At 39.9% G+C, this 57,671-nt stretch carries 52 protein-coding genes and 3 CRISPR repeat arrays (2 of these 55 only partly in view); of the genes, 30 read left to right on the plus strand and 22 right to left on the minus strand.

Annotated features, from left to right (window positions below; translation table 11 throughout):
* The 11 genes from MSWH1_RS12870 to MSWH1_RS12920 all read right to left on the minus strand — a co-directional run.
* On the minus strand, window positions 1–2,886 hold the 5' portion of the coding sequence (locus MSWH1_RS12870; protein ID WP_048129117.1) for a tetratricopeptide repeat protein. 177 nt of this gene lie to the left of the window's left edge; only the first 2,886 of its 3,063 coding nucleotides appear in the window; it begins with the start codon at window positions 2,884–2,886; the stop codon falls past the left edge of the window.
* Window positions 2,887–3,244: 358 nt separating this feature from the next.
* On the minus strand, window positions 3,245–3,394 hold the full coding sequence (locus tag MSWH1_RS12875; RefSeq protein WP_048129122.1) for a 30S ribosomal protein S27ae: 150 nt from the start codon (window positions 3,392–3,394) through the stop codon (window positions 3,245–3,247).
* A 21-nt stretch (window positions 3,395–3,415) separates the two neighbouring features.
* Entirely contained in the window at window positions 3,416–3,721 is a 306-nt protein-coding gene (locus MSWH1_RS12880) for a 30S ribosomal protein S24e (RefSeq protein ID WP_048129124.1), read from the minus strand.
* Window positions 3,702–4,289, minus strand: a complete 588-nt coding sequence (locus MSWH1_RS12885) for a GTP-dependent dephospho-CoA kinase family protein (protein ID WP_048129127.1) — start codon at window positions 4,287–4,289, stop codon at window positions 3,702–3,704. The genes MSWH1_RS12880 and MSWH1_RS12885 overlap by 20 nt, the downstream gene beginning before the upstream one ends.
* A gap of 1 nt (window position 4,290) precedes the next feature.
* The gene (spt4, locus tag MSWH1_RS12890; protein ID WP_048129129.1) at window positions 4,291–4,476 is read right to left on the minus strand and encodes a transcription elongation factor subunit Spt4; all 186 of its coding nucleotides are present in this window, start codon (window positions 4,474–4,476) and stop codon (window positions 4,291–4,293) included.
* A gap of 31 nt (window positions 4,477–4,507) precedes the next feature.
* Window positions 4,508–5,092, minus strand: a complete 585-nt coding sequence (locus tag MSWH1_RS12895; RefSeq protein ID WP_048129131.1) for a DNA-directed RNA polymerase — start codon at window positions 5,090–5,092, stop codon at window positions 4,508–4,510.
* Window positions 5,093–5,153: 61 nt separating this feature from the next.
* Window positions 5,154–5,519 (minus strand): DNA-binding protein, encoded by a 366-nt coding sequence (locus MSWH1_RS12900; protein ID WP_048129134.1) that lies wholly within the window; start codon window positions 5,517–5,519, stop codon window positions 5,154–5,156.
* On the minus strand, window positions 5,516–6,742 hold the full coding sequence (locus tag MSWH1_RS12905) for a translation initiation factor IF-2 subunit gamma (RefSeq protein WP_048129136.1): 1,227 nt from the start codon (window positions 6,740–6,742) through the stop codon (window positions 5,516–5,518). The genes MSWH1_RS12900 and MSWH1_RS12905 overlap by 4 nt, the downstream gene beginning before the upstream one ends.
* A gap of 387 nt (window positions 6,743–7,129) precedes the next feature.
* Window positions 7,130–8,293: a formate--phosphoribosylaminoimidazolecarboxamide ligase family protein gene (locus MSWH1_RS12910; RefSeq protein WP_048129138.1), complete on the minus strand. Its 1,164-nt coding sequence runs from the start codon at window positions 8,291–8,293 to the stop codon at window positions 7,130–7,132.
* Window positions 8,294–8,641: 348 nt separating this feature from the next.
* Window positions 8,642–9,385, minus strand: coding sequence for a stage II sporulation protein M (locus MSWH1_RS12915; RefSeq protein ID WP_048129140.1), 744 nt, complete (start codon window positions 9,383–9,385; stop codon window positions 8,642–8,644).
* Between the two features lie 70 nt (window positions 9,386–9,455).
* On the minus strand, window positions 9,456–10,313 hold the full coding sequence (locus MSWH1_RS12920) for a DUF63 family protein (RefSeq protein WP_048129141.1): 858 nt from the start codon (window positions 10,311–10,313) through the stop codon (window positions 9,456–9,458).
* A 771-nt stretch (window positions 10,314–11,084) separates the two neighbouring features.
* Here MSWH1_RS12920 and MSWH1_RS12925 point away from each other — a divergent pair.
* From MSWH1_RS12925 to MSWH1_RS12935, 3 genes are all read left to right on the plus strand, one after another.
* Window positions 11,085–12,155 carry an NAD(P)-dependent glycerol-1-phosphate dehydrogenase gene (locus tag MSWH1_RS12925; protein ID WP_048129142.1) on the plus strand — a complete coding sequence of 357 codons (1,071 nt, stop codon included), beginning with the start codon at window positions 11,085–11,087 and terminating at the stop codon, window positions 12,153–12,155.
* A gap of 328 nt (window positions 12,156–12,483) precedes the next feature.
* Window positions 12,484–12,933 carry a UPF0179 family protein gene (locus MSWH1_RS12930; protein ID WP_048129144.1) on the plus strand — a complete coding sequence of 150 codons (450 nt, stop codon included), beginning with the start codon at window positions 12,484–12,486 and terminating at the stop codon, window positions 12,931–12,933.
* Between the two features lie 75 nt (window positions 12,934–13,008).
* Entirely contained in the window at window positions 13,009–13,644 is a 636-nt protein-coding gene (locus tag MSWH1_RS12935; protein ID WP_048129146.1) for a DUF2150 family protein, read from the plus strand.
* Window positions 13,645–13,941: 297 nt separating this feature from the next.
* Here the strand turns inward: MSWH1_RS12935 and MSWH1_RS12940 are convergent, their stop codons facing one another.
* From MSWH1_RS12940 to MSWH1_RS12970, 7 genes are all read right to left on the minus strand, one after another.
* Complete coding sequence (locus tag MSWH1_RS12940; protein WP_048129149.1) at window positions 13,942–15,105, minus strand: glycosyltransferase family 4 protein; 1,164 nt, start codon at window positions 15,103–15,105, stop codon at window positions 13,942–13,944.
* Window positions 15,106–15,373: 268 nt separating this feature from the next.
* Window positions 15,374–15,658: a hypothetical protein gene (locus tag MSWH1_RS12945; protein WP_048129151.1), complete on the minus strand. Its 285-nt coding sequence runs from the start codon at window positions 15,656–15,658 to the stop codon at window positions 15,374–15,376.
* Window positions 15,655–16,647: a DUF4921 family protein gene (locus MSWH1_RS12950; RefSeq protein WP_048129153.1), complete on the minus strand. Its 993-nt coding sequence runs from the start codon at window positions 16,645–16,647 to the stop codon at window positions 15,655–15,657. Before MSWH1_RS12950 ends, MSWH1_RS12945 begins: the two co-directional genes overlap by 4 nt.
* A gap of 56 nt (window positions 16,648–16,703) precedes the next feature.
* Window positions 16,704–18,503, minus strand: a complete 1,800-nt coding sequence (locus MSWH1_RS12955; protein ID WP_082088145.1) for a glycosyltransferase family 4 protein — start codon at window positions 18,501–18,503, stop codon at window positions 16,704–16,706.
* Between the two features lie 222 nt (window positions 18,504–18,725).
* On the minus strand, window positions 18,726–19,532 hold the full coding sequence (locus tag MSWH1_RS12960; protein WP_048129155.1) for a DUF1638 domain-containing protein: 807 nt from the start codon (window positions 19,530–19,532) through the stop codon (window positions 18,726–18,728).
* A gap of 469 nt (window positions 19,533–20,001) precedes the next feature.
* Complete coding sequence (locus tag MSWH1_RS12965; RefSeq protein WP_048129157.1) at window positions 20,002–20,796, minus strand: DUF1638 domain-containing protein; 795 nt, start codon at window positions 20,794–20,796, stop codon at window positions 20,002–20,004.
* 181 nt (window positions 20,797–20,977) lie between these two features.
* On the minus strand, window positions 20,978–21,547 hold the full coding sequence (locus MSWH1_RS12970; protein WP_048129159.1) for a YkgJ family cysteine cluster protein: 570 nt from the start codon (window positions 21,545–21,547) through the stop codon (window positions 20,978–20,980).
* A gap of 574 nt (window positions 21,548–22,121) precedes the next feature.
* On the opposite strand from MSWH1_RS12970, the gene prf1 reads away from it, so the two are divergent.
* Both prf1 and MSWH1_RS12980 read left to right on the plus strand, forming a co-directional pair.
* On the plus strand, window positions 22,122–23,369 hold the full coding sequence (prf1, locus tag MSWH1_RS12975; RefSeq protein ID WP_048129161.1) for a peptide chain release factor aRF-1: 1,248 nt from the start codon (window positions 22,122–22,124) through the stop codon (window positions 23,367–23,369).
* A gap of 48 nt (window positions 23,370–23,417) precedes the next feature.
* Window positions 23,418–24,236, plus strand: a complete 819-nt coding sequence (locus MSWH1_RS12980) for an ABC transporter ATP-binding protein (RefSeq protein ID WP_048129164.1) — start codon at window positions 23,418–23,420, stop codon at window positions 24,234–24,236.
* A 358-nt stretch (window positions 24,237–24,594) separates the two neighbouring features.
* Here the strand turns inward: MSWH1_RS12980 and MSWH1_RS21010 are convergent, their stop codons facing one another.
* Entirely contained in the window at window positions 24,595–24,855 is a 261-nt protein-coding gene (locus tag MSWH1_RS21010; protein ID WP_082088252.1) for a pentapeptide repeat-containing protein, read from the minus strand.
* Between the two features lie 406 nt (window positions 24,856–25,261).
* On the opposite strand from MSWH1_RS21010, the gene MSWH1_RS12990 reads away from it, so the two are divergent.
* Window positions 25,262–25,618 (plus strand): DUF5658 family protein, encoded by a 357-nt coding sequence (locus MSWH1_RS12990; RefSeq protein WP_048129168.1) that lies wholly within the window; start codon window positions 25,262–25,264, stop codon window positions 25,616–25,618.
* Between the two features lie 123 nt (window positions 25,619–25,741).
* Here the strand turns inward: MSWH1_RS12990 and MSWH1_RS12995 are convergent, their stop codons facing one another.
* Complete coding sequence (locus MSWH1_RS12995; RefSeq protein WP_231591786.1) at window positions 25,742–26,281, minus strand: GNAT family N-acetyltransferase; 540 nt, start codon at window positions 26,279–26,281, stop codon at window positions 25,742–25,744.
* A 113-nt stretch (window positions 26,282–26,394) separates the two neighbouring features.
* Between MSWH1_RS12995 and MSWH1_RS18485 the strand changes: the two genes are divergently transcribed.
* From MSWH1_RS18485 to MSWH1_RS13105, 21 genes are all read left to right on the plus strand, one after another.
* Window positions 26,395–26,616 (plus strand): DNA alkylation repair protein, encoded by a 222-nt coding sequence (locus MSWH1_RS18485; RefSeq protein ID WP_082088146.1) that lies wholly within the window; start codon window positions 26,395–26,397, stop codon window positions 26,614–26,616.
* A gap of 479 nt (window positions 26,617–27,095) precedes the next feature.
* Complete coding sequence (cas6, locus tag MSWH1_RS13000; protein WP_048129170.1) at window positions 27,096–27,824, plus strand: CRISPR-associated endoribonuclease Cas6; 729 nt, start codon at window positions 27,096–27,098, stop codon at window positions 27,822–27,824.
* A 23-nt stretch (window positions 27,825–27,847) separates the two neighbouring features.
* Window positions 27,848–28,453, plus strand: a complete 606-nt coding sequence (gene cas4 / locus MSWH1_RS13005; RefSeq protein ID WP_082088147.1) for a CRISPR-associated protein Cas4 — start codon at window positions 27,848–27,850, stop codon at window positions 28,451–28,453.
* Window positions 28,454–28,521: 68 nt separating this feature from the next.
* Window positions 28,522–29,505 (plus strand): type I-B CRISPR-associated endonuclease Cas1b, encoded by a 984-nt coding sequence (gene cas1b / locus MSWH1_RS13010; RefSeq protein WP_255350525.1) that lies wholly within the window; start codon window positions 28,522–28,524, stop codon window positions 29,503–29,505.
* A gap of 1 nt (window position 29,506) precedes the next feature.
* A complete protein-coding gene (cas2, locus tag MSWH1_RS13015; protein ID WP_048129174.1) occupies window positions 29,507–29,770 on the plus strand; it encodes a CRISPR-associated endonuclease Cas2 in 264 nt (87 codons plus the stop codon).
* 306 nt (window positions 29,771–30,076) lie between these two features.
* Window positions 30,077–31,845: direct repeats of the CRISPR family, unit length 30 nt; unit sequence GTTAAAATCAGACCTTAGAGGGATTGAAAC.
* Window positions 31,846–32,325: 480 nt separating this feature from the next.
* The gene (cas8a1, locus tag MSWH1_RS13020; protein WP_231591793.1) at window positions 32,326–33,684 is read left to right on the plus strand and encodes a type I-B CRISPR-associated protein Cas8b1/Cst1; all 1,359 of its coding nucleotides are present in this window, start codon (window positions 32,326–32,328) and stop codon (window positions 33,682–33,684) included.
* Window positions 33,685–33,686: 2 nt separating this feature from the next.
* The gene (gene cas7i, locus MSWH1_RS13025) at window positions 33,687–34,688 is read left to right on the plus strand and encodes a type I-B CRISPR-associated protein Cas7/Cst2/DevR (RefSeq protein ID WP_048129178.1); all 1,002 of its coding nucleotides are present in this window, start codon (window positions 33,687–33,689) and stop codon (window positions 34,686–34,688) included.
* 1 nt (window position 34,689) lies between these two features.
* A complete protein-coding gene (gene cas5b, locus MSWH1_RS13030) occupies window positions 34,690–35,313 on the plus strand; it encodes a type I-B CRISPR-associated protein Cas5b (protein ID WP_048129180.1) in 624 nt (207 codons plus the stop codon).
* A 22-nt stretch (window positions 35,314–35,335) separates the two neighbouring features.
* The gene (locus tag MSWH1_RS13035; RefSeq protein ID WP_048129182.1) at window positions 35,336–37,564 is read left to right on the plus strand and encodes a CRISPR-associated helicase/endonuclease Cas3; all 2,229 of its coding nucleotides are present in this window, start codon (window positions 35,336–35,338) and stop codon (window positions 37,562–37,564) included.
* Window positions 37,565–38,520: 956 nt separating this feature from the next.
* Window positions 38,521–39,093 (plus strand): plasmid pRiA4b ORF-3 family protein, encoded by a 573-nt coding sequence (locus MSWH1_RS13040; RefSeq protein ID WP_048129184.1) that lies wholly within the window; start codon window positions 38,521–38,523, stop codon window positions 39,091–39,093.
* Between the two features lie 688 nt (window positions 39,094–39,781).
* Entirely contained in the window at window positions 39,782–40,294 is a 513-nt protein-coding gene (locus MSWH1_RS13045) for a metal-binding protein (protein WP_048129186.1), read from the plus strand.
* Between the two features lie 280 nt (window positions 40,295–40,574).
* A CRISPR array of direct repeats spans window positions 40,575–41,784; the repeat unit is 37 nt; unit sequence ATTCGTGAGCAAGATCCACTAAAACAAGGATTGAAAC.
* Window positions 41,785–42,127: 343 nt separating this feature from the next.
* Window positions 42,128–43,190: direct repeats of the CRISPR family, unit length 37 nt; unit sequence ATTCGTGAGCAAGATCCACTAAAACAAGGATTGAAAC.
* Between the two features lie 5 nt (window positions 43,191–43,195).
* The gene (locus tag MSWH1_RS13060; protein ID WP_231591974.1) at window positions 43,196–43,588 is read left to right on the plus strand and encodes a reverse transcriptase domain-containing protein; all 393 of its coding nucleotides are present in this window, start codon (window positions 43,196–43,198) and stop codon (window positions 43,586–43,588) included.
* Window positions 43,589–43,864: 276 nt separating this feature from the next.
* Window positions 43,865–44,533, plus strand: a complete 669-nt coding sequence (locus MSWH1_RS13065) for a CRISPR-associated endonuclease Cas6 (protein WP_048129192.1) — start codon at window positions 43,865–43,867, stop codon at window positions 44,531–44,533.
* A 52-nt stretch (window positions 44,534–44,585) separates the two neighbouring features.
* Window positions 44,586–45,419, plus strand: a complete 834-nt coding sequence (cmr1, locus tag MSWH1_RS13070; protein WP_048129194.1) for a type III-B CRISPR module RAMP protein Cmr1 — start codon at window positions 44,586–44,588, stop codon at window positions 45,417–45,419.
* Complete coding sequence (cas10, locus tag MSWH1_RS13075; RefSeq protein ID WP_048129195.1) at window positions 45,416–47,179, plus strand: type III-B CRISPR-associated protein Cas10/Cmr2; 1,764 nt, start codon at window positions 45,416–45,418, stop codon at window positions 47,177–47,179. The genes cmr1 and cas10 overlap by 4 nt, the downstream gene beginning before the upstream one ends.
* Entirely contained in the window at window positions 47,179–48,258 is a 1,080-nt protein-coding gene (gene cmr3 / locus MSWH1_RS13080) for a type III-B CRISPR module-associated protein Cmr3 (RefSeq protein WP_048129197.1), read from the plus strand. The genes cas10 and cmr3 overlap by 1 nt, the downstream gene beginning before the upstream one ends.
* A 28-nt stretch (window positions 48,259–48,286) precedes the next feature.
* Window positions 48,287–49,243, plus strand: a complete 957-nt coding sequence (cmr4, locus tag MSWH1_RS13085) for a type III-B CRISPR module RAMP protein Cmr4 (protein WP_048129199.1) — start codon at window positions 48,287–48,289, stop codon at window positions 49,241–49,243.
* Between the two features lie 16 nt (window positions 49,244–49,259).
* Window positions 49,260–49,688, plus strand: coding sequence for a type III-B CRISPR module-associated protein Cmr5 (cmr5, locus tag MSWH1_RS13090; protein WP_048129200.1), 429 nt, complete (start codon window positions 49,260–49,262; stop codon window positions 49,686–49,688).
* Window positions 49,672–50,583 carry a type III-B CRISPR module RAMP protein Cmr6 gene (gene cmr6 / locus MSWH1_RS17630; protein WP_052723180.1) on the plus strand — a complete coding sequence of 304 codons (912 nt, stop codon included), beginning with the start codon at window positions 49,672–49,674 and terminating at the stop codon, window positions 50,581–50,583. Before cmr5 ends, cmr6 begins: the two co-directional genes overlap by 17 nt.
* 51 nt (window positions 50,584–50,634) lie before the next feature.
* The gene (gene crn3 / locus MSWH1_RS13100; protein WP_048129202.1) at window positions 50,635–50,925 is read left to right on the plus strand and encodes a CRISPR-associated ring nuclease Crn3/Csx3; all 291 of its coding nucleotides are present in this window, start codon (window positions 50,635–50,637) and stop codon (window positions 50,923–50,925) included.
* A gap of 21 nt (window positions 50,926–50,946) precedes the next feature.
* Complete coding sequence (locus MSWH1_RS13105; RefSeq protein ID WP_048129203.1) at window positions 50,947–51,720, plus strand: hypothetical protein; 774 nt, start codon at window positions 50,947–50,949, stop codon at window positions 51,718–51,720.
* 391 nt (window positions 51,721–52,111) lie between these two features.
* Here MSWH1_RS13105 and MSWH1_RS13110 read toward each other — a convergent pair whose 3' ends face one another.
* Entirely contained in the window at window positions 52,112–53,887 is a 1,776-nt protein-coding gene (locus MSWH1_RS13110; RefSeq protein WP_048129205.1) for an RNB domain-containing ribonuclease, read from the minus strand.
* A gap of 146 nt (window positions 53,888–54,033) precedes the next feature.
* On the opposite strand from MSWH1_RS13110, the gene MSWH1_RS18495 reads away from it, so the two are divergent.
* Entirely contained in the window at window positions 54,034–54,285 is a 252-nt protein-coding gene (locus MSWH1_RS18495) for an HNH endonuclease (RefSeq protein ID WP_082088149.1), read from the plus strand.
* Window positions 54,286–55,002: 717 nt separating this feature from the next.
* Window positions 55,003–56,274, plus strand: a complete 1,272-nt coding sequence (locus MSWH1_RS20935) for a PGF-pre-PGF domain-containing protein (RefSeq protein ID WP_369798531.1) — start codon at window positions 55,003–55,005, stop codon at window positions 56,272–56,274.
* Between the two features lie 349 nt (window positions 56,275–56,623).
* Here the strand turns inward: MSWH1_RS20935 and MSWH1_RS13125 are convergent, their stop codons facing one another.
* Entirely contained in the window at window positions 56,624–57,022 is a 399-nt protein-coding gene (locus MSWH1_RS13125) for a cupin domain-containing protein (protein WP_048129209.1), read from the minus strand.
* 177 nt (window positions 57,023–57,199) lie between these two features.
* On the opposite strand from MSWH1_RS13125, the gene MSWH1_RS13130 reads away from it, so the two are divergent.
* Window positions 57,200–57,671, plus strand: the 5' portion of a protein-coding gene (locus tag MSWH1_RS13130) for an acyltransferase (protein WP_048129211.1). The gene runs 761 nt beyond the window's last position; the window shows 472 of its 1,233 coding nt (coding positions 1–472); it begins with the start codon at window positions 57,200–57,202; its stop codon lies beyond the right edge, outside the window.

Below are 57,671 nucleotides of genomic sequence, written 5' to 3' on the forward strand. Positions count from 1 at the left end.
CGGAAGGAACAGGAGAGCGGACAAAATCAGAATCGAGACTACATACTCCTTTCCATAACGCGCCCATAAGGCACTGTTTTCCCCATTCGGATAAAAAACCTGGCTTATAATGGATGCCGGCCAGGATACGAAGGGAAGGGTTGAGGCTGCAGGGTGGGACAGCAGCAAGCTGAAGATTATCAGGAAAATTAGCCCGAATCCTGCTTTTTTAATGAAACCGTATGTTTCCGAAGCAAACCACCATTCCCACCAGGCAGATCCTGGATGGCCGGTACGGATATTTTTAAGGAAGAGGGCAGCAGGCTGTTTTACCTCCCTGGAATTTTCAAGTTTCAGGCATTCTTCGAGCCTTTCGGAGGCTTTTCGGAAGTAACGGGCTTTATAGTAAAAAAAGCCCAGGAAGTACAGGGCGTAAGCTTTCAGTTCATTGTCTTCCGGTTCCCGGCAAATAGCTGCCTTTTCAAGTTTTCCGGCAGCTGCAAGGAGTATGTATCTGAAACGTGCACTATCTTCTTCAAAAGAAGTTTCTGCATACATATACCTGGCATATACGTCCCAGAGCAGGAGCCTCTTGTCTTCCGTATCCAGGGCAAGAGCCATCCGAAAAGACTCAAGAGCGTCTTCACATGCCTGTTCTTCAAGCTCCACCCTGCCTTTCAGGTTCCTTGAAAATGCATTTTCCGGAGCTTCTGCAATTGAAGCTTCAAGCTCTTTTAACGCACCCCTGCTGTTCCCAAGCCTGAAATATATCTCTGCAAGCCCATTCCTGGCATGAATGTTCTTCGGATTTGCTTCAGTTGCTTTTCTGTACGCCTGCAAGGCGTTTTCAAAATCTCCCTGCTTTGAACAGGCAAAACCCAGCAGGTAGAAGGGAAGATCCGGGCATGTATCCCCGGCTGTGACCCGTTCGAGAACCTTTACAGCTTCCTCAAACTCCTTAAGCCTTATCAGGGCAAAGGCTTTCATTGCCGAAGCCAGAGTATCTCCAGGATCGAAGATAAGGGCACTATCAAATGCTTCCAGGGCTTTTTTCCATTCTCCGCAGTGTACAAATACAATGCCTTTCCCGGAAAAGGCGATTTTTCCGTTTCCCGACAGTTTTCTGGCACTTTCAAAGGCTTTCAGGGCATCTTCATATCTGCCAAGAGCTTCAAGGGCAAAACCTTTGGCGATCATGAGCATTTCCAGCATGTGCTTTTTTCCGGCAGTGTCCAGAACCCTGGGCATTTCCACTTTTATTACTTCACTGATCTCTCTAGCTTTTTCTGAGCTTATGTTTGTGTAAAAACTCTCTTCTGCCTGCTCAAAAACCTCCAGAGCTTTTTCATATTTTCCAAGGCATATGAGGACAATTCCTCTGCAGGTCAGAGGGGAAATATCTTCTGGTCTGTACTTCGCCGCCCTGTCAAAAGCTTTAAGTGCTTCTTTATATTCTCCAAGTTCAGCAAGAGCAATCCCCCTGTATTTCCAGCTAGCAGCCCCAATTTTATTCTCAGGAAGATTCCCGGACAGCTCAAGGTATTTTTTAAAAGCTGTCTGGAGCTGGTTTTCAAGAGGTTCTTCGGCGTCATTTTGCCTGGTTTTAAGCCTGGAAAGGGCAACTCCGCGGTTGTAGCGGGCAGGCAGGCTTTCATAATCAAGCGTAAGGAGATTTTCATAAGCTTCGAGGGCTTCCCTATACTTCCCGAGTTTACAGAGCACATTTCCCTTCCCATTCCAGGCAAAGGCATTTTCTAAATCAAGCCTTATAGCCTGTTCAAAAGCTTCCAGAGCTTCGGAATAATTCCCAAGCTCATAATAAACTTCACCAATGCCGCTCAGGGTGCAGCTATTTTCGGACCCAAAAGAGAGAGCTTTTTCGTAAGCCTGCATTGCGTCATAATATTTCCCGAGGACAAGGAAACACCTGCCCGTCTCCCCCCAGCATTCTGAATTCTTGGGGTCTTCTTTAAGAGTATTACTGAAAGAATCAAGAGCCTGTTGGTAATTTCCAAGAGCCAGCAGGGCTTTTCCCCTGTTGATTTTGGCTTCAGTAAGAGAACTGTCCATCTGAAGTGCACTTTCAAACACCTGAAGTGCTTCCTCATATCTTCCCAGGCTTCCGAGCAGCCTGCCTTTTTCAACCCTGTTTCTTACATTCGTGGGTTCAAGAGTAAGGCTTCTTTCAAAAGCTTCAAGTGCCTCTTCTCTTTTCCCAATGCTTTCCAAAATTTTTCCCCCGGTTTTCCAGGCTCCTGCAGAAGCAGGTTCAAGCTCCAGAGCCTTTTCACATGCATTCAAAGCTTCCCTTTTTCTTCTCAGAGAAAGGTATGCTTTTGCCTTGCCTTCCCAGGCTCCTGCATTTAAGGGTTCCAGTGCCAGTGCTTTTTCAAAAGCTTCAAGAGCTTCCACACTCTTTCCCAGAATGTAGAGGGAGGCTCCCCTGTGGTACCAGGCTCCAGGGTTATCAGGATTTATTTTCAGAGCCCCTGAAAGGGCTGAAACTGCTTCGATGTGCCTCCCCAATCGGTATAAGGCAAGCCCGCTATAGTAAAGAGCTCCTGCATGTTTTGCATCTCTTTCAAATACCTCTTCGAAAGCCTCCAGAGCCTGCTCAGGAAGGTTCAGGTACCCGAGTGTCATGCCCTTAAAATAATGGGCAGGGACATTGTCCGGGTCAAAAACAAGGACCTTTTCAAAAGCCTCCAGAGATTCCTCAGGCCGGTCCATGTACCGCAGTATTTTTCCTTTATATTGCCAGGCGACCGTATCCTCAGGGTTTATTTCAAGCAGGGCATCGAAAGCTTCAAGAGCCTTTTCAAAATATTTCTCTGACTCGATCGGATTTTTCAGGTTCAAAAGAGCAAGGGCTTTACTGTACCAGGCTCTGGCATAAAGAGAGTGCATATTCCCCCGGGAGTTGTCTTCATAAAATATTTGTGTAGAATTATATATGCGCCAGGCTATATATACGACTACAGAAAATAGTTACTTATTTACTAAATTCAGGATCTAGCTTTATCTTCAGGCTCAGCTTCTGGGTATATATTGCAAAAAAAGCTTGCTGCAAAAGAGCGCTTCATGAAAAGGCCTGAACGATTCCAAAGGAAAAAGGATGAGATACTCCAAAGAAAAAACTTGAAAGGTTTCAAAGAAAAAACTTGAAAGGTTTATGTCCTCTTGAGGAGGACATGATGAAAAGAACCGCAAGAAAAACTCCTGCGGTTCGGGTTGAAAAATGAGTTAGATTGGTTCTTGAAGCGAATTACTTCTTGAACTCGGTATAGCCGCACTTCCCGCAGGCGAGACGGTTTTTGTGGTCGGCAAGGAATATACCTGGTCCGCATCTTGGACAAAACTGTTTGAGTCTGGTTACGGAGTCGCCCTGGACTTTGTAGTAATCTTTTACTGCCATGTTTATACACCTCAGTAAGGCTTACGCCTCTTCTTCCTCAGTTTCTGCTCCCGGGGCAGGGTTCCTTTTCAGGATGAATTCCTGTTCTACTTCTTTCATGCGGCTTACATCTTCGTAGAGCTTGGCATAACCCTTGCTTTCCTGCATTCCGTATTCAGTCTTGATCCTCTGGATGACCAACAGTTCAAGGGGGGCATTTAACATTGCAGCAAGTTTGTTCCTTACATCACTTCTGGAAGGAGTTGAACCTTCATCTTTCACAATGAAATCCAGTTCCCTTCTGTTTAAAAGTGCATTTTTTTTATCTTTAAGGATATTTATGTCCATCTAGAATTCTCCGTATCTTATCCAATTCATTATTCTGATTTTTGCTGATGAGCCTTTCAAAAAGAGCCCTTATTTCTTCCTTCTTTTCCTCAGTGACCTCTACAAAGACCACACCCTCATCGGGTTGTCCGTAAAGGACCACAGACCCCAGTGGAGCCATAAGGATTACCGGAAGGGTTGCCAAATCCTCTTCTCCTCTTACAAAAATGCGGAGAAACTTTTCTGAGGCAAACGCTTCACAAAGGGTTTTTATCAGCTCATCGGTGATAATCCCTGCGGGATTGTCAACCGAAACTTCTTCATAGACCTTATCCCTGTTCCGGGCCGACACATCACTGGATACCGGTTTCCTTTTGGTGCGGTTATCCACTATACAGATGTCCGGAATAATCCCGGCTTCGAGCAAGTGGAAGGTAGTAACATCCCCTACGGATATAAGTTTTGTGGGGTTAGCAAGCTTTTCTATAAACTTTTCTACTGTATCCCTGCCCTTCCCCCTGTATAAAGTACCAAGGGGTCTTTTCATAAGTGGGCGAAGTTCTCTTGGAAGTTCGATATGAACACTCAACTCAGCGCACCTTCAAAGCAAATCTATCCGGGATGTCAACCCCGAGTTTTTTTGCGATTTCCGAGCGTTCCGTGTCAAGAATTATAACAAGTCCACTCCATTCTTCTGCAAGGTCTGAAGTTCCGCAAACAGGACAGGTTTGCCCTTCCAGGACCCTCAAGCAGTGTCGACAGACTTTTTCTGACATTGCAAATCCTCTCTTTTGCTTTCTTTTTTATTCAGGTAGTCTCTTCACCTGTGATTTCCTGAGGCTGCTTCTTCCTGCGGGCTTCTTCGAGCCACTGCAATTTTCCAAGGGCAGTCTGGCGCATGGTAAGCCCGATCTTGCTTTCTTTTGGTTCCCTTTCATTGATGCTGACTGCAACAATTCTGGCTCTTACATGGTCCCCTTCAGCAATTGACTTGCCTCCGGTTTTAGTGACAAGCCTTGCGTTTTTGGCATCATAGGAAATGAAGTCGTCAGTAATCTGGCTTACGTGGAGCAGCCCGTCCATTGGACCCATTCCTATGAATACTCCAAAGCCAACAGCTTCCACGACCTCACCTTCGATAATCTCCTGGAGCTCTGGAAGAAACATTATTGCTTCGAATGTCACATCATAGTATACGGCCCCGTCTCCGACAAGGATATGCCCTTCTCCAACCTCGTCGATATTGTAAACCGCAACGAGGGAGCCAAGTTTTTTGTCAACCTGCCCCTCAAGTTTTTCCCGTAACGCGTTTTTAATGGTAGGCATCACTTCTTCCCCGAGAAGGGTAGGAGGGATGCGAACAGTATCAACGAGTTTCATTAATTTATACATCTGCTAATCACCCGTAAACCTTAATCAATGGAACTGCTGCCCGGAAATGTCCGGTGGGGTTTCAGACAACGTCCAGTCTGTTTTTCTGGCGCAGAGACACGGTCTGGATCCTGTTTTCGACAAGCCTGCGCTTCAACCCTATATCGTTTGTCAGAACGGCCGCTTCCATCTCGCCCGCGAGCCTGAGAATCACATCATCCGCATGCCCCGTACCGGTTATTCTCTTGCACCTGTCCATCATGGACCTGGCAACCTTCGCGGCTGTTCTGTTTGAACCTTTTTCCCGCTTTATGAGTTTTTCGATTTCAAATACAACAGCTTCAGGTACATAGAACTCATTAAAACCCAGCCTTTTCAGTTCTTCGAAAATATCCACTCCGAACTGGACAGGGATCATGAACCCGTTTGTATCAATTATGATTTTCAACTCTTTATTACCCCTACTCCAATGAGCCTCCAGCGGGAATCGATTCTCCTGCTGATAGCAACCATCGCCCCGACTGCTGCACTGATCGGGCGCTTGAGTGACACCTGGGCTTCATTTTTCCGGGCACTTGTTACCACACCTACAGTCGTTGCGGTTCCTATATTGAGCATAAGGGGTTCACTGGTCTTGATTTCATTGATTTTTTCTTCCTTGGTGACTCCCACAACCCTCTCGAGAAGGTGTAATTCCATGACAAACTGGTGCCTGGTCTCAGGAAGAGTGCCCGGTGCACCTGCAATCTGTCCGGTTAAAGAGTCGCCTTTTGTCAGGGTAGGGTCAAGGTAGGTTCCGACAGCCAGAAGACCTCCGGGAGTTGCTTCCTCTACCTTTGTTGCGCCTGCATAAATGGATGAGATAGTCGTCAGGATCGGAACCCACTTAGTGCTGCCTTCGGTGGTGATTTTGATTCCAGGCCTTATCTCGAGCTCGTCTCCGGGGTGAAGTACGCCTTCTGTAAGGGTGCCTCCGATAACTCCTCCATGGATTTCATCAATTGAGGCTCCGGGTCTGTTAATGTCAAAAGACCGGGCGATCAGCATGCTTGCAGGCTTGCCTGCTTTATGTAGAGGAGTCGGGATCTGGGTTTCCAGGGCATCGATCAGGATATCGATGTTGATGTTCTGCTGGGCTGAGATCGGAATTACAGGTGCATTTTCTGCGACCGTACCTTTGACAAATTCCTTTATCTGGTGGTAGTGCTCGACAAGGCGCTCTCTGGATACAAGGTCAATCTTGTTCTGCACGATAACAATATTTTCAATCCCTATTATGTCCAGGGCCATAAGGTGTTCTTTTGTCTGGGGCTGAGGGCAGTCTTCGTTTGCGGCAATTACGAGCACTGCTCCATCCATGATTGCAGCTCCTGAAAGCATAGTTGCCATCAGGGTCTCGTGCCCAGGGGCATCTACAAAAGACACTATCCGGTGTTCTTCCGTTTTTTCTCCGCAGTTGGGGCAGGTCTTTTCCACAGTATAACCCTGTGGAACAGGGCATTTCGGGCATTTCATGAATGTGGAGTCTGCATACCCCAATCTTATCGAAATACCTCTTTTTACTTCTTCACTATGCGTATCCGTCCACACGCCAGATAAAGCTTTAACAAGTGTGGTTTTTCCATGGTCGACATGGCCTACCATGCCGATATTAACACAGGGCTGACTCAAGTTGTAGTTTCCTCCAGTAAAGTGAAGATAATCTGATATAAGGCAGGTATTTATCTGAAATCTGTGCCTTCAGGGATTATTTAACTGCTTTTTCCCCCGGGTCTGCAGACTTCAACTCTAAACCTAATCTGATCTTTAATTTTCACTATGTGGTCCTTGATTTTATGTAATCTGTAAATTGAAGCGGGATTTTTACTGAAACTGGCTTTACATTAGCCCAAACCCCTTCCCCTAGGCAAATTCTGAATTTCCAAGCTGGAAACCCGGGAAAGTTATGTAATTTAATTATTAATTACGGCTTGAATTTAGCAGATTCAGATGATACTTTTAAAGTTTACGGTATCCTGCACAACTCATATCTACTAATGCCGGAAAGCCTTAATAAATTTATGTGACGATCATATCAAGTTTCTCGAGCTCCAGAGCGCGCCTGATCTCAAAGGCAAGTCTTCTTCCCGTACTCATCGGCCTTCTCCAGAGTGAGTTGCCATAGGAATGCCCGACTGACATGTGTACATTGGTCCCGCCACCTACTCTCGGGGCCACATCATAAATATAGAAATTCAGGTCCTTGTCCACACAGGTCTGGAGGCAGAAAGGCCCTATAATTCCAGGTGAATAATGCTCCTGAGTAGCTTTTACATACTTTTCTCCCATTTTGAAGACCTTTTCAAGGAGGGACTCGCGAAGGGTGGATGAGTTGTGTCCGCAAACGGTATATTCCGGGGTAAGCTGATGCTGGGCAAGAGCCATCTGCTGAGGGGCAGGAAGCCTCACATGCCCATCAAGGCTGGTCTCAAAGCGCCAGTCAACGCCAAGGAGCTCCAGCTTGCTCATTTTTGGCTCTATTGGAGAGTAGAACATATCAAGGTTGAACACGGGTCCTATAATATAACGCTCGATCCTGGCATTCTCAAGAGCTTCGCGCGTAATCACTCCCTGTTTTATAAGGGCTTCAGATTTTTCCAGGTATTCCCCGTAGCTTGAAGCCGTGAAAAATCCCCTTTCAAGTGTCTTTACTGCATGGGGGAGCTTTACCATTACTAGCTCGTCAATGTCCTCGGGAGACTCTATCTTTTCCGGGAAGGGAAGCCCTGCTTTTTCAAGGATCCAGTAGTAACTCTGCTGTTCGCTTCGTTCCTCGCTCCTGAGGAGGTTCCTGCTCCCTACCACAGGCACTCTGAAATTTTCTTCGATCTCATCGATGCTGCAGTAGGAGGTAAATGAGCGATTAGGGACAAAAAGCACTTTTTCATCAACCAGTTTCTGCTGGTTCTGGGGCAGGAGGATTTCGTTAAATTTTTTATAGACAACTGCCTCGTCGACAATTCCCCTCTTGATCTTCCCGTAATGGTCTCTCTGAGCCCTGAAGTATTCGGTGTAGGTCTTCTCCCTGCCTGCCTGGCAGACTGCAAGGGTCCTGAAATCTTCCTCAACTGCTCCGTCGCAGATGTCGAGTCCCGAGTGAGAGGCAATTGTCCCCACTTTTATCTTATCAGCATGCGCATAATAGCCTTCAACGATTTCCTTAATTTCTTTCCTGTCAATCATATGTGATGTCTCTCAGCTTTTTCGAGGTATTATATGTGATGTATCTCAGCTTTTTCGAGGTATTATATGTGATGTATCTCAGCTTTTTCGAGGTATTGATACTTCTGTGAGATGGTGATCAGGTGTGATCCTTTATGATTCTTAACCTGACATCCTGGATGATATGCCTGAAATACAGGCCCCGGTGGGAGCCTGCCAGATTTTATGAAATAAAAACTCTGATTGGATTTTTCCCAATAACAGCTTTACCTATTAAAACCCTTTCTAATAGAAGTAATCATTTATATAATAGAGGGTAAGCTGGAGGACTGGTTTGCCTCCCATGGCAGCCTCTATTTTATCTGATTATTAGAGGAAATTAAGGATTAAAGGTGTAATAAAGGTCTCAACTATAGCTGCCAGAAAGAGGAGAGGCAAAATCCAGTGGAAATAAAATCTCAGTCCTTCTTTAAATTCTTTTTTAATCTCGGTAGACCTGCCTATAAGGGCAGAGAAAACCTGGTGTCCAAGCCTTAGCCCTATTCCAGCTGACAGGAATACCATGGGCAGTTCCACTATCCCGTGCGGAAGCAGAGCAAGTATTATAAAAAGCAGACCTTTTTCCTGGGCTACAAAGTGTGAGATAACTCCTACAACATATCCATTGAAGGCAATAAACATTACTGGGAGAACGCCAAAAGCAAGCCCGAGTACAAGAAAAAGCAGGCTTACAAAGGCATTGTTAAGAAAGATTCCAAGCATAATGAATATCGGGGGCATAGCCAGGAGGGGTGCGAAACGGGAGCTGAAACCTTCCATGAGCTTATCAGCCATATCCGGAAAATTTGCCAATGAAGTATAGCCCACAAGCAACGCCCCGAAGAATACAAAGGTAATGATAAGTACATATGGCCAGATAAAACGCAGATAACTGGTAAACTCAGATACTTTTGAGGCACTTCTTCCTCCGGATTGGGATTTTGCATCTCCGGTATCGGCTAAAAAGGCATTTTCCACTGGAGTATATATTTTTTCCTCCCTCTCTCCTTCAGGAGTTTCTGCTCCTACTTCTTCGTTTCTCTCCCGCAAGTAATCGTCTTCCTCTCTTTCCATGTTTATCCCCCATAAAGATTTAATATATTAAATCCTGGTGTCAGCTGCAGGTACCTGTTTACCATTTCTTTTAGATTCCCAGCATCATTCGGATTGTGTTTCGGGTTGCCGGAGAAAGCCCGAGGATCAAAATAACCATCTTAATAAGCATTTTCAGGTTTTCCGACTCATCATCTTTCTCAAACTGGGTATCAAGTGCATAAAGAACCCCTACGAAGATAATTAGCTTCAATGGATACATAACCAATGCGGTATCAGTAAGTTTAATGAGATAAGACGGAAGCACGTGTTTTTCAAAGTATCCCAGCTTATCTATCCCTATGTATGTCGAAGATGCATCCATCATATGGGCAAGCAGGATGGACAAGTTCAGAGGGTCGGTAAAAATCGAGGATTTAAAATGGCGGGCAACCAGGTAAAAGGCAAGGGTCAACCCTGTCCCTGCTCCAATTACGAAGATCGGAACATAAGCGGCTACAATGTTCTCAAAATATAGCAGAGTGCCAAGGTTTAATAAAAACCAGGCAAGTCCGAAACCTGCAAAAACGAGGTGAAAATCCTTCACATGCCCTGCCTTCTGCAGCCTAATAGAGAGCCAGAGGCAGATTACGGTTACCCCGAAGACCAGGAAATAGATATTCGGGGTTATAAGCAAATAGGAGAAAGGAGGATGAAAGATGCCCGCAGGAGAATCTTCAAGCACGCGCAGAGAAGAGCCTGCAAGTACGAATGGCAGGAGTGAGAGGATAAACCTGGGGGTTATCTTTACTTCCAGCTTATTAAGGAGCCTGAAAACCCCGAAAATACAAATGCCCAGTACCACTGCCCAGGTAAAGGTGTTTACAAGGTTATACCCTTCATCGCCCCTTATGGGGTCCAGATAATAGGTATTGATAAATTGTGAAATCTTATCCGCTAAAATACTCATCTGATCACTCATTCAAAATGGCAATAACCTAATACAATTAATACTTACTGTACATAGCTGAATTTGCATACTGGCTCATATATCTGAAACAAACTTATTTCTAAACTATAAATGTAATAATCTCAATGGTGACCGGTGTTCGGTTTAATTACAGATATTTCTTTGCCTTCTCGAAGCTTTGTTTCAGGAAAAGCAAACATATTATATGGGTGTTATATTACAAGGATATTATATCACTTTAGTTATATAATTATTTTATGCAATTGAATCTGTAAAAGGTAATAGTTAATAGACTTCAATAAGAGAGAATTGATTTAAGAGAAAATTGATTTAAGAGAGAATTGATTTAAGAGAAAATTGATTTAAGAGAGAATTGATTTAAGCAATTCCCCTGGCGAAATATCCATGTTTAGAATTGTGTTATTAATATCATTTAAGAATTAAATTAATGAATTGAGTTCTCCTATAAAACTATGCATATTATATTTTGAGAAGTTGTTTATATTTGAGAAGTTATTGATGTTTTCTGCAGGTATAATCACCTGGCGATATGAGATGCCTATATAGATATCTGCTGATGTTAAATACCCGGATGATTAGAGATATCTGCAGTGACAGTTGATATGTTAATCCGAAGTAAATAAGTAAGTAGGTAAGTAAGTAAGTAAGCTTTACTATCGGCTGGTCTAAACCTGTCGTGTTTACGAAAGAAAGTATACACTAAAGAAAGTATACACTATATCTTTATCACAACTAAAAATTCATGCGGGTATGAAATTGACCATCAATAAAAACAGCGCAAAATGGATGCAGCTTCCAAGGGACGTGCTTATCGGGCATGGTGTACTTGAGGAAATTGGAGATGTCTGTAGGGACCTGAAACTGAAAGGAAATGCGCTGATAGTGACCGGGAACACTACCCGGAGTGTTGCGGGTAAAAGAGTGAGCAAACTCCTGGAAAACGCGGGTAGCAGCGCAGAAACGGTCCTTACCTGCAGGGCAACCATGGAGGAAATCGAGAAAATAATGCAAAAAGCCCTCGAGACAGAGGCGACTTATCTTCTCGGTGTAGGAAGCGGCAGGTCCATTGACCTTGCAAAACTTGCTTCAACGAGGCTCGAAATTCCCTTTATCAGTGTGCCGACGGCAGCTTCTCATGACGGCATTGCGTCTTCCAGAGCTTCAATAATTGACAATGGAAAAAATTCTTCAGTACAGGCCCAGGCCCCCAGTGCCGTAGTCGCGGACACAGAAATTATATCGGCGGCTCCATTCCGATTTCTTGCAGCTGGCTGTGGAGACATTATTTCCAATTACACGGCAGTAATGGACTGGGAGCTTGCAAGCAGACTCCGAAACGAGTACTTCGGGGAATATGCGGCAGCTCTTTCCCGCATGGCAGCACGGGTGATAATAGAATCTGCCGACTCGATAAAACCGGATCATGAGAGGTCTGCTAGGCTTGTGGTAAAAGCTCTTGTCTCAAACGGGGTTGCAATGAGCATTGCAGGCTCTTCAAGACCTGCTTCAGGATCGGAACATATGTTCAGCCACGCCCTTGATAGGATTGCCCCAAAGCCTGCATTACACGGAGAACAGTGCGGAGTTGGTACAATCATGATGATGTACCTGCACGGAGGAGACTGGCAGGAGATCAGAGACGCTTTAAAAAAGATCGGGGCTCCTACAACTGCAGAAGAGCTGGGAATAGCAGATAGATATATAGTCGAAGCCCTGTTACATGCACACAGTATTCGCCCGGACCGCTACACAATTCTCGGAAACGGGCTTACTCCTTCGGCAGCCGAAAAAGTTGCAAGAATCACAAAGGTCATAAGTTGAAAAGTTGTTTTCAGACCAAAGCAGAAAATCGGCAACTGTTTGAAATATAATAACAATAAACATAATGATATCTCAGAACCCTTTAAAGCCGGGGTTCAGATCTAGTGGTTCAGATCTAATAAGTGTCAACGGCCCACTTGAGTTTAAAAGAATTCAATTTATTCAGGATAATCCGTCTTAAGTGCCTTACTTCAGGTTTAATCTCAATACTAATTCAAAACTCAATACTAATTCGAAACTCAATACTAATTCAAAATATTTCGGGATAAGCTCCAGGAATCCCGATAAACCAATAAATGCCAGAATTAATTTAAACGGAAGAACTATTATGACAGAAAGCGATACCAAAATAACACTCATAGGATCACGGCTGGCAAGGGAAGGGCTGGAATTTATATTCAAAGGTGAAATGCCTGAGTGCAAAAAATGCCGGCTGAAGAATACCTGCCTTAACCTTGAACCAGGACGCAGATATAGAATCGAAAGAGTAAAAAGTAAAGACATACACGAATGTTTCCTGCATGACAGTGGAGTGCTTGCTGTGGATGTCAGCCGGGCTCCTATCCTGACAACCATGGAATCGAGAAAAGCCGTTGAAGGGGCAAAAATTATGTATGAGCCCGCCAAATGTGGCAAGAGAGAGTGCAGTGTGTATGAAATCTGCCACCCAGAAGGGCTTTTAAAAGGGGACAAATGCAAAATTGTAGAGGTCCTTGAGAGCCTTGACTCAAAATGTGAAGCAGGCAATTCCTTAAAAAAAGTGAAACTTGCCTGGTGAACCTAAACAAACACCTTTTAGTAATAGTAAGATTGATTATTAATTAATAAAAAAAGTATATAAGCGGTGTTATAAGTGCCTGAACATGCAATGAACCAGGTCCCCCCCTATGAATTTTATACCCAAAAGCGCTGGGAAAACTGGCTCGGACGGGCAAGGGAAAGTGGTTTTCAAATAAAAGAATCCGAAGAAGAAGCCGGAAAGGAAAGCGCTGTATTCGTCAATATGGTCGATGACGTGATCCTTGCCTGCCTGAAAGTAATCGCTCGCTTTGAAAAAGATCTGCTCGCTAAAGAAAAAGCTTTAAAGATTCTTGAGGAGATCAGGGATATCGTGCTTTCCGAGGTCGACCCCATTACTGAAGATATTGACCTTATGATCGACTCGGTACAGACCTCTTTGATGGGGGCGCTTGTCGCCTTTGAATGCTATGTTATGGGTGACTATGAGGAAGAATCAAACATCGAAGAACTTATAAAAGCAGCTATCGATGCCGAAGCCTCGGATAACCTTGAACTTGCTCTTGATTACACTGCACAGTGCGGGGCAATCGTGCTCAAAGGACAAAACCTGCCAGAAGAGGTTATGGCTGAGCTTCCATACGGCATTGTTGCAGAATGGCTTGACGGGATTGACTCAATCTCAGCAGCGATGGTAGGAAGCGACAGTTATAAAGAATTCGATGAAGACGATGAGGAAGACACCGTATAACATCTTCCTCTTTAAATTTTATTAATCACTCAGGCTTTTTTAAGCACTCATATTTTCTAAGTATTCAGGCTTTTAAGCACCCATATTTTCTAAGTATTCAGGCTTTTAAGCACCCATATTTTCTAAGTATTCAGGCTTTTAAGCACCCATATTTTCTAAGTATTCAGGCTTTTAAGCACCCATATTTTCTAAGTATTCAGGCTTTTAAGCACCCATATTTTCTAAGTATTCAGGCTTTTTTAAGCACTCATATTTTCTAAGTATTCAGGCTTTTAAGCACCCATATTTTCTAAGTATTCAGGCTTTTTCGACTACTTTTTCATATACTTCCAGGGTTTTTTCAGCTATCGTTTCCCAGTTGTATTTCTTTTTCAGGAGGTCGTACCCCTTCTCTCCCATCCTGTTGCGGCCCAGCCCCTCAAGTACGTAGTTGAGGCCCCAGGCAATGGAAGAGGGCTCTTTATGAGCAATTATTCCTGTCCTGAAGTTTTCAACAAGAGCGACTGCATCGCTTGCAACTACAGGCTTTTTTGCATCCCATGCCTCAAGCACAACTATCCCGAAGGGTTCGTTCCGGCTTGGGACACATACAAGATCACAGGCATTGAACCAGTCTATGACAATATTGTCCGGGGCGTAACCAAGGAAATCACAGGAGTTTCCAATGCCAAGCCTCTGAGCCTGATTTTCGCATTGAACCCGCATATCTCCTTCTCCTATGAGCACAAACTGGGCATCCCGCTTCCTCAGGACTTTTGCTGCAGCTTCAACGAGCAGATCAGGCCCCTTCTGGTAGGACATCCTTCCGGTGAAGAGTACTACAGGAAGGCATGGATGGATTCCGTATTTTCTTTTTATATCTCCAGGATCAACTTCCCTTCTTATTTTACCCACATTTATTCCATTGGGGATCTCCCAGAGCTTATAATCGGGAATTTTGTATATGTGCCTGACTTCGTCTTTCAAAACCGTAGATGTCGTAATTACATCGGAAGCTTCATACCCTCCAAGCCATTCCCTATGCGCAATCTCTTTTGCTTCCCACCAGTCTCCGTGGAGGTTTCCGTTGCGTCCCCATTCCGTACTGTGGAAGGTCAGGACAAAAGGCAGCCCAAACTGGGCTTTAATCCTGCAGAGGACATTTATAGGATGCCAGTCGTGCCCGTGGAGGATATCAAACTCTCCTGCCTCCCCCTGCACGTCCAGGAACCGACAATACATAGCGTCGCACATCCTGTTCATCTGCTCCACTATTCCTCCAGTCCGGTCGCATGCAATTCTGTGGTAGTGGACTCCCTTGATTATATCATCATTATTTTCAAAGCCTCTGGTAAAAAGATGAACTTCATGACCCTCAGCTGCCAGAGCTTCAGAGAGTTCGGATACATGAGGGGAAATCCCTCCTACACGTATCGAATACAAACTTTCCCAACTAAACATTCCTATACGAATCTTTTTCATGGACTCACTCATTCCTTTTTGTCAAAGTGAAGGACATCACGGCTGCTAAAAGTTACAGGTTTCCCCCAGCCTGTGCTGTTCAACTTCCTCAGTTTACCGGACTAAGATCTATTTTCCAGGTTGGTAAACTCAGGTTGTGTTTTCCCTGCTGTGATTACTTTGTACTTATTCCCCTAACCCTTCACGTACCTGTTCTAAACAGGAATTATCTAATATACCTGGTCTACAGAACAATTTTCGCATTACGGATACATCTCTTATACTTCCCTCACTTTATTCCTATATGATTGTACATAAATATATCTCCATTGGTTTTTCCATATGTTTTACACTGTAAACTTTCACTCCAGTTGTTTATTTCTTCAATTTCTTCTATTTCTTCAATTTTTTCTATTTCTTCAATTTCTTCTATTTCTTCAATTTCTTCTATTTCTTCAATTTCTTCTATTTCTTCAATTTCTTCTATTTCTTCAATTTCTTCTATTTCTTCAATTTCTTCTATTTCTTCAATTTCTTCTATTTCTTCTCCCGGATTTATCCTGAGAGAACTCATCCATCCCCCCTCAGGTATGAGGCTGCCTTTTCCGGAGAAACCGTGTTGATGCAAATTCCAGTATTCAGTTCGAACCCTGCAGCAGTGGAGATCCGGGGCAGCAGCCTGAGGTTTAGATGGTACTCCGGAGTTTCAAAAAGCTGGTAGAACATGTGGTTATAGGGCAGGTTTCCGAGTACTTTTGCGTAACTCCTGAGAACTGTTCTCAAAATATCTCCAAGAGCAAAAAGGAGTTCCGGACTGAAATCTCCCAGAAAACTGATATGTTCTTTTGGAAGAATCCATACTTCAAAGGGTCCTGTTGAATAATAAGGGGCAAAAGCCGCAAATTTGCTATTTTCCTGGATAAGGCGTGTTGAGACTTTTTCTTTTTCGAGGAGAGTGCAGTAAGGGCATTTTTCTTTTTCTCTAATAGCCTTCAGTTCCCTTTCCAGAATCGGAGGGCAAACCGGCAGGGCGAGGAGCTGGCTGTGCGGGTGGTCCTGTGAAGCGCCCGCAGCTTTTCCAGAGTTTTTAAACAGGGAGACATAACGGATTTTTTCCCGGGCGGCGTAATGACAAAACCTGTCTTTATAGACCCTCATAAGCCCGGATATTTCAGTGTCAGAGAAATCCTCCAGTTTTTTCCCGTGCACAGGGGACTCCACTATTACCTCATGGAATCCGAAACCCGGGAAAGCTTCAAGCCCTTTTCCGTGAAATCCGGGGGGAAGCGGGGTAGGAGAAAGTGCAGGATAGAGGTTTGGAAAACAGCGAAAATCCCAGTTGAGCACTCTTTTTTCCCCGGTATCGGCAAAGACCCCCCCATTCTTATATACTGCAGTTGCAGGAGGCGTTTTTTCTTCATTTCCCCCGCAGAACACACAGCTTTCAGAGGTGTTTTTTTCGGAAGTTTCGGCTGCCCCTGCAAAATCCGAAGGTCTTTTAGCCCTCTCTTCAGCAATTATGCAGTATTCGGGGAGAAAATAATGCTTTCTTATTTCTGGCATTTTCGGAAAACCTCAACTCGCTCCTTGTTTCTTTTTACCCATTCCCGGAAACCTCATTAATCCTGCTTACAGAAGCGTGCCCCGCTTATCAGTTCATAATACTGGGCTGTGGGTTTTTCCCAGTCCATGTCCTTTGCAAGGAGAAAAGCTTCCCTGCAGAGAAGTTTATATTTCACCCGGTCGTCTATGAAATTTCTGGCAAAGTAACTGACTGCCAGAGCGTAGTCAAGGACGGTCTCGTAGTAAGAGAGGTCTATGTTGTCTACAACTATTACTCCTCCCAGGACTTCTACCAGGGATTCGATAGTTTTTATGGCATCACTAAAACCGCAGACCCGGCTTACCACACTTGGGGTTCCCTCTCTTCCGGCTTCAAGCCCTGTGAGCAGGAAAGGATCATAGCGGGAAGGAAACACTCCAGCACAGCAGCCTGCCATAAAATCCCTTGCTCCCATTCCCAGCCCACCGTCTTCAGTTGAGATGATCTGGGGATAGAGCACAGCTGCAACTGAACACTTTCCTCTTACCATTTTTGCGAAATCAAGCCCCTTCTCTTCTATCATCTGCTGAAGCCTAAGCTCGTTTCCTACAAGCACGTCTTTTGGCAGATTTATAGGGAACCCTTCTGGAAGGTTGGTTTTTGGGCCTTCTGCTGCTACAAGGAAGCAGATCACCTTTATCCCCTCTTCCATATGCCCTTCCATGATGCTGTTCCTTATTATATGATTGAGAGCTACAAGGGAATCTAGAAGGTCAGGGTACCCTTTGTTTTCAACCTCTATGCGGGAGATTGTGAAAATGGGGATGATCTTTTCGGGCTCGATCTTTTCCCCTCCATAATACCTGTACAGGTTTTCGGAAAGGAAATTCCGGATCTTTGCGAGACAGCGTTCTTTCCGATCCCAATCTATTTTTTCGGATGCGATCGTTATTCCGTTTCTGATGACAATCCCGGTAATGCCGTAAAAAAGTCTGGCTTCCTGGCGCGTAGACTCCCCCACTGCCGTAACCGTGTCTGAGTACAGCGCAAGGGCTTCAAGGGAGGCAAGGTTTTCAGGCACACCCGGAGGCCATGTACTATCATTATTTCTTCTTTTTTGAATGGAATTATATCCGGCAGCCCTGCCGGGAAGAGTAGCATGCAGGGTTGCGACAGTATTTGCCGGGACCCCCAGTTTCTTAAGTCTCGCAGGTGCATAAAATACCCCGAACTCATGACAGTGCAGAGAAACCCCGGGACAGGGAATTAAATCTTTACCTGAACCTGTTTCTTCTGCCCAGGTGTCGGCAGTTTTAGGAGCTGAACTTACAAGAAGCCGGATAAGCTCAGAAATCGAATGCGAAAGAGAAAGGTAATGTGTATATTCCGCACCATTTGGCATGCTTTCGTATCTCAGGGAGTCAAGCCCCAGGAGTTCATAGGCTTCGGCTTTGACCTTGCTTTCGAGAGTTATCTCTTTCCCCATATACGTTGAGCGGATTTTTCCAAAATCAGAAGTCTGAAATTGCAGGTAACCTATCCGGGTTTCCCCTACCATTTCCTCTCCTGTGAAAACTTTAATGCCTTCACTTTCAAGGGTTTTCAGACTCTTCTCCAGCTCTCCATCAGTGCTGAGAGGGGCAAGCCCGTTCATATCTGTAATCCTGTTCAAACCCCGGTTCCAGTCCGCCCCCCTGTGCCCGAAATATGGGCCCGCAACAAGGATTTCGGTATCTTCTTTTGCCTTTAGTTTTCCAGAGTCAAAAAGAGCTGCAAGGGTATGTGCCTCTTCATTAATGACGTTCCAAATCCCGCCCATTTTATTTGATGCAGGACCTGCCTCTTCTCCGGCAAGTATTATGAAATGGTTTCCCAAGTCCTGAATTCCCCCTCAGGTTTTTTGCCTTTAGATTATATGTTTATTTTTAATTCCTTGTGAATATTAATACCTATCAATTGATAAAGGAAACTGATAAGGGCGAGAAGGAAGGGAACTATAAACAGGGTAAGGATTAAACAGGATAAGGATTGGGACACATAAGCCTGGCTAAGGAAGAAAAAAAAATGAGCCGGGGAAAAAAGTTTTCAGATCCGGGCTTTAAGCCTGGATGTGAGGGCAGGCATCGAATACTGAAGCTTTTGTTTTTGCGTAACAATTCTCTACAAGCTGCAGTGTCCCTTCGAGTTCTGTAACCTCAAACTCAAAGAGTGTAGCGAATTCCTTTACACAGGCATCAAAGTCTTTTTCGTAGGCAAGACCTGAATTTATCCTTGCAACTTTTTTGTAACCCGCATAGTCAAAGACAAACTTCGACATCTCTATATTATTCGGGTCCTGAGTCATGCCTGCAGCCCGAAGCATTTCTCTCCAGTTTGCAGCCCACATTGGGGTCAGGAAAAAGGTCGCTCCGTCTCTGCCGTTTTTCAGGACCTTCTGATAGTTACCTCTACCCCCGAGCACGGCACTGATGCAGTCGTCAACGATATCTCCGTTTTCTTCTTTCAGGATACAGACTTTGCAGTCCAGGGCTTCGAAGTCTTTTTCAATATTCCCGAGCACGTTTCCGCAAAGCCCGTAAAAGAGCAGGACTCCATCCGAGCAGGGTGCCATAAGTTCTACTTTTGAATAAACGGTTTTTTTAAGGTTTTCAGGGATTGCATGCAGGGAAAATTCAAGCATGTAGACGATCAGGGTTAAACCTTTATCTTTCCCTGCCGATTTTTCGGGGATCTCTTCAAGAGGAAGAGCGGTGTGTGCAATTCCGGCTTTGGCCATCTTTTTCATGATGCCGTCGCAGTCTTCGTTTTCCACCACAAGCACTTTTCCAATTTCAGGGTCATTTTCAATAAGGTGCATTATTTCGTTTTCAAACATCCTGCACCCTATTATGGTTATTACTGACATGTGGACTCCTCTGGCATGTTTAATTCCTCGCAACTTGGGGTTTTCCCCTTTTGAAAGCTGGAAGGGCGTTTTCGGAGGGATTTCATGTAATTTTCCAAAAATTGCCTTAAAGATATATTCTTAAAAAATCATGTAATCAGGTTTTCTACAAAACTATGTTTTCATCTTTAGAAATATCTAATTAAAAATATCTAATTATTAGTCTACGTGTGTTCTTATATACCTGAGCGTTACTAAAATGCACTAATTAATCCTCTGGTATATTCCAATAACTTGACATATTCCAATAACTTGACATATTCCAATAACTTGACATATTCCAATAACTTGACATATTCCAATAACTTGACATATTCCAATAACTTAACGTAATGCCTTCAAGATAGTTTCGAATTTCAAAAAAGTTAATCGTTTTTGAGTCAATCCTTAAGGACTAAAACTCTGAAAACTCTTTTTGAACAAAGTATTTTCAGGCTTTGAGCGGCTTGAGCAGCATATTTTGCATTAGATTGTACGATTTTTGTGCTATTTCAGTGCTGCCTTTAAGTTCTATGACCTCGAAACCGAAGTTAAGTGCAAATTCTTCAATTTTTTCCTTAAAATCAGGTTCGTAGGAAAGCCCTGTGTTAACTCTTGCAACTTTTCGATACCCGAGTTCTTTCAGGTTTTTAGGGGTGAATTCAAACCTCCCGGGCGATTTCTTATCCACTCCGAAAGCGTATTTCCAGTTTGCGGCCCACATGGGAGTTAAGAAAAAAGTATCACTGTGGTTTTTCAAAATATCCCGGTAGCGGGAGTTGCCTCCAAGAGCTGCTGCAATGCAGTCTGCAAGGGGCTGGGCCGGCACGCCTGAACTTCTGTCCTGCAGCAGTTGTAGAGAACAGCCTGTATGGGCAAAATCTTTCTGCACCCGGGAAAATGCATGCCCACAAAGCCCGTAAAAAAGGAGGATTCCGTCTGCAAACCTTGACATCAGGTTCAGGTTTGTATATGTTTTACTTTTGAGTCCAGAAGGGTTTATATGGAGTCCTATCTCCTGAAGCTGGACAATGACGCTGAATTCATTACTTTGCTCCAGGCAAACCCTGATATCGTAAACAGGCAGGAACACCGGCTTGAGCCCCTGAACTTCAAGTTTGTGCAGGAGGCCGATGTTTTCGTCGTCTTTGACGAGGTAAATCCTTTCAACTTCAGGATCATTTGAAAGCACGTGGACAATTTCATCCTCGAATACCCTGCAGCCAATTATTCCCATCACTGTCATGATATAGACTTTGCCCGGGACTATTAAAGAATATCCTTATCGGGAGAGCTAATAACTCTTAGTGGAAAACGAGGGTTTTTAACTTTGGGAGTGCGGAATTGAATCCTTCTCCCCTGTCCCGGTAAGCTCTGGAACAGGTGGATTTTTCAGGGCTGGAACCGGAATGGGCTTTTCTTCAGCTTCAGACCAGGTAGTAACCTTCTTTTTCAAGAAATTCTATGAACGACTCTAAATTATGCTCTTTCATTTGAATACAAAAATCACTATTTTTGTCTATGTTTTTATACTGTTCGGACACGGCACTTAATTTACTATACATTGTTGAGTTTACCGATTTATACCACTGTGCATAATCCTGAATTATTTTAACAGACATCGGACACAATAACAACGTTAAACCGAATCCTGCTTCCGCATCCGGATAAATTACAAAAGGAAAATTTCTACATGCTTCCGGCCTATTATTGTATATTCTGCATTTTGAGTTTAGCAATAATGGACACTGCCCGACGGCATTTATCGCTTTATAACATCCTTCCAACTCTGATTTTACCGCATTCGATTTTAATATATTCACACTTTCTTTATCTATATTTTTTAAGATTTTCTCATATTCTTTTCTGTTAAAATCGATAATATGATTTTTGCAGCAACTCCCATTACATGATTCAGGACAGCTATAATGTTTAAGTATGCTTTGAGTTTTTGAACTTAACCAGTCATATTTTTCGGAACGTTGTTTTCTATCCATAGCATTCACCCGATTGAAAGGAAAAAGAGATGTTAAGTATATAATAACTATCAATTACTCTAATAACTATCAATTACCCTAATAACTATCAATTACCCTAATAACTATCAATTACCCTAATAACTATCAATTACCCTAATAACTATCAATTACTCTAATAACTATCAATTACCCTAATAACTATCAATTACCCTAATAACTATCAATTACCCTAATAACTATCAATTACCCTAATAACTATCAATTACCCTAATAACTATCAATTACCCTAATAACTATCAATTACCCTAATAACTATCAATTACCCTATTTTATGAGAACTTAAGATACTGATAAAAACTTATTTGTCCCAAAATTATTTCTCATTTCCTATTCTGGTTGTAATCCCTTATTCTTTTTTACCAGTGACCGCCCAATATCTGCCCACTTCGTGAGCATGCGGGGGTGGAGGGAAGTTTTACAGGAACATTTAAAAAAATATTTTTGAAAAGATAAAGCATAACTTAATTATTGTAGTCTTCTATTATTTTTTAGGTCCTTCAACTATTTTGTATGAGAGAAGGAGGAAGCTGGAATGGGTGAATACTGTACATATGAAAAATATGTATTTAAAAAGAAGCTTGAAACTCTAAGAAATAAAAGTGGAAGGGGCACAGAATTAATTTCCCTTTATATTCCTCCTGATAAACAGATTTCAGATGTTACAGATCATTTGAGAGAAGAACATAAACAGGCTTCGAACATTCAGCCTGAACTTGCCAGCAAGAACTTACAGGGAGCACTTGATTCTTTGCTGGCAAAGTTAAAATTTCTTAACAAAGTACCGGAAAATGGGATAGTTTATTTAACAGGAACTGTCGATACCGGAGCTAACAGGACAGGCATGGTGAACGAAGTTCTTATTCCTCCGGACCCTGTTGTGCGTTATATATATCACTGTGATTCCGTTTTTTATCTTGAGCCTCTTGAGGAAATGCTTAGAGAGTGCAGTACTTATGGGCTTATACTTCTTGATTTAAGAGAAGCTACTATCGGAATGCTTGTAGGTAAACAAATTGAAGTTATCAGGCATCTCCACTCTACGGTCCCCGGCAAACAAAGAAAAGGAGGCCAGAGCGCGCATCGTTTTGAACAACTCAGACGCATTGCTATTCATGATTTCTACAAAAGAATAGGGGATGCTGCAAGTGCGGCATTCCTTGAATTAGAGCCAGCTGAACTTAAAGGCATTCTTATAGGAGGGCATTCTCCGACTAAAGAAGAGTTCAGTGAAGGTGAATTTCTACATTATGAGCTTCAGAAAAAGGTTCTCGGATTGTTTGATACGGGGTATACGGATGAATCGGGTTTTTCTGAGTTAATAAATGCAGCAGAGGATACACTCCAGGGTATTGACTTATTTAAACAAAAGAAAGATATGGAAATATTTTTTAAAGAGATCGCTACTGAGTCTGGTAAAGTATCCTATGGAGAAGACAATGTGCGGGCAAATCTTGAAATAAAGGCAGTTGATGTGCTTTTACTTTCAGAAGACCTGAGATCTGAAAGAGTGACTATCAAATGCAGCATTTGCGGATATGAGAATAAACGGACAAGGAAACGGAAACCCAATGAAGCTGTTCCTGTGGCAGGAAATTGTCCAGAATGTGGTTCTGCACTTGAAGCCACGGATGTTATTGATATCGTTAGTGAATTATCAGAACTCGCCGATAAAGGCGATGCAAGGATTACTTTTATATCAACAGATTTCGACGAAGGCTCTCAATTTATGATAGCTTTTGGTGGAATTGCTGCAATCCTCAGATATAGTACAGGGGTGTAATTACCAACATTTATTTCATCAATTATTGCTTCCAGAATAGATGATAAAATGACCCGGAAAACGATCTCTCCAGGAAAAAATGATTCTGCTTTCCTGCTTGAATTAAAAAACGTAACTGTTGTCAGGGGTGGGAAAAAAATCCTCGATTCGGTATCTCTTTCTATTGAGCGAGGAGAACATGTTGCAATTATAGGGCCTAATGGCTCGGGCAAATCTTCCCTGATAAAGACATTTACAAAAGAATACCACCCTCTTGCAGCACCAGATGGGCTTGTTCTAAAAATCATGGGCAACGATACCTGGAATGTTTTTGAGCTCAGAAAATTACTGGGAATCGTCTCTGGAGATCTTCAGCAGACGTATTGCCGTCAGACAAAAGTTCTGGATGTCATACTCTCGGGATATTTCAGCAGCATAGGGATCTACTATAACCACAAGGTTACCCCTGAAATGGTAGCCAGAGCAAGAGAAGTTCTTGAGTTTCTTGAGATTACTCACCTTGCGGATCGGTTGATGTGCGAGCTTTCCACGGGAGAAGCCAGAAGAGCACTTATAGGGAGAGCTCTTGTGCATGATCCGCAAGCTCTCATTTTAGATGAACCCACAACCAGCCTTGACCTGAAAGCCCTTCACAGTTTCCGTGAAAGCGTCCGGAAAATTGCGGATTCAGGAAAAAGTGTCATTTTGGTCACCCACGCCCTTGAAGATATTATACCCGAAATTAACCGTGTGATCCTTATAAAAGAAGGAAAAATCTTCAGGGACGGAAAAAAAGAGAAAATACTGACAGATGCCAATCTCTCGGAACTTTTCTCTCTTCCGGTAAAAATCCTGGAAAAAGGAGATTACTACCAGGCTCTCATCTGAGGAGGATTGTTCTGCAGGCAGAGTTGCAGTTCCGCAATTTGCAACAAAAGTCATCGAAGCTTACTCTGCAAATTGTAAAAACCGGTTCAATCCATTATTTTTGCGGCAATAAACTTAATTCTATATCTTTATAGCCTTAATCCGAGACCTCATGTCACTTTCATCTTACATGACTAAATTAGTGGGTTAAGGGATAGTTTCCTCTTTTCACTCACACTATCCCAAGAAGCTTCCTGAGGTCAAAAACGTGCCAGGTTTCCTTACTCATTATTTATCAGTATGAGCCCGTCGGTTCTTTAAGTTTGAAATCAGACTTTCAACCAGTACTTAAGTCGTTATCTCCAGCAGGGCTCTCAATTCATGATTTTGCTGGATCACTTTTATTGAGATCACTTTTATTGAGATCACTTTTATTGGGATCACTTTTATTGAGATCACTTTTATTGGGATCACTTTTATTGAGATCACTTTTATTGAGATCACTTTTATTGAGATCACTTTTATTGAGATCACTTTTATTGAGATCACTTTTATTGAGATCACTTTTATTGAGATCACTTTTATTGGGATCACTTTTATTGGGATCACTTTTAGTCGGAGTTTTCCTCCTGGTTGAAATACTCCTTTTTAAATCTTTTCCATCTTACAGTACACTTCTTAACTCTAGAAAAAACCAGTCTGCGTATATCCCAAGAAGACATGTTTTAGAGGTATCAGTTTTTCTTTAGAAATGATCTCCAAAATATACTCAAAAAAGAATTCAGGAGCCTTTAAAATCTCTTTTTTTATTTTATTTCTGAAAAAATTCTGTTAATATATATTTTATTGTTTTTAAGCATATTTAAGCTCATTTAAACCTTTCTTTCGTATACGGGTGTTCATAAACACATTAAATATTATTAAAACAGTTACGGTCCCCTTACTAAAATTTGTAAACCTCTATCTTAGTTTCTTACGTTTATATAATCTTAGAAACTAAAATCGCTTTAAATGAAAAACAAAGAAGTAATCGAGGGGGGTTTTTCTTGGAAGTTGGCTATGTTCAGAGTTCATTTAGGTCTTATCTGTACGAAATCCGTTTTATTATCCTTTTCTATGTGATAGGGGACTGGGTATCTACCTTTTACGCCCTGCCGTTCGGCACGGAATATAACCCTATTCCCGCAATGATACTGGAAAATTACGGAATTTATCATCTCTTGCTTATAAAAATTGTATTTGTCCTTTTGCTCTTTTACGTAGCTCCGTTAATAAAAACGTCAAAGGAGCGTTGGGCTCTCACAAAACACATAATAGAATCCGTAGGCATTCTGGTAACCATAAACAACCTTATGGTGGTCTGGTACGGAGTCAGCCTTGTAGAGACCGTTGGGCTGGTCTGAGTTTTGCAGACCCCCGATACAGGCTTTGTTTCTTCCTTTTTTATTTTTTACCTATCGGTTGATTTAAACTTAATTTTTGCTGCTGCCCCACTGCCCTGTTTCTCACCCTTTTCTTGCCGCTTTTTACCTGGTTTTAGCATATACAAAGCAGTCATAATACTCTTTACCTATCCTGTGGATTTTTTTTGCAATTCCTTCTTTTTCGTACCCGCACTTCCGGGCAACCTGCTCACTTGCGAGGTTTCTAATATCCATCAGGATAACAATCCTATGTAATTTCAGTTCACCAAAACCAATTTCCTCAAGCTGCCTTACAGCTTCGGTTGCAATTCCATGCCCCTGATAAAGTTCGTCCACAAGATAACCGAGTTCCCCTGCCCACGGCCTGTGCTGATCGATCCTGATCCCACAGGCTCCTACAAGTATTCCGTTATAAAGAATTGAATAGTTGTATTCAAAATTGGTTTTCTTTTTTACCTCATTCAGATTCAAGAATCGCTTTTCATCTTCAAGGGTTTCTACCGGGACTTCTACAAATTCAAAGGCCGTTTGTGTGAGAATTTCAAATAAACGCTCGGCATCGAAAAGTTCCTGAGGGCGAATCTTTACCTGAGGCATGATGGAAAATTGAGCTTCCCTCATGAAAAATGTTTTGAATGCCACCCAGATTTGTCTTTCCGGAGCATCGTACCTTTCCTATACCTGACCATTTCTTTCACCTGAAAAACAAGATATAAGTAACACCTTTGATTAAATAAAAAACTGTGTAAACCGATATCGTATCCAGGGCCAGAAAGGACTTAACCGGAAGTGTTGACGAAAAGACAAAAAACAGCTATTCCCGCTTTTTTAAAGAAGAGGTGAAATGCTACGGGGTTAAGTCTTCTACTGTTGGAAAAATCGCAAAGGACTATTTTAAAGAGCTGCAGCAGGCAGGGAAGGCAGACAAAAGAAATATATTAAAGGTTAAAAATAGAAGGGGGGAGGAAGTTTTTTAGATGAAGCACCCTCATTCTCCACCTATAAGCCCCTTTCTCCCCCATATTCCCTAGTCTTTGTTCCCATATATTTTTGCCAGCAGTCTGGTCTGCAGGCTGATCCATTGATGCAAGCTTTGTCTGTCTGCCAATTAACAAAATGTCTTCACAAGTATTTTTTTCTTTTTACCCAGTCGTGATAAAAGTTTAGCACTACCTAAGTTTCAGTGAGAATGTTTACCCGACCTCCACTTCTTCTATGCTTCTCTGGATAGCGTAATATAATGATAACTTTCTAGTTTTAGTTATTGAGACGTGTTGTGAAGATGGGAAAATGTTAAAATGTGGAGATGTAAAGATGTGATAATTTGAGAAATTAGGGGAAGAGGGAGAAAAACAGTCATTTAAGCTGGTAAAATCCGACAGACAGGAGCCTATTAATTTATACTTTATCTCACAATACTTTTAATTATAAATACAAAAAGTTCTAATAGTTATTTATGAGATGCAGGGTAAGTGTTAGAAAAATATCTTCCGGTCCGCTCCATTATGATTATCAGTATGGCCTTGCTTCAATGCTATACTTAAAATTAGCTGCTTCAAATATAGACCTTGCAGATAAAACTCACAGTAAGAAAGGTTTTAAATTTTATACGTTTTCAAACCTCATTCTTGATGACAGAATTCCCGAAAAAAGCGGGTTAAACTTCAGGAAGGCTCATTTTTTCCTTTCATCTCCTGACCCAGAGTTCATAAGAAGTTTTGCAGAAGGACTTTTGCTTGAACCGGAATTTTTCCTCGGAAACGGCGAAAATAAGGCAAGCTTTATAATTGAAAGGATTGAAGTCCTTCCTGCGGTTCATTTTTCGGATACGTGTACTTTCAGGACCCTTTCCCCTATTTACTTAAAAACCCTGAGAAAACAGGAAGAACGGTTGGTTGAGTTCGATCTTTATCCTAAAGACTCAAAGTTTCACGAAAACCTGCATAAAAATCTGGTTGCCCGATACGAAGAATTCTATGGATCAAAAATCGAGAAGGACTTTTTTGAAGTTATGAGTATTCCAAATTTCAAGCCCAAGCGCGTAAAGGTAGGAGACAATTATAGACGCTGTAGTTTGATGGATTTATCTCTATCCGCAAACTCGGAACTCCTGGAGTTTGCATATGATGCAGGGCTGGGAGAAAAAAACGCTATGGGGTTTGGATGTGTAGGTATATTGAAATAAACACAAAGTAAGGAGATTCTGGAGTGAAAGATGAATCTGTTAAAGATACAGATTATAGTTTAGATGAGCTGAAGGATGAGCCTGAAACAAATATATATGCAGAGGTTTTCCTGGGTTCGGTTCGGATTACTGGAGTTAAGGTAAATTACTATCATATCTGCAAGACAAAACTCTGGCTTTTTTCTCATAATATAAATCTTGAGAGAGGTGACGATAATGTTGCCCTGGGAAAGATTCTGCACGAAGACCGCTATAAGAAGAATCTTAAAAATATTGCCATTGATGGTATAAGCATTGATTTTGTGAAAACGGGAAAAAGAACTGAGATTCATGAAATCAAAAAAAGTAAAAAAATGGATGCTGCGGATAGAGCTCAGCTTTTATTTTATCTTTATTACCTCAAGAAAAGAGGTTTTGATGCAGTAGGAATTTTAAATTATCCTCTGCTGAATAAAACAGAGAAAATTGAAATGAATGCAGAAGATGAAGCCAATATTGAAAGAGAAATTGAAGAGATTAAAAAAATAGTTCTCAGCTCAATGCCTGCACCAATGCACAAAAAAATCTGTTTAAAATGTGCTTATCAGGAATTTTGTTTCTGTGGTAGGGGCGATAAAAATGGAGAATGAGCGAACTAAAAAAATCGTGATAATATTGAAAAGTAAAAGGGGGTAAAAGAATCCGGGAAGATTTTTACATTTTACAGGACGGAATTTTGAAGAGAAAAGAAAACACGGTCTATTTTGAAAACAAAGAAGGCAGAAAGATTCTGCCAATAAACAAAATAAGTTCTATTTTCGCTTACGGAAACCTGTCGTTTTCGTCAGGAGTTGTTTCTTACCTTTCAAAAGAAGGAATTCCTATTCATTTTTTCAATTACTACGGCTTCTATGAGGGTTCGATGTATCCACGGGAGACCCTGATCAGTGGAGATCTGGTTATACGACAGGCTGAATATTACCTTGATCCTGAAAAACGGTTGTGTCTTGCTGGAAAATTTATAGAAGGTGCCTGTGGAAATATTCTGAAAAACCTCAAATATTATGCAAGAAACCGGGGAGACATTCAAGAGATAATCGAAAATTATGTAACTTCTATAAAAACCGAATTGTCCCGGCTGATAGATGCGGAAACAGTGCCTTCTATGATGAGGGCGGAAGGAAAAATTAGGGAACTCTACTACAATGCGCTTGACGAGATATTCCCTGAGGAATACAGGATAATAAAACGTACCAGAAGACCGCCAAATAACAAAATGAACACATTAATAAGTTTTGGGAATTCTCTGGTCTATTCCACTACCCTTTCAGAGATTTACAATACTCAGCTTAACCCCACAATTTCGTATCTTCACGAGCCTTTTGAACGCAGGTTCTCTTTATCTCTCGATGTAAGTGAGATCTTCAAACCAATCCTGATAGACAGGATAATTTTTAAGCTTGTTAACAAAAACATGCTAGATGATGGTTGCTTTCGAGGAGAAATCGGAAACATGCTATTGAGTGATAAAGGTAAAAAAATTTTCCTCAAAGAATACGACGAGAAGCTCAAAACCACCATCAAGCACAAAGGCTTGAACAAGAGTGTTTCATACAAACGCCTTATTCGGCTTGAGCTATATAAACTTTCAAAGCATGTTCTTGGTGCAGAAAACTACAAACCTCTTGTAATGTGGTGGTAAAATGTACGTGGTAATTGTGTACGATGTAGGAGTAGAAAGGGTAAACAAAGTGAGAAGCTTTTTAAGGGAATACATGAACTGGGTTCAAAATAGTGTTTTTGAAGGTGAACTCACAAAAGCCGAATTCCTGAAAGTTAAGTCAAGGCTTAAAGAACTCATAGAAATAAACCATGACCACATTATCTTCTACAGCTCCAGAGATAAAAAATACCTTGGAATAGAAAATCTCGGAACTCCAAAAGCAGATACAAACAACATAATTTGATCAGCCATATCTGCAAATTTCACTACTTAAGCCTTCATACAAGAGCCAACACATTATATATATATTTATCAAAGATCCCCGTCAGAAGATTCTGCTTATCTTCTTTTTTCGTGGATCTTTATAAATGAACCACCGAAAGAACGATCCCCGAAACTTCCTCTTGAATATTCATTCAGAAAAGGATACTTTTATATTGTACAACACCAAATACCATTGTCTAAAAACAACATCAAACTCCGAATTATCCAACTCTTATTTGAAAGGACTCCACATCCAATTTACCTAAATTCGGGGAAAAATTTCTTGGTTAAAATCAGACCTTAGAGGGATTGAAACGTGAGATACTCGATAAGAATCTTATCATCTTCTCTGCGTTAAAATCAGACCTTAGAGGGATTGAAACACTTTACAGCCCCCTTTTACTGGTGACCTATAATATTGTTAAAATCAGACCTTAGAGGGATTGAAACCTTCCTGTGCTGCAACGGTATAGGCTGCAATGACAGTGTTAAAATCAGACCTTAGAGGGATTGAAACATATTTACTTTGGTTTGACATATTATCACTCCTCGGTTAAAATCAGACCTTAGAGGGATTGAAACGCTTTCTGTTGAGATGCTGCGGTGTGTGAATATAAAAGTTAAAATCAGACCTTAGAGGGATTGAAACTAATACACATCAGTACAGACATTATTTCCCATGTGATCGTTAAAATCAGACCTTAGAGGGATTGAAACTTCAGGACAATAATCAGCCCGCCTGATGTCACACTGTTAAAATCAGACCTTAGAGGGATTGAAACAGCACCATACTCAACCATCTGTTCTGGTGTCAGCTCCGTTAAAATCAGACCTTAGAGGGATTGAAACGTTCTTACGTTCCTTTTCCTGATAGGAATAACATAGTTAAAATCAGACCTTAGAGGGATTGAAACGAGTCATATCATTATCATGATTATAAAAATACATTGTTAAAATCAGACCTTAGAGGGATTGAAACTTCAAGAAATATGTAGAGGCTATGATGTTCTATAAGAAGTTAAAATCAGACCTTAGAGGGATTGAAACTTCTTCTACTGCTTTAATGCCTCCAATAAGGAGAGCATGTTAAAATCAGACCTTAGAGGGATTGAAACATAGCGTTTTAAGCGATATGGGCTGTACACGCTGGTTAAAATCAGACCTTAGAGGGATTGAAACGTGCCTGCAAGGCAGACACCATTACCCAGATAGCAGAGTTAAAATCAGACCTTAGAGGGATTGAAACTATGATTTCTTCTTCTTAACAACTACGTGAACTCTAGTTAAAATCAGACCTTAGAGGGATTGAAACTTTTCATCTTTTACGCTAGAATCCTGAAACTCAGAATGTTAAAATCAGACCTTAGAGGGATTGAAACTTAACAAGGTCTTCGACTGCATCGATAGCGAAGGGTTAAAATCAGACCTTAGAGGGATTGAAACACAGATACCGAAATTGAAGAGGTAATAAAGAAAATTGTTAAAATCAGACCTTAGAGGGATTGAAACTGTTACGCCATAGTCAAGGCTCCGATAGATATCGCGTTAAAATCAGACCTTAGAGGGATTGAAACACAACCGGAGCAAACCTTAAAACCGTTCTGGAAATGTTAAAATCAGACCTTAGAGGGATTGAAACGTGCTAACGGAACTGGTTTTGGGGTATGTAATGTATGGTTAAAATCAGACCTTAGAGGGATTGAAACCTAGCACAAGCTGAACAGGCTTCGGGAGTGCTGAAAACCCGTTAAAATCAGACCTTAGAGGGATTGAAACGTGTACCCTGATGGATTTATCTTAAGATCAGGATGCAGTTAAAATCAGACCTTAGAGGGATTGAAACGAATCATGTATCTCTATAACTCTCTAAATCATTATACTAGTTAAAATCAGACCTTAGAGGGATTGAAACGAAAAAGACATGACGGTAATGAATACTGATCGTATACGAATCAGTAGTTAAAATCAGACCTTAGAGGGATTGAAACGTAACACGTCCCCCTAATCTCGTTGGGGGAAACTTGGTTAAAATCAGACCTTAGAGGGATTGAAACACGAGGGGGAAATACTTATATAAATATTTATTCTTTAAATTAGGAGTAGAATAAAGTATTCAAAAAATAAATTGAAAAGATATATACTATTAAGAGAAATGTAATAGCAATCATTTCTTTAAGGGATTGAAAATTTAGAGTTCGCAATTTTATTAAAAAATAAGACCTTTGAGGGATCGTTTATTTTTTGCATTTTTTTATAATAAGTTACTTAATATTCCATTTAGAGTTCGTAATTAACTGCGAAAAATTTATCTACGTTAAGATATATCTTAAGATACAATTAATTCACAAAAACGGGAAAATATAATTATAAAATTAAATGAATGGTTAAGGAACAAGTTATGGATCAAACAAATCCTGTTGAATCAACATTGTTATTTTTAAAATTATTGGACATTCTACAAGAAAAAGTCCATCCTCAGAATGGGAAAAAATAAAGATATTGATACTACAAAAATAGTTATCTGGAGGGTAAATATTGATATATCAATATACAGGAAACCCATTCGTTGACACAGGGATATGGGCTATATGCGAGTGGTCTGATAAAAAAAAGCCTGAAGAAATTACAGTGAAGGACCTAAGAGAAATTACACAAGATGTGATTTCTGTATATTTAAGTTCAGAGTGGGCAAAAAGCCTTTATTCTGTTTTTCCTAATAACGCGATTACTAATCCTTCTGTGAAAAATAAGGATAAAAGGCTTCTTAAATATTTAGAGCAGTTAATTGGTCAGGTTGAATCTCAGGAAGGGTCAAAAGAGTTCGGAAACTGCATCGCTTGTGGGAGATATGATGTTGAGGACGTTAGGACAAAAACAGAAATTCCCCTTATAGGTTCAGGAACATTGATTAATTTTTTCCCTTACGGTCAGCAAGGGGCTGATTACTGCCCTGCCTGCACACTTGCAGTTCAATTTTCTCCTCTTGTATTTTATGCATGTGGAAAACTTTTGCTCATCCACTCAAACTCGACCAAAGTAATGCATTATTGGGCAGAAAAAGCGATAAAGGATGTTCAGAGACAGATTTCAGCAAACAGCTACAGAGGTTGTTTTGACGAGGGTTACAAAAATCCTGTTAATGCTCTTTTTCATATAATTGAGGACTTAATTCTCCAATACGAAGAAAGATGGGTTGAAGAGAATCCCTCTATAAGCATATACCATTTTACAAATTATAATCAGGGGCCTGATCTTGAGATATATAGAGTTCCTACACCAGTGTTCAGATTCCTGGCTTATGTTAAACAGTCAGACCAGTTTTCAGAATGGATGAAAATTGTCAGAAAGGGATATTTTAATTTGGACAAAATCAAGGAAGGAGATGAATACAAAAATAAAGGCAATTCTGTTTACATAAATCTTTTAAAAGGTCATTCTATTGTGAAATATTTCATCGACAATAAAGCGAGGCAGGTCTACGGGGATTGGCAGTTACTGGAATATTATTTGACAGAGGTAAGAAACATGAGTAGTAAGAGATTGGATACCCTCAAAAAAGTTGGGGACAGCATCTCAGATTATATAAAGGATACTCAAAACATAAAAAAATTGAATCAGCTTGAAATGGCGAGTAATTTTGCCACATTCAGGAACATATTGAGACTGATCGAAAAAGACCGAATTAAAAGAGGTTCTCAAGACTCACTTTTTACTCTTGAAGAGTTTATGGAAGACCTCTTTCCTGAAGGAAACATGGGCTGGAGGGAGACTCAAGACCTTTTACTTTTCAGGATTTACGAAGATCTGCACAACTGGCTGGTTGAACAGGACGATTTGAAATCAGAACTGATTTCTATCGAGGACGAAGAAACGGAATTATCTGAGGAGAACTGACTATGACACATACAGTAAACGGTTTCATGCTTATCGATGCTCCCCATTCAGCACTCAACAACGCAGGAAATGATAGCAGTGAAAGGACGGAAAACATTGTCAGAGTAAAGACAATCCGGAAAGGAAGGAAAGTATACCCATATGTCTCAGGACAGGCTCTCAGGTACTGGTGGCGTACAACCCTCGAGGAGAAGTTCAATTGGAATGTCTCCCCTATCGAGCGTGAAAAGAAAATAGCATTCACAAGTGCTAATCCGGTAGAATATGATGACGACGACGTATTTGGATACATGCGAGCTCTCAAAAAAGCAGATGGTGGTACTGTAACAAGGCTTTCCACCTTGAAAAACTCCCCTCTTGTTTCGGTTGCAGGTCAGGTTCCTACGGAAGATTTTGGAGTAATGGCGCGCCACGAAGGTGACCCTGTTCCTTATGAACATGAATTTTACTCCACGGTTTTGAAAGGAATCTTTTCCCTTGACCTTGACAACATCGGTGTGTTTCACAAGAACGAAAAAACAGGATACAAAAATATGTATCCTGAACTTGAAGCAATTGCAGAAAAAAATGGGGCGGAAAAAATAGAAAGTAAATGGGTAATGCCTGCCGAAGTAAGGATGAAGAGGGCAACAGATGTGTTAAAAGCTCTCCCTTACCTTACAGGCGGTGCAAAACAGACATCCCATCTCACTGATGTTTCCCCAAAACTTCTCATACTTGCAGGAATAGACGGTGGAAATCATCTCTTTATGAATCTCGTCAGAGAGGAAAATGGAGAAGCTCTCGTAGACCTGGAAGCTCTGGAAGAAGTGATTTCCGATTATTCAGATATCCTGTTGACTGACATCTATATCGGAAGACGTAAAGGTTTTATGGATGAGCTTGATCCTGCACTTAAAGCTCTAGCTGAAAAATATACAGGCAACAGTCAAAAAGTAATTTATGGTTCTATAAACGAAATAGTTGATTCTTTTGTGCAAACGATTCCCGGGCTGATGAGATAAGATGAAAGTCTTAAGGATAAAAATTGGAAGCTGGACCGCATCCTTCAGGTATCCCGGATTCATAAGCGGATTTCAGCCTACTCTTCCAGTTCCTCCCATAAGTACTGTGTATGGGTTGATTTCAGCAGCGAGAGGAGAATTAACTGTCCCTGAGGATGTAAGCGTTGGTTACGTATTTGGCTTTGAGAGTAAAGCAGTAGACCTTGAAACGATCTACGAATTAAGTCCAGGGCTTTCTGCAAAATCAAATGTCATAAAAAGGGAATTTTTGTATAATCCTGAACTTTATCTCTATCTTGACAGGCCTGAGTATAGTAAATATTTCCGTAAGCCTCAGTATCCCCTTCTTTTTGGTAGATCTGGAGACTTGGCAAAAGTTTCAGAAATAAAGGAATTGGAACTTGAAGAAGAGGCTGGAAAGAGGTTGGGGAAAACTATTCTTCCTTTTGGAATTAAAGGTGCATATGGTCTAGTGCAGGCTCTCCCAAGTCACTTTACTGATACTATTCCCAGAAAAGCTGTAGGAGTAAAACCATATCTTCTTATGGACGAGTTTTTCACCTATCCTGAAAAGTGTTTATTTGACCCAGAAATGAACTGGGCAGTCTGGCTTCATAAGAGTTGATTGACAAAGTAAGGAAAAAAACATGGTAATTCTTGCAAAAAAAGATCCCGATGAAACCCTTCTGGAGCATACAAAAAACGCGCTTATGGTTTTTAAAAGTATAAAAGACGCTTACCCTGAAGTTCCTCAAATCTGCGGAGTTCCAGACTTCTGGGAACATCTTTTCTACTCTATTTTTTTCCACGATTTCGGGAAAGCTGCGTCAGGATTTCAAAAAGCTATCTCCGGAGGGGAGAAATGGAAATACAGACATGAAATTCTCTCTGCTGGTTTTGTTTCCGGGCTTGAATATGAAAACCAGTTCAAAAATGCCGTTGCTATGGCAATAATTACTCATCATAAAGATATATTTTATTTGAGGGAAAAGTTTGGAACTTTTCCAAACCCTATGGGCAAAAAACGCTATTTTGAAAAGCTGCAAGAATTAATTTCTAACTTTGAAGAATTAAAGGAAATTCAACAAAAAATTCCAGAAATCAGCAAAAAGTATCTGGGTTTTGAATTAAATAAATTTAGAGATATAATGTCAATAGATGAATTGATTGATTCATATAAAAGTGCAGTACTACCATATAAAAACCAATTTGAAGATAAAGAATTAACAATTTTGCATGACAAATACGGGATATTTCTCAAAGGATTTTTAACAGCTTGTGACCATCTTGCATCAGGGGGAAAGTACAGCTTACTATCTGGAATTGAAGACATGAGAGCTGTATATAATTTTCCCGAACTGAGAAAAACACAAAGTCAAGCAGCAGAAACAAAAGGTGATGCCTTTTTAATTGCACCAACTGGAACTGGGAAAACAGAAGCATCATTATTATGGAGTCATGCTAATCAGAATCCTTGCAGGTCAAAAAGAGTCTTTTATTTGCTTCCCTATACTGCCAGTATCAACGCAATGTATAAAAGACTTCAAATAGATTTTAAAGACCCTGAATTGATAGGTATTCAACACGGCAAAGCTATGTATTATCTGTACCGAAGCTTTGAAGATGAAGAAGATTACCTGACTGCAACTAAAAAAGCAAAAGAAATAAAAAGCCTCACTGATAAAATTTACAGACCTTATAAAATAGCAACTCCACATCAGATTCTTAAATCTATGTTTGGAATTAGAGGGTTTGAGCAGAATCTTGCAGAAATGTCTAATGCTCTTTTTATAATGGACGAAATTCACGCATATGATGCTCATACAACTGCTCTAATCCTTGAAACGCTCAAAATCCTAAAAGAATATCAAGCCAATTTCTTGATTATGTCTGCTACTCTTCCTTCTTTTCTTAAAGAAATGTTCAAGACGGAATTAGGAATAACAAAAGAGATATTTTTTACAGAATTGGAACTGGATGAGTTTACAAGACACAGGGTTTCTGTTCTTAAAGGTAATATTCAAGATAATTTGGATCTAATTATAAAAGAACTAGATGATAACAAAAAAGTGCTTGTTGTTTGTAACACCGTTGTTCAGGCCCAGAAGATCTACAAGCAGCTCTCTCAAGGAATAGAAAATCACGGCTTAATCCATGGAAGGTTTATCCTTAGAGACAGAGAGGAAATTGAATCAAAATTAGAGAATCTGAACCTTCTAGTTGGCACCCAGGCAATTGAAGTCTCTCTTAATATTGATTATGATGTACTGTTTTCAGAGCCAGCTCCCCTCGATGCCCTTATCCAGAGGTTTGGAAGGGTTAATCGAAAAGGTTGGGAAGAAAAAATAATCAAGCCAGTATATGTTTTTGAACAAGGATCTGAAAAAGACAAATATGTTTACAAAAATCAGGAATTAGTCTCTAAAAGTCTGGAGCTGTTAAGTAAAGAGAATATTCTGGGAGAAAGCAAAATTCAAAAACTTGTGGATGAAGTATATTTGAACGGATATCAGGGTTCTGATCTGGCATCTTTCGAAATGGTGAAAAAAACCTTTCCCAAATTTCATAGCAAAATTGTTCCTTTTATAAATGAAAAAGAAAATCAGGAAGAGTTTTATAACCTATATCAATCAGTTGAAGTCGTTCCAATTCAGTTTAAACTTGAGTATCTTGAGGAAATCGAGAACAAAAGGTATTTTGAAGCTATGAAATATATTGTCTCAATAAGTGTTGGTCAATACAAAAAACTAAAACATAATAACCAAATCCAGATTGACTCTGATATGATATTTGCAAGTGTTGACTACAGTTCTGAAATGGGTCTCTTGTTGGACTCAGAAGAATCTATTATGGGAATTTTTGACAAAGACACCTAAAAAGATAATATTATACATTACTTTTCATCGATCTTATTTTTCTTTTTTTGAGGAAACTCTCATAATTATCTAAGAGTTTATTTACCATCAGTAAACATAAAATCCTACTTTCGGCAGGTCGACATTAGATCTTACTTACTTTCGGCAGGTCGACATTAGATCTTACTTACTTTCGGCAGGTCGACATTAGATCTTACTTACTTTCGGCAGGTCGACATTAGAAATTAGAATATTTTTTCCGATACCGTTTTAGAACATTAGATCACTATTTATTAGGTTTAACTGGTTAACGTGTGACCCAATTCTCACGACCTATACAAGCACTGAACCATTTTTTCATAAAAATTTAGTATAATAGATTAATAATTGGTCATATGCAAACCTAACAACTACACACAATTACGGAGCATCTTTTAAAATCGTCATCAATAAGAAGTATCAAAAATTATATGTCGACCTGCCGAAGGTAAGTTAGAGCATTAGATAACTATTTATTATGATTAAAACTGGTTAACGTGTGACCCAATTCTCACGACCTATACAAGCACTGAACCATTTTTTCATAAAAATTTAGTATAATAGATTAATAATTGGTCATATGCAAACCTAACAACTACACACAATTACGGAGCATCTTTTCAAAATCGTCATCAATAAGAAGTATCAAAAACTAATGTCGACCTGCCGAAGATTGAAACTTGCAGAGGACCTCCTGAATACCTTCCAGTTCAAAATTCGCGAGGCACACGAAGAAGTGGTTTGAAATTTTTAAAGACCTATCCGTAGATGAATGTTTAGAGATGATCAGGGATTTTTCCCACTTCATGATAAAGGAAAGAAAATCCCCTTTTTAGTGAAAAAAACCTTTTTACCCGCATATTTCCTGCATTTCCGGACGAAAAGATCCCAAAAACTAAAATAGAGAGATTCATATAATTATTCCTGGAGAATATTCTATGAAAAAGACTTTCGAGAAAGTTTGCCAGCTAAAACTCTCCATGGAAGGCATTACCCCCCAGATATGGCGGCGTATCCAGGTGCCGGAAAATTATACCTTCCTTGACCTTCACGATGCTATTCAGGATGTAATGGACTGGGACGACTACCATCTGCATGAATTTGAAATGCCAAACCCAAAGACAGGAATGATGGATAGAATAGGAACGGAAAGCGACGATTTAGAAGGTTTCGAAGAACCCCTTGTCCCGGAAAAGAAGACTAAAATATCCAAATATTTCACACCGGAAAATAAGATTGCTCTGTACACCTACGATTTCGGGGACAACTGGCAGGTAAAAGTCAGGCTTGAAAAAATCCACCCGATAAAAGAAGGGGTGGAGTATCCCATATGTACTGCAGGAAAAAGAGCAGCTGTCCCTGAAGACATCGGGGGAATATGGGGCTATGAAGATATGCTGGAGATCCTGAAAAACCCGGAACATGAGGAATACGAAGATACTGTGGCATGGCTGGGAGAAGATTTTGATCCCGAATACTTTGACCCAAAAGACGTTTCGTTCCGAAAATGAAAAATTTCAAATTTAAACATTCAAAAGGCTTTAAATGTAAAAATACACTTGCAAAGATGCATTGTTTTCATGGAAAAGGTCTTAAAATGCATCTTTTACTGGACCAGAGTTTTCAATCCGACCCTGTAAATCGCTCATAATTTCATTTTCATTTTCATTTTCATTTTCATTTTCATTTTCATTTTCATTTTCATTTTCATTTTCATTTTCATTTTCATTTTCATTTTCATTTTCGATTTTCTTATCTAACCTTCTACCAATTTTAGCTTCCTTATTCTTTTTTCAAAATCCAGGTATCGGGTAATCCAGGTATAGGATAATCCAGGTACAGGATAATCCTGGTATAGGATAATCCAGGTATAGGATAACCCAGGTATAGGATAATCCAGGTATAGGATATGAGATACCCTTTCATTTCACAGCAGAGGGATTCCATAGTATGCATTCAGGCTATACCAGAAACAGAGTTTGCAAATTCGTAGCAAGATTTACTGGACACGGACTGAAACTGGAATACATTTTATTCAAAATCTATCGATAACCGCCCAAATGAATTATTAACCATTACTGTCTAATTAAATGAATTATATAAATGATTATATAAAGATTTAAAAAGTATATGTATCGGTTAGATGAAAAAAGGTTTCGAATCAGATAGATACTCTCCAGTTTAAAAACGGTGTTCAGAATGCCCAATGGAAAAACTCACACAAAAATAAACATCATATTGCTGTTTGGTATATTGCTAGGTTTACATACGCACTATATAAAATCGCATATTCCACTGGAATATCTTGAATTTGATACTATTGCAATATTTTCATTTGCACTCCTATTCGGAACATATTATCTCAGTCCCGATCTTGATACCAAAAGCGAGCCCTTCAAAAGATGGGGAATCCTCAAATACATCTGGTGGCCTTACCAAAAAATATTCAAGCACCGTGGGAAACTGCACCATCCATTATCAGGTCCCATCATAATAATTTCAACCGTAAGTTTATTCATCATAGCACCTGTTGTCAAGTTTTTCGACCTCGACATAAATCAAATCCCAACAAAATATTTGATATCATTATTATCCGGAATTGTTGTCTCTATAGAAGCACATATAATTGCGGATATGATATACACCAAAGTAAAAATAAAATCCACAAAAATAAAAAAGAAACTGAAAAATATTCACACCAGCAGACCGTAAAAATAAAATAAATCAGCTGTCAATTCATTTTCAATGAATTATCTTCCACTGATCATTATGTACTCTAATGTAACAGGGAAATCAGCGGAAAAAGTCAAGAAATATATATGAAAACATCTTAACTCCTAGTAAGTACATAGATTGCTTTCCCTGAATATCTGCGTTTGAGGAGTTTTTCTTGTATTTATAAAGGGTTTGATAATTTTCCAGCAAGAATTCAAGTCCCAAAAAAGAGGTGATTTTAAGCCTTTTCTGGCGTAATAACGGAAATTTTTGCCCTATTCGTGAGCAAGATCCACTAAAACAAGGATTGAAACATCCGTTTTTCTCTTACTACAATACCCTATACGCGCCATTCGTGAGCAAGATCCACTAAAACAAGGATTGAAACCGGAAGTGAGCCGAATAAAGCCAGGGGTCCGCAGTATTCGTGAGCAAGATCCACTAAAACAAGGATTGAAACATTGTCCTCTCACATGGTCACAATGCCCGAATATTTATTCGTGAGCAAGATCCACTAAAACAAGGATTGAAACCTGCGCAAATTCTGCTATAGAGGATTGTGATTTTGAGATTCGTGAGCAAGATCCACTAAAACAAGGATTGAAACCTTGTTTGCATGCCTATACCATCTGCAATGAATCCAATTCGTGAGCAAGATCCACTAAAACAAGGATTGAAACTACGTGATATCGACGCTCGCGACTGTGCCATTTATTATTCGTGAGCAAGATCCACTAAAACAAGGATTGAAACTTTCCTCTCTTCTTATTGAGGATAGCCTGAACTATTTTAATTTCTGATTCGTGAGCAAGATCCACTAAAACAAGGATTGAAACTATATGATAAGTGCGTAGTAGTAGTGTAGTAAAATTCGTGAGCAAGATCCACTAAAACAAGGATTGAAACCACTTAACAAATTCTACAGCTTCACCCGACGGGCAAATTCGTGAGCAAGATCCACTAAAACAAGGATTGAAACTACCGTTTTTTGACCAGTCCTCAGAAGGTGTTATAATTCGTGAGCAAGATCCACTAAAACAAGGATTGAAACATAAATCCGTTTTTGTAGTCATGTCTATTGATTCCGATTCGTGAGCAAGATCCACTAAAACAAGGATTGAAACTCTCCTTGTATGGTTGGGTTTTGTTTCTTGTTTTATTCGTGAGCAAGATCCACTAAAACAAGGATTGAAACTCGATGTGCGGTATCTTGCAACTCTACATGCAACCATTCGTGAGCAAGATCCACTAAAACAAGGATTGAAACGTCGTCAAGTGAAACCTCCGCGAATGAAGTCGGGGTATTCGTGAGCAAGATCCACTAAAACAAGGATTGAAACAATACAACGGCTTTTTTTCCATATCTTGACCAGGGGATTCGTGAGCAAGATCCACTAAAACAAGGATTGAAACCAGGGTTTTTTGTATCATCGAATACATACACAAAGGCATTCGTGAGCAAGATCCACTAAAACAAGGATTGAAACTTTAGCTGTCCAAGATGGAATGTATTCAAGTGATGTAGATAAATATATAAGTCAATACGATGGTGTTTTTGTAGGAGGTTCCACCGATTGGAAATGGAGCACACTGGAAAAATGGGTTGAATATGCACATGATAGAAAGTTGCCTTGCCATGTAGGACGCGCAGGTACATTTAGAAACATAATACGGGCGAGAGTTAATGGAGCCGACTCTGTTGATTCATCTACAATTACACAGGCCAATAGATCTGGTATTTTTGGGCAGATGTCAGGATTTAAGCGGTTGGAATCTGTAGAAATGCAAACTGTTCTAACCGTTTAGCCCTCTTTTTTTACGTCAATCCACATTCGTGAGCAAGATCCACTAAAACAAGGATTGAAACCGAAGGAAACAAATTAATCCACGTTTCAACCGCCCTGATTCGTGAGCAAGATCCACTAAAACAAGGATTGAAACTTTTTTCCATAGGCTTCCACTGCCTGAATAATTGTCCCTATTCGTGAGCAAGATCCACTAAAACAAGGATTGAAACAAAAATGAATCATATACTAGGACAAATCGAAACCGAATTCGTGAGCAAGATCCACTAAAACAAGGATTGAAACTGATCCACACAGCCTTATAAAAGTCGAAGGGAATATTCGTGAGCAAGATCCACTAAAACAAGGATTGAAACCCGTCTCCGGGTTTGTCGGTCATAGTAGTATCCTCAAATTCGTGAGCAAGATCCACTAAAACAAGGATTGAAACTTTGTTCAGGTGGTCCTGAAAGCCGTATCCAAGACTATTCGTGAGCAAGATCCACTAAAACAAGGATTGAAACTACTCTCCCATACTCTATTAATTCGTCTTCTGTGAATTCGTGAGCAAGATCCACTAAAACAAGGATTGAAACTATATGATAACTGCGTATAGGAGTATTGTAAGATCACAATTCGTGAGCAAGATCCACTAAAACAAGGATTGAAACTAATGGGGGCGTCTTCCTCTTTTGCATCAAATATACATATTCGTGAGCAAGATCCACTAAAACAAGGATTGAAACAAATATACTCAAACGCCATTTCAAGATTGCACCCTCTATTCGTGAGCAAGATCCACTAAAACAAGGATTGAAACCTTACCTGGATCTTATGCTTATGTCTATGGAAGAAATTCGTGAGCAAGATCCACTAAAACAAGGATTGAAACTGAAAGATGTGTACACACTTGTCTCTGAAAACGAGAATTCGTGAGCAAGATCCACTAAAACAAGGATTGAAACTGTGTGCTCCGAGGCAGGATGTTCTTTCAAGGATGATTCGTGAGCAAGATCCACTAAAACAAGGATTGAAACATTTTTCAGTAACGGGCTCTTCATCAAATATAAGAATTCGTGAGAAAAAGCGGTTCGGAAAATATTCGAAAAAAGGACTGCTCCAGGGTGGAATAATTTCACCTCTTCTTGTAAACTTCTACCTGGACCAGTTCGACAACCATTGGGTTGAAATCGGGCTCAAGAATGTTGAATGGGAGTCAGTTGAGCACCTTGTGCGTTTTGCAGATGATTTTGTAGTCCTTTCAAAGGAATGGATCGATCCTGACAGGGTTGGGGCTTTTCTGGTTGAACTGAGCCTTGAACTGAACAAAGAAAAGACATATTTCGGGACTGCTGGGAATGGGTTTGAGTTCGTGGGCTTTTATTTTCAGGAAATTGTGGAGGAAAACGGGTCAGGGAGTATTATAAAGGTCATACCTACCGAGGGGTCCATTGAAAAGGTTATTGAGAGTATAAAGAGTGGGGATGGCATAAATAAAGAGACTTAAGACGACAAAAATAAAATTTAGTCTCTGAATAATAGAATTAAAAATATATATAAAGTTATTGACCCCTGGGTGAACTACTGCAAACACACAGACTATGCTGCCGGGCTTGAAAGAATCAAGCAGAGTTTCAATAAAAATATCAAAAGATCTATTTTAATATATAGTATGTCATCCCACAAGTAGTAAAACCTTTTTATAAATATCAAAAACTATTTATGTTTAACTATAATAAATAAAATTGAAAAATGTATTTGTAAAAAATTCCAGATAGATTTTATGAATCCTGAAAACATTAAACTCAAAACCCTTGAAATGACTTTTGAAGGAACAGAAGAATTCAGGGGAGATGCGAATCAGATTCGTGGTTTCTTTGCGTCAAAATTCAATGAATATGACCAGCTCCACAACCATAACACTGACAGTTTTTACTATCGTTACCCTCTAGTGCAGTACAAAGTCCTTGACAGGATACCTATCATAGTCGGCGTAAATGAAGGAGCAGAAATCTTGAAAGGTTTATTTGACAAATTTGATACGGTCACCCTTCCTCACGGAGACTTTGAAATCACTGAAAGGTCCATGAGGATCAAAAAACAGGACTTTGGCCTTACAAAAGGCATCTATTTCTACGAATTCCTGACACCCTGGCTTGCTCTCAACAAAGAAAATGAAGAAAAGTTTTTCGAGACCAGCAACTCTGGAGAGCAAAAGGAAATGCTAAGAAAGACCCTGGTAGGAAATTTGCTTTCCATGTCAAAAACCTTCGGATATACGGTTCCTGATACCATAAAATGTGATGTAGATATGGAGCTCAGGCGTTCAAAGTACAAAGGGATGGATTTCATTTCTTTTAACGGCGGTTTTATGGCCAATTTTTTGATTCCAGATTTTTTGGGGATAGGAAAAGGGGTTGCTAAGGGGTTTGGGACTGTGAGAAAAAATTAGATGGGACAATCAATTTGGAATAATTTGATTAAGTTGTTTTGGAGGGCACAAGTTGGAAACAAAAGCAATAAAATGTAAAACTATCACTCCACTTCTTTTGGCTGGAGCTGATGGTCGTACTCCAGAGTTAAGACCTCCTTCAATTAAAGGTATGATGAGATTCTGGTGGAGAGCTGTAAATGGGCATTTATCCCTTGAAGAATTAAAAAAGCAGGAATCAGATTTGTTTGGGACAAGCAATGAAAAAGTAGGGAAATCAAAGATCAGAATTCGGATTAAAAGTGAAGAACTAAAGAAAATTAATTATTTCTTGTTACCCCATAGGGATGCTGCACGCGTTAATTGTATTTCTCCTGATCAATATTTTTCGATAATTTTATCGAGTTATTCCAATATTCAAGTTTATAGCAATATCTTAAAATTAAGCCTTATTTTGGGTGGATTCGGCAAAAGGTCTCGTAGGGGTTTTGGGAGTTTGGAACCCGAAAACTTCAATCTAAAAATAGAAGATATTTTTGAATTAATCACTTGTGTGGGTTCAAACGAATATGAGATGAAAGGTGAAAAAATTGTTTTGAAAAAGAACTTTTCTCCAAAGTTTCGGTACCCATTTCTGAAGGAAGTCGCTTTTGGAGGAGAGTATGCCGATTGGAAAGAAGTGCTTGAGAGCATAGGACAGGCTTCAAGCAAATATTGTAATTATTCTTTGGGATCGGTGTCATCTTGGAATACAGGTCGTCTTGCTTCGCCAATATATGTATCAGTTCTGAAAAACTCTAATAATAGATATTTCCCGATTATATCCACTTTGAATACGGTCTTCAAAGATCCCAATACGATACCAAACTATTCGATTCAAGAAAATTTCAAGGCGGGGATATTATGAGCCAATTTCTGTTTCTTTTCACAATAGGACCGGTTCAGTCTTATATCGCCCAGTCCAGAAAAACACAGGATCTCTATGCAGGAAGCTTCCTTTTATCACATCTCTCAGATATCACTATAGATAAATTAAACACGTTAGTCAGCTCATGCGATTTAATTTATCCAAATAAAGAAATCACTTCCAAACCAAATCGTTTTATTGCCAAAATTGAATGTGAAGACCCTGAAAAAATTGGCTCTGAATTATGTATTTTTGTTCGAAACGAATACAGGGAAATATGCAAAGATATCATTAAAAAATTAAGTTTAAGTGCTCCAGGAGGTTTTGACCAGCAAATAGACTATTTATTGGATCTGCACTGGATTGCATTGGATTTTGAAGAAGGAGAATACACTTCAAAATTTAACGAGCTTGAAAGTTATCTAGGAGCAGTAAAAAATATACGCCATTTTCATCAATTTCAAGAAGTTGGCAGGAAGTGTTCACTATGTGGCGAAAGAAATGTACTCTTTTATGGTGGTGCCAAGAAGAGAGCACATGTTCACGATGCGGAAAGAATAACCAACGTCTCTAACAAATATATTAGTGATGGAGAAGGTCTATGCGCAGTATGCCTTTCCAAACGCTTTGCTGGCAGACATTTTAAGAAAAACTATCACAGCGATTATCCTTCTACAGCTAAAATAGCGCTGATGGATACACTTTCAAAACTTGATTATTCATTATTAAATGACTATAAGAGTTTTTTTGGTAAAGATTTTGATGAACAGTTGTATTTTAAAGATAATTTGACTAAAAAATATTTTGAAAAAAATGGGATTAAAGCCGATCCAGAAATTAGCTTGAAAAAATTAACCCAACTCACAAACACAGCAGAACAAATGGGACTTAGGTTTTCAACCTATTATGCTTTGCTTTGTCTTGACGGAGACAACATGGGAAAGTGGCTTTCAGGGAAATTTTTGGATGACAAGGACAAATCTAATCTAATGAATTTTCAAATTGAGTTGACGAAAAAGCTTGGAATATATGCAATTAAAGTAAACGATATTGTAAAAAATCCAAAAGGTATAGTGGTCTATTCAGGTGGCGATGATGTTCTTGCTTTTATCAATCTTAATTATTTGTTACCTATAATGAAAGAACTAAGGGAGTACTTCCCAGCATTTGAGGAATTCTCATATACAAAGCAAGGAGAAAAATCATCGGCTTCATGTGGTGTTTGCATTGCTCATTACAAAACTCCCCTTCAAGAAGTTCTTACATGGGCGAGAAAAATGGAACATGAGGCAAAGTCAATTGATGATAATAATAAGAAAGACGCTTTTGCAATTGCTGTGCTTAAAAGATCTGGAGAAATACACAAAACTGTATTCAATTGGAAGTATGAAACTCTGGATACCATAGAAGTTTTAGCAGAATTAATTAGCCTTTTAAGATCTCCTAGCAATTCTGAGACTCCACTTTTTTCAGATAGTTTTGTAAAAAAACTAAGTGAAGAATTCAATTTGTTAATGGATGACAAAGGTAATTATTCAGAATTTCCACTTTTCGAAACTGAAGTTAAACGGCTAATAAGTAGATCCTGTATGATGGTTAAATATACAGGCGAAAGTGACACGGAATATCGCAGTAGAAAAGATCAGGCAATCGCAGATATAACAGAAAAGTTGTGTGCACTTGCCAGGGAAAGTAGATCTTTAGAAAACTTCCTGTCTCTTTTAAATACTGCGGTTTTTATTGAACGGGGGTCTAATTAATGCTGATAAAAGTTGATCCTTTGGACACACTTTTTTTTAGAGATGGAAAACCATTTTCTATGGGAGAAGATACATGGGGAAATTGCATTTTTCCACCTTCTCCTTCAGTAATATATGGTGCATTAAGAACTGCTTATTTCTCGAATCATATTGACCAACTTGAAAAAGCAAATACTAAAGAAGATCCTACCAACAATCTGGTAATACAGGGTATTTACTACTTGGACAATTTAGAGAATGACAATACCCTGCATTTACCTTTACCCCTTGATTTAGTTCAAAAAAAAGATGTGGAACCTGAGTTAGAGAATGAGGCATACCTTCTTTCTCTCGTTGAAATGAAACTGAAAAGTTCATGCCCTACTTCTCATGTTTTGAAAGGAGATCAAGGAGTTGAAGCCGTTGATGAGAGTCTTATAAGTGGGAAGTTCTTGAGAGAGTATCTATCTTGCAATGGCAAAAATTTTCCCATCTTACGACTAAATTCGAGAGTTATTACTGAGCCAAAGATAGGTATAGGATTGAGTGAAGAGACCCACACTGCAGAAGAATCTAAAATTTACAGAGTGGGTTTGAAAAGACTCAATAACCTCAGTCTACTGGTTGAATTTGAGGGTCTGGAGATTCCTTATAAGGGCTTGCTAAAATTAGGTGGAGAAGGTAAAGCTGCTTCTTACGAAAAAATATTGGATCCATTAATGGTTTGTGGTCTTTCTGAAGATAATATTGGTGAAAATATTCAAAAATTCAAATTATACTTATCCACTCCTGCGATTTTCCACCAAGGATGGATCCCATCTTGGATAGATATAAACAATCTAGAAGGAAAGTACAAAAATTCAAAATTTAGGCTTTTGACAGCTTCGGTGGGAAAGTACCAGAATCTGGGAGGCTTTGACCTCCAAAAGAAAGAACCAAAACCTATGTGGAAAGTCACTCCTGCCGGGAGTGTTTATTATTTTGAAATTCTCGAAGGTGATTTCAAGGAAATATTTTCTTTATTCAATAGACAATCAATTTCGGAAGAGAACTCTAAACAGGGATTTGGCATAACATTTGTTGGGAAGGTAACTGAATAAAAAATAAAATTGGATGAGTGATGGGAATATGTTTAAAAAAGTAAAACCTTTTTTCTTGACTGTAGAAACTCCTCTTCATGCTGGAAGTGGTACAGACCTCGGTGTAGTAGACTTACCTATTCAAAGGGAAAGGCATACAGGATTTCCTAAAATAGAAGGTTCTGGTTTAAAAGGAGGAATTCGAGAGGCATTTGAAAATGATCATGCAGAGATTAATGTAGATTCCCAGACTGTTAAAAAATCTGACAAAGAAATTATTTCACTGGTGTTTGGGCCGGAAAATGGAGAAGATCACGGATCTGCAATTGGTTTTACGGATGCTAGACTTTTACTTTTCCCAGTAAAATCAATGAAAGGTGTTTTTGCATGGGTTACATGTCCAAAGGTTTTAGAGCATTTCATTACTGACCTTAATCTGGCTGAAATTCAGGGCATTCCAGAGTTGCCAGGAGAAAATACAGTGCCAAACGGCTGTAATTTATTATTTGAGGAAAATAAAGTTATCCTGGAAGAATACACGTTTGAAGTGAAAAAAGACAAAAAAGAAGATGAAAAATGTTCAAAATTGGCTCTCTGGCTTTCAAATAATGTGATTCCTGAAGGTCAAATTTTCAACTATTGGAAACAAAAACTGCAAAAAGATCTTGTTATTTTAAGTGATGATGATTTTAAGGATTTTGTAAATCTTTCAACTGAAGTAATAACAAGAGTCAAGATAAATTCTGAAACAGGAACTGTCCAGACAGGTGCCCTATTCACTGAAGAGTACCTTCCAAGTGAAACTATTCTTTATTCTCTTATTCTGACAAGTCCCGTTTTTGTAGGAAAAAATAAAAACAAAAAAATTTTTGTAAAAAAGAACGGAAAAAACGAGGAAGATTTAGTAATGGAGTATTTTGTCAACGGACTTCCACATGTAATCCAGCTGGGCGGAAACTCTACCATTGGTAAAGGAATTGTCAGAACCAGAGTAATGAGCATTTAAAAAGGGGGAGCATTCGATGAGCGAAATAAGTGCAAGAAAAGGGCTGGAGCAGGGAAGAGCTAAGTTTGCATACGAGAAAGCCAAGGAAGGGAGCAAAAAAGAAAGAAAAAAAGAGTACAAAGCTTACGTGCGAAAAATACCAACGCTGATTAAAACAAATGGGCTGGGTGAAACTTTTGCTTTTGTAAAAGCAAAGAAAGTCAAAAAGGCTGAAGAAACTGATAAGCCAAACTACGCCTATAATTTGATATATGACCAAACTTCTCAGTGGTTAAAGGAAAGTGGACTTTTAAAGCAAGATAAAGATCTGGTGGAATGGATAGTTTCACTTGATTCTCCAACGTATCGTGCTGTCACAAATGAGGTTTTATCTCTCTTTAAATGGCTTTCTCGTTTTTCAGAAGGACTAATTGAAGGAGAACCTGAAAATGAAAAGCAAGACTAAGTCCACCTATTTAAATCCCAGCGGGAAAAAGCAGATTAAAACTAATCCAAGAGAATACAGGGGCAACGATGATTATATTAAACATATATTGCCCTCAGATACAAGAAAGTTAATAGAGAAACAAATTGAATCAATTGACAATTACGCTTTAAAACTAAACAAAGTCTCACCTTTTGATTCCAAGGATAAGAAGTTTAAATTTTTTGAAATGGATAAAAAAAACGTCTTGATAAACATCAAACCCAATTTTTCTGGCATAAATTTTTTGGCCCTATCTGAGAGACAAAAGGACAGTCTCAAAAATTCAGGATTGACTATAAAACAGACTACGTATTCGATTGATTGGAAACTTGCAATTGGTCTTGGAAATGAATCCGTTTATGAAACTGCAATAGCTCTACACCATATTTATGGCATTCCATATATTTCGGGAAGCGCATTGAAAGGTATTATTCGTAGTTATGTTATACTGGAAAATTTCAGCAAAAAAGAGAATGGGAATATTGATTTAAAAAATGCAGAAAATAATGCATTAAAAGATCAAGGATTCTGCGATATATTCGGCTGTCCAAAAGAGAGTTTTTATGGAGAAAGCAGGCAGGGAAAAGTTATATTTTTTGATGCCTTACCCTTATCCTGTCCAAAAATTAAACCCGAAATAATGAACCCTCATTTTGCAGAATATTATTCTGATAATTCAAATACAGTTCCTCCTGCTGATTATCATGATCCAAAGCCCATATTCTTTTTAGTTGTGAAAGATACGGAATTTGAGTTTGCAGTAGGGGCAAAAGACACAAATGTGTTATCAATTGCTTACGAATGGATGAATAAAGCCCTCAAAGAGCATGGTATTGGTGCAAAAACTTCTGTTGGATATGGATATTTCAAGTAAAATATTGATTTAGAAATCTACTGTACAAAATATACAAAACTAGGATGGGAAATGGGAAACATAAAATTTACTTCAAAAGAAGAAAAGGAATATACTCTTATTTCCTTCGAAATGGATGACGTACTTGGTCCTGAAGATTTGGCCGCTATCACACCTCCGAATGTAAATGGAGCAAAAGGTGTTATTTTAAGTGGTAGGGGACCAATCTGGCTCTACTGTTTCCTGACCCACTTCTACCACCCCACAAAGTTCATAGCCACATATGACCCAAGGCTGGAAGGAGCTGTAATTGTGGAAAGACATTCCCCCGATTATAAAGTTGGTTCTATTTTTAAATGTTGATTTGTACTAGGCGTGGTTACCATGAATGGCGTTCTTGATGAATTCGATAGATTTTTTAAAATGCATCCGAGTTACAGTTTTTTGGCAAACTTGCTTATTGGTGGATTTCTGATTAATATATTGGCAGGTTACTTACCATCAATATTTAGTGTTTCTAAATTATTAAAATATATTATTATAATACTCATTTTAATTGTTATAGTTTGTAGTAGTCATTTTGTATATTTAAAGAGTAAAACAATAAATATCCCGAAAACTATTCCGGCTCCTAAAACAAAATATAAAGGACTTATAGTTTCAATAAGCTCGATAAAGGATAAAGGAGATCTTATAAACAGAATAAACTGTGCAAGAGATTCTGTAAAGAATAAAAACGATACTAAGGAGTTAGAACTTCTTTTTAAGGAAAGAGGAGTTGGACAAACTTTAAGGGCTATAATATATCACCTCAATAGTTTAGATGTGTGCTGGCTTTTATGTACAGAACAATCTCTCGCAGCAAAGGAAGTTGTGGAACACTTTATAAAGCAATTTAAACCTAGCGTACACATAAAAATAGTATCTATAGAAGACCCTTTTAACCTGAAAAGTACTCGAAAAATTGTTCGAGAAATTTATTTAAATGAACTAAAACGATCAAACCTAGAAGAAAGAGAAGTAATATCTGATATCACTGGAGGAACCACACCAATGAGTGGAGCCATAATACTTGAGTGTAATTCTTCGGTGGATCGGGATATGCAATATACGGAACAGAATGAAAATCCCGAACTTATAGATATAGAGCATCCGTGAGTAAGCTGAGGTTTAAATTTAATATAAATCAGAAATTATTAAAAAATTTGGTATAATATTTGAATAAATCAGCTTCAAATTTGTTAAGGTCAATAAGTTCCTTAGACAAAGAATGAAATAGAAAATTTTGAATATTATACAGTTAGGCAAAAATAAGCTGTTAGACATTGGTTTTCAGATTTGAAATTACTTAATAATTTGCTGAAACTAAGGAAAGACGATCCTGTCGAAAAGTAGCTTCCACTAAAACAAGGATTGAAACTTGAAATTGAACTCGTATCCAGATGTATTAGATAATTCGTGAGCAATATCCACTAAAACAGGAATTGAAACTAAAAACAGCACGGCGACACAGCAGCACTGCACTTTTCGTTACAACTCGAATTTGACATCAATTTTCGGGCACTAAAGTGTAGATCATCGCCCTGGCAGCTAGCCGTTTTGCCCTTTTCTTGTTTCCCGCCTTTTCGGTGCTGGTCAAGGAGCCAAAAGTGCAGGTGCAGGTAAAAATTGGCTTATTGGTAGGGCCATCTGTCTTAAACGAATAAGCTGGCAAGGGGAGTTTCTTTGCCTGACAATACTCCTGCAGGGCAAAAATCGGGTCTTTTGATGTGTTAATCGTCATTTTTTCCTTACTGGCAGGTGGATCTGCTATTTTGATCTTCAAGTCTGGAGCGGGTAAGCCTAGAATAACTGCTAGCAGGTCTACGTATGTCCGCTGAACAGCACCTTTCTTTGTCAAGTCCTCGTATGCGGCAGACTGGTACTTTTCGTTATCTACTCTGATGGTGCTCCGGGCAGTGAATACCGGCAGGTTGCCCCGGGTAGTTTCATCCACTTCGAATACGGGCATCTGCCAGCCTGCTATATGTTGTGCAATGTCGAAGATCGAAGTTGCCTTGTGAGGAACAGTTGCCATTTCCTCCAGCAATGTTCTTTTAAGTTCGGTCCATCTTTCACCATCAGGAGCCTGCAGGAGTACCAGCCCTGCGCAGATGATAGGCAGATTTCCAAGGCGTTTCCGGAAAGCATCGTAATAAGCCTCAGGGCAATCCTCCCCTTTGCGGATAAGAAATTTGGTGATGCGTTCAAAGTCTGAATCGCTTGCATCCTCGATCCGATTCCTCTGAATGGTCGACTCAGCTTTTCTATACGCCTTTTCCTTCATGTACTCACTTTTAGACCTGTCGTTTTCGAGGCGTGCCAGGTTGACGTGCGATGCAATTGCCTGAATCTCCTCTTTAGAATAGGGCAAAGGTTCATTCCGGATATGTGCCCGGATCTGCCGGTGGTTCACGAGATCAGCATACCTTCGGATGGGCGATGTAAAGTGGGTATACATTCCGAGGTTCAGTCCAAAATGGCCCAGGATGGCAGAGCTGTATTCCGCTCTGTTGAACATCATGTACGTGGTATGCCTGATAGCAGCTATGTTTATTTCAGGGACGACAGCCGTGCTTTCAAGCAGCTTCAACAAGTCCACCCGCTCAGGGGTAGCGTTCCTGGCTGTATGGTTACGGAAAAGGATAGGAATGTCATTTATGACCGCATACTCTGCTACGGTCATGTTAGCTAGAATCATCAGCTCCTGGATGATAACATAACCAATGGTATCATCCCTATGTCTCAGCTGCCGCAGCGACCCTTCTTCACTCGTCACCAGCCCTCGATTCAAGTCGTAGAATGCCAGTGCTCCACAGTTGCGACGCTGCGTCAAAAGACCTTTCGCGAGCTGGCTTGCTAGTTTGATGAGAGTATGCTGCGGGTGCTCTTGATCAGAGAGAATGCGGGGGATGTCAGAAAATGCGAGTCGGGCTTCACTGGTCATCCCAGTCCACGAAAGCCTTGTTTCAAGGATCGATAGGTCCTCGCCAAGAATAATATCCACGGCAAGGACATACTTCGACTCTCCCGGCCACAGGGAAAGCTTCTCGTCTGCGAGCCGCCGGGGCAACATTGGGCTGTTACCTTTTGCATAATACCTGGTCTCAACCCGAGACATCGCAAGTCGATCAAGCTCTGAATACGGGGGAACAGTCTTTGCAACATCCGCGATCATGACCACGACGTGCCATCCACGGTTTTCCGTGATTTCCACCCAGATTGCATCATCCATGTCCCGGGTTGTCGCATCATCGATCGTAATGCCTCTGAGCATATCCAGCATAATACCACTTCGGTGAAAAAATTAGGTGTACTTTTCTTATATGTATGTTGGTCAATAAAAACATGATAAAAGATGCCCATTTTTATAAGTCGTTGTTTCCACCGTGCCGCAGTGCCACCATGGTGAAAAAAAATAGTTACCCTTGAATGTCGCCTCAGTTTAAGGCTCATACCTGCCAGCACTGCAGGGGAAAATCAAAGAATTCCCGGCTGCATTGCCACCATATCGTTTTCATATCAAACCAGGGAACAGATTCACCAGAAAAACTGATAACGCTCTGTGGAAACTGTCCCAAAACCCTGCACAATGGGGAATTCAAACTCTCAGGAAGCAGATCAAAAACAAAACATACAACTGAAATTCTCAGGAAGCAGATCAAAAACAAAACATACAACTGAAATCGGGATTCTAAAATCCCAAATCCGGAAATCCGGCTGGGATTTTGCAGAGACTTTCGGATACAAAACCAAGTACAGGAATTCCTCCCCTGAGCTAAAGACTCAGGGGGTTCCTGCTGAAGGTTTATGAAAAAATTGTTATTCTGGAATATTATGGTCATCATGACGATGTATATCACTGTTGATGATCGACGTGAAATAGAAAGATCCTGATTGCAACCGATTTGAAAACTCATCAGAGATTGAAACTTAATTTTTCCGTCACCTTTGTCAATCGAACTCACTTTCCGCAGATGTACAAAAATAGGTAATTAATTGCCTATTTGTCCAATATTTTCAATATTATGGCGAGTTGAGTTTTAATCTATAGCCATATTGAGAAAATGGGGGACATTTTTGTGGACTTATGCGAAAGGTCGGGTCTAAGCAGTATTCGAGAGCAAAAAACCTCTCAATCTATTACAAAAAACGGTACAATAAAAATGATTCTATCCCGGACACAGCTAAGAATGCAAATTCCAGGGACTGAATTAAGGGTTGAATCAGGAAAAAATAAATATTAATTTATATAGTGTGGGCAATAACGGAATAAAAAAACACAGGGGTGTTATTCTGACTGCAAAAAGGATATTCTTCATTTTATTTACATTAGCTCTTATACTTCAGGTTATTTCGGGCAGTACGTCTGCTGCAACTTTTTCTGCTGATGAGCCTCTGGTGCCTCTGGAGAAGCACCAGGATTCTACTCTAGAACCTACGCCAGAACCTACCCCCGAACCAACTTCTGATACAACTGATACAACAGATTCAACAGATTCAATGGATTCAACAGATTCAATGGATTCAACGGATTCAACGGATTCAACGGATTCAACGGATTCAACGGATTCAACGGATTCAACGGATTCAACGGATTCAACAGATTCAACAGATTCAACGGATTCAACGGATTCAACGGATTCAACGGATTCAACAGATTCAACGGATTCAACAGATTCAACAGATTCAACAGATTCAACAGATTCAACGGATTCAACAGATTCAACAGATTCAACAGATTCAACAGATTCAACGGATTCAACAGATTCAACAGATTCAACAGATTCAACAGATTCAACAGATTCAACAGATTCAACAGATTCAACAGATTCAACAGATTCAACGGATTCAACAGATTCAACGGATTCAACAGATTCAACGGATTCAACAGATTCAACGGATTCAACGGATTCAACAGATTCAACGGATTCAACCTCAACACCAACCCCTATAGCTTCCCCTGAGGACAGTGGAAGCAGCGGTAAGAGCAGCAGTGGTGGTAGTAGTGGTAGCGGTGGTGTGTCTCATGAACCTGCAAATAATATTGAAGTAAGTGAGTTTTCAAAGGTATTCATTAAAAACGGTGATGCTGTCAGGTTTGAATTTGCAAAGGGTGCAACCTGTGTTGTGTATGTGGGCTTTGATTCAGTTGAAAACGTAGGCAAGACCACAACCACTGTTGAGCAATTAAAGGTCAAGTCCACGCTTGTATCAGACCTGCCTGATGGAGAGGTCTACAAATCCTTTAATGTGTGGGTAGGAACCGCCGGATATTCAACCTCAAAGAAAATAAAAAATCCTGTCCTGAGTTTCAGGGTAGAAAAGGCATGGGTCCAGGAAGAACATATAGATCCTGCTTCTATAGTGCTTAACAGGTACAAAGAACAAACCTGGGAGCAGTTGCCAACCAATTTGACAGGACAGAACGATAAGTATCTGTACTTCATTTCAGAAGTTCCGGGTTATGCATCTTTTGCGATTACCGGCAATGACTCACAGCAGATCTCGGAAGAAAGCACTCAGATTTCTGCTGAAAGCAGATCCATGGGCAAACTGGAAAATCCCAAAGAAACAGAGTCTAAGAAGGACAGAAATACCGTACTTAGTGTTGTGATCGTGGTTGTAGCTCTGGCAGTAGCCGGGATTATATTAAAAAGCATGAAAAAATAAAGTATAAATAAAGTATGAAAACCTGGCATATTTGGTGTATATAATCCAAATAGTCTCAACATTATAGAAAAATGAGTAGAAAAATAAGTAGAAAAATGAGTAGAAAAATAAGTAGAAAAATGAGTAGAAAAATGAGTAGAAAAATGAGTAGAATAGCCCGTTCGTTTGCAAGCAAGAGACACTAAAATTGGAATAAAAACGCCGGGATACAAACTCAACAGCTCCCGCAATCCTTGCGAACTCATCCCGACCTTTCACTTTTAAAGATAAAAAAGTAAAAACGCTTGATGAAAAAAAGCGTTTTTATTTTGCATTTTCAATGCTTAATCTATTGCCGATTTTTATGAGCTTATTCCGTGGTCACACCATCGAATTCTGCTTCATTGGCTTCGGCTTCTTCCTTCGTGGCGCGCACGATTCCATCCTTGTGGTGTGCTGGGGAATAGATCGTATAGAGTTTCAGATCCTCTGTTTTCGAGGTGTTGATAACATTGTGTTGCGCACCGGCTGGCACTACAACTGCAACCCCGTCACTCAGCTCATACTCATTGCCGTCAATTATGCACTTTCCCTGGCCTGCCTCGAAACGGAAAAACTGGTCGTTTTCTTCATGGACTTCCATTCCAATGTCTTCCCCGGGCTTGAGGCTCATAAGTACGAGCTGGCTGTGCTTTGAAGTATAGAGTACCTTACGGAAATTGTTGTTTTCCAGAGTGGCTTCTTCGATATCAATAGAAAATCCTTTCATATTTTATAATATATGATTAATCGTATATAGAATTATTCGAAAGCAATCTCCTCTAAAAGGAGGATTGAAACAAAAAGAAAGTTTATTATGGATTCTTACCCTTTTGATTCGCGAGCAATATCAATTAAAACAAGGTGTATAAAAACAGTTTTAAACAATACACTTTGAGCGATAAACATGGCCGGGAAGATCACCTACCTTGATGGGCTGCGTGGCATAGCTGCGGTTAATGTTATGATAATGCATTTTTTTGTCGCATTAGCTCCGGCGATGGCATATGGTACTGAATTGCCCTCACATTTCGGAAACCTTGATAAACTTTTTTCGGGCACACCCCTGGGATTAATTGGCGCTGGAAACTTTTCAGTGTGCATCTTCTTTGTCCTTAGCGGCTATGTATTAACCCAGAAGTATTTTAAAACAAAGGAAAACGGTGTAATTATAAGCAGCGCAGTGCGCCGATATCTCAGATTATTTATTCCGGTATTTGCATCAGTAATGCTCTCTTACTTACTGGCATCAGCCGGATTATACCGTTATTATCTCGAAACTATGGTGATTTCTGCAGGCAGCAATTACCGCGACTACTGGGCCTTTACACCAGATATCGTCGAGGCGGTTAAACAGGCTTTGTGGGGATCTTTTTTTG

The sequence above is a fragment of the Methanosarcina sp. WH1 genome, from assembly GCF_000970005.1.
Lineage (GTDB): Archaea > Halobacteriota > Methanosarcinia > Methanosarcinales > Methanosarcinaceae > Methanosarcina.

What these genes read in the sequence shown, in the direction of transcription:
- MSWH1_RS12875 (WP_048129122.1), bottom strand. Translation starts at nt 3,394, where the DNA reads ATGGCAGTAAAAGATTACTACAAAGTCCAGGGCGACTCCGTAACCAGA.
- MSWH1_RS12880 (WP_048129124.1), bottom strand. Translation starts at nt 3,721, where the DNA reads ATGGACATAAATATCCTTAAAGATAAAAAAAATGCACTTTTAAACAGA.
- spt4 (WP_048129129.1), bottom strand. Translation starts at nt 4,476, where the DNA reads ATGTCAGAAAAAGTCTGTCGACACTGCTTGAGGGTCCTGGAAGGGCAA.
- MSWH1_RS12895 (WP_048129131.1), bottom strand. Translation starts at nt 5,092, where the DNA reads ATGTATAAATTAATGAAACTCGTTGATACTGTTCGCATCCCTCCTACC.
- MSWH1_RS12910 (WP_048129138.1), bottom strand. Translation starts at nt 8,293, where the DNA reads ATGATTGACAGGAAAGAAATTAAGGAAATCGTTGAAGGCTATTATGCG.
- MSWH1_RS12915 (WP_048129140.1), bottom strand. Translation starts at nt 9,385, where the DNA reads ATGGAAAGAGAGGAAGACGATTACTTGCGGGAGAGAAACGAAGAAGTA.
- MSWH1_RS12920 (WP_048129141.1), bottom strand. Translation starts at nt 10,313, where the DNA reads ATGAGTATTTTAGCGGATAAGATTTCACAATTTATCAATACCTATTAT.
- MSWH1_RS12925 (WP_048129142.1), top strand. Translation starts at nt 11,085, where the DNA reads ATGAAATTGACCATCAATAAAAACAGCGCAAAATGGATGCAGCTTCCA.
- MSWH1_RS12930 (WP_048129144.1), top strand. Translation starts at nt 12,484, where the DNA reads ATGACAGAAAGCGATACCAAAATAACACTCATAGGATCACGGCTGGCA.
- MSWH1_RS12940 (WP_048129149.1), bottom strand. Translation starts at nt 15,105, where the DNA reads ATGAAAAAGATTCGTATAGGAATGTTTAGTTGGGAAAGTTTGTATTCG.
- MSWH1_RS12945 (WP_048129151.1), bottom strand. Translation starts at nt 15,658, where the DNA reads ATGAGTTCTCTCAGGATAAATCCGGGAGAAGAAATAGAAGAAATTGAA.
- MSWH1_RS12950 (WP_048129153.1), bottom strand. Translation starts at nt 16,647, where the DNA reads ATGCCAGAAATAAGAAAGCATTATTTTCTCCCCGAATACTGCATAATT.
- MSWH1_RS12960 (WP_048129155.1), bottom strand. Translation starts at nt 19,532, where the DNA reads ATGTCAGTAATAACCATAATAGGGTGCAGGATGTTTGAAAACGAAATA.
- MSWH1_RS12965 (WP_048129157.1), bottom strand. Translation starts at nt 20,796, where the DNA reads ATGACAGTGATGGGAATAATTGGCTGCAGGGTATTCGAGGATGAAATT.
- MSWH1_RS12970 (WP_048129159.1), bottom strand. Translation starts at nt 21,547, where the DNA reads ATGGATAGAAAACAACGTTCCGAAAAATATGACTGGTTAAGTTCAAAA.
- prf1 (WP_048129161.1), top strand. Translation starts at nt 22,122, where the DNA reads ATGGGTGAATACTGTACATATGAAAAATATGTATTTAAAAAGAAGCTT.
- MSWH1_RS12980 (WP_048129164.1), top strand. Translation starts at nt 23,418, where the DNA reads ATGACCCGGAAAACGATCTCTCCAGGAAAAAATGATTCTGCTTTCCTG.
- cas6 (WP_048129170.1), top strand. Translation starts at nt 27,096, where the DNA reads ATGAGATGCAGGGTAAGTGTTAGAAAAATATCTTCCGGTCCGCTCCAT.
- cas2 (WP_048129174.1), top strand. Translation starts at nt 29,507, where the DNA reads ATGTACGTGGTAATTGTGTACGATGTAGGAGTAGAAAGGGTAAACAAA.
- cas7i (WP_048129178.1), top strand. Translation starts at nt 33,687, where the DNA reads ATGACACATACAGTAAACGGTTTCATGCTTATCGATGCTCCCCATTCA.
- cas5b (WP_048129180.1), top strand. Translation starts at nt 34,690, where the DNA reads ATGAAAGTCTTAAGGATAAAAATTGGAAGCTGGACCGCATCCTTCAGG.
- MSWH1_RS13035 (WP_048129182.1), top strand. Translation starts at nt 35,336, where the DNA reads ATGGTAATTCTTGCAAAAAAAGATCCCGATGAAACCCTTCTGGAGCAT.
- MSWH1_RS13040 (WP_048129184.1), top strand. Translation starts at nt 38,521, where the DNA reads ATGAAAAAGACTTTCGAGAAAGTTTGCCAGCTAAAACTCTCCATGGAA.
- MSWH1_RS13045 (WP_048129186.1), top strand. Translation starts at nt 39,782, where the DNA reads ATGCCCAATGGAAAAACTCACACAAAAATAAACATCATATTGCTGTTT.
- MSWH1_RS13065 (WP_048129192.1), top strand. Translation starts at nt 43,865, where the DNA reads ATGAATCCTGAAAACATTAAACTCAAAACCCTTGAAATGACTTTTGAA.
- cas10 (WP_048129195.1), top strand. Translation starts at nt 45,416, where the DNA reads ATGAGCCAATTTCTGTTTCTTTTCACAATAGGACCGGTTCAGTCTTAT.
- cmr3 (WP_048129197.1), top strand. Translation starts at nt 47,179, where the DNA reads ATGCTGATAAAAGTTGATCCTTTGGACACACTTTTTTTTAGAGATGGA.
- cmr4 (WP_048129199.1), top strand. Translation starts at nt 48,287, where the DNA reads ATGTTTAAAAAAGTAAAACCTTTTTTCTTGACTGTAGAAACTCCTCTT.
- cmr5 (WP_048129200.1), top strand. Translation starts at nt 49,260, where the DNA reads ATGAGCGAAATAAGTGCAAGAAAAGGGCTGGAGCAGGGAAGAGCTAAG.
- cmr6 (WP_052723180.1), top strand. Translation starts at nt 49,672, where the DNA reads ATGAAAAGCAAGACTAAGTCCACCTATTTAAATCCCAGCGGGAAAAAG.
- crn3 (WP_048129202.1), top strand. Translation starts at nt 50,635, where the DNA reads ATGGGAAACATAAAATTTACTTCAAAAGAAGAAAAGGAATATACTCTT.
- MSWH1_RS13105 (WP_048129203.1), top strand. Translation starts at nt 50,947, where the DNA reads ATGAATGGCGTTCTTGATGAATTCGATAGATTTTTTAAAATGCATCCG.
- MSWH1_RS13110 (WP_048129205.1), bottom strand. Translation starts at nt 53,887, where the DNA reads ATGCTGGATATGCTCAGAGGCATTACGATCGATGATGCGACAACCCGG.
- MSWH1_RS18495 (WP_082088149.1), top strand. Translation starts at nt 54,034, where the DNA reads ATGTCGCCTCAGTTTAAGGCTCATACCTGCCAGCACTGCAGGGGAAAA.
- MSWH1_RS13125 (WP_048129209.1), bottom strand. Translation starts at nt 57,022, where the DNA reads ATGAAAGGATTTTCTATTGATATCGAAGAAGCCACTCTGGAAAACAAC.